This is a genomic window from bacterium (assembly GCA_037143175.1).
Lineage (GTDB): Bacteria > Verrucomicrobiota > Kiritimatiellia > CAIKKV01 > CAITUY01 > JAABPW01.
This window is the reverse complement of sequence record JBAWZF010000007.1, coordinates 1-56,315: the sequence shown is the minus strand read 5'-3', so window position 1 is coordinate 56,315 and position 56,315 is coordinate 1. Positions and strand designations below refer to the sequence as shown.

67 protein-coding genes and 2 tRNA genes (1 of these 69 running past the window's edge) are annotated in these 56,315 nt (G+C 52.2%); 6 read left to right on the top strand and 63 right to left on the bottom strand.

The features are described from left to right. From WCI03_04510 to WCI03_04235, 56 genes are all read right to left on the bottom strand, one after another. Positions 1-290, bottom strand: the 5' portion of a protein-coding gene (locus tag WCI03_04510) for a transcription termination/antitermination NusG family protein (protein MEI8139111.1). It extends 235 nt beyond the left edge of the window; only the first 290 of its 525 coding nucleotides appear in the window; the start codon lies at positions 288-290; its stop codon lies off the left edge, out of view. Positions 291-393: 103 nt separating this feature from the next. Further along, positions 394-858 carry a 50S ribosomal protein L17 gene (gene rplQ / locus WCI03_04505; protein MEI8139110.1) on the bottom strand — a complete coding sequence of 155 codons (465 nt, stop codon included), beginning with the start codon at positions 856-858 and terminating at the stop codon, positions 394-396. Between the two features lie 92 nt (positions 859-950). Continuing rightward, positions 951-1,973 (bottom strand): DNA-directed RNA polymerase subunit alpha, encoded by a 1,023-nt coding sequence (locus WCI03_04500; protein ID MEI8139109.1) that lies wholly within the window; start codon positions 1,971-1,973, stop codon positions 951-953. Positions 1,974-2,024: 51 nt separating this feature from the next. Beyond that, positions 2,025-2,648 (bottom strand): 30S ribosomal protein S4, encoded by a 624-nt coding sequence (rpsD, locus tag WCI03_04495; protein ID MEI8139108.1) that lies wholly within the window; start codon positions 2,646-2,648, stop codon positions 2,025-2,027. Between the two features lie 32 nt (positions 2,649-2,680). After that, positions 2,681-3,169 carry a 30S ribosomal protein S11 gene (rpsK, locus tag WCI03_04490; protein MEI8139107.1) on the bottom strand — a complete coding sequence of 163 codons (489 nt, stop codon included), beginning with the start codon at positions 3,167-3,169 and terminating at the stop codon, positions 2,681-2,683. A gap of 34 nt (positions 3,170-3,203) precedes the next feature. After that, the gene (gene rpsM, locus WCI03_04485; protein ID MEI8139106.1) at positions 3,204-3,599 is read right to left on the bottom strand and encodes a 30S ribosomal protein S13; all 396 of its coding nucleotides are present in this window, start codon (positions 3,597-3,599) and stop codon (positions 3,204-3,206) included. A gap of 12 nt (positions 3,600-3,611) precedes the next feature. Then, positions 3,612-3,725, bottom strand: coding sequence for a 50S ribosomal protein L36 (gene rpmJ, locus WCI03_04480; GenBank protein ID MEI8139105.1), 114 nt, complete (start codon positions 3,723-3,725; stop codon positions 3,612-3,614). Positions 3,726-3,811: 86 nt separating this feature from the next. Further along, a complete protein-coding gene (map, locus tag WCI03_04475) occupies positions 3,812-4,558 on the bottom strand; it encodes a type I methionyl aminopeptidase (protein ID MEI8139104.1) in 747 nt (248 codons plus the stop codon). Next, positions 4,555-5,214 carry an adenylate kinase gene (locus tag WCI03_04470; GenBank protein ID MEI8139103.1) on the bottom strand — a complete coding sequence of 220 codons (660 nt, stop codon included), beginning with the start codon at positions 5,212-5,214 and terminating at the stop codon, positions 4,555-4,557. The genes map and WCI03_04470 overlap by 4 nt, the downstream gene beginning before the upstream one ends. A 28-nt stretch (positions 5,215-5,242) precedes the next feature. Next, positions 5,243-6,598: a preprotein translocase subunit SecY gene (gene secY / locus WCI03_04465; GenBank protein MEI8139102.1), complete on the bottom strand. Its 1,356-nt coding sequence runs from the start codon at positions 6,596-6,598 to the stop codon at positions 5,243-5,245. 18 nt (positions 6,599-6,616) lie between these two features. Further along, on the bottom strand, positions 6,617-7,060 hold the full coding sequence (gene rplO, locus WCI03_04460; GenBank protein ID MEI8139101.1) for a 50S ribosomal protein L15: 444 nt from the start codon (positions 7,058-7,060) through the stop codon (positions 6,617-6,619). A 35-nt stretch (positions 7,061-7,095) separates the two neighbouring features. Next, positions 7,096-7,599 (bottom strand): 30S ribosomal protein S5, encoded by a 504-nt coding sequence (rpsE, locus tag WCI03_04455; protein MEI8139100.1) that lies wholly within the window; start codon positions 7,597-7,599, stop codon positions 7,096-7,098. Between the two features lie 22 nt (positions 7,600-7,621). Continuing rightward, on the bottom strand, positions 7,622-7,975 hold the full coding sequence (gene rplR, locus WCI03_04450; protein ID MEI8139099.1) for a 50S ribosomal protein L18: 354 nt from the start codon (positions 7,973-7,975) through the stop codon (positions 7,622-7,624). 3 nt (positions 7,976-7,978) lie between these two features. Further along, positions 7,979-8,512 carry a 50S ribosomal protein L6 gene (gene rplF, locus WCI03_04445; GenBank protein MEI8139098.1) on the bottom strand — a complete coding sequence of 178 codons (534 nt, stop codon included), beginning with the start codon at positions 8,510-8,512 and terminating at the stop codon, positions 7,979-7,981. A 69-nt stretch (positions 8,513-8,581) separates the two neighbouring features. Next, positions 8,582-8,980, bottom strand: a complete 399-nt coding sequence (gene rpsH, locus WCI03_04440; protein MEI8139097.1) for a 30S ribosomal protein S8 — start codon at positions 8,978-8,980, stop codon at positions 8,582-8,584. A gap of 12 nt (positions 8,981-8,992) precedes the next feature. Beyond that, entirely contained in the window at positions 8,993-9,178 is a 186-nt protein-coding gene (locus WCI03_04435; GenBank protein MEI8139096.1) for a type Z 30S ribosomal protein S14, read from the bottom strand. A gap of 23 nt (positions 9,179-9,201) precedes the next feature. Beyond that, positions 9,202-9,747 (bottom strand): 50S ribosomal protein L5, encoded by a 546-nt coding sequence (gene rplE / locus WCI03_04430; GenBank protein MEI8139095.1) that lies wholly within the window; start codon positions 9,745-9,747, stop codon positions 9,202-9,204. 8 nt (positions 9,748-9,755) lie between these two features. Beyond that, a complete protein-coding gene (gene rplX / locus WCI03_04425; GenBank protein ID MEI8139094.1) occupies positions 9,756-10,067 on the bottom strand; it encodes a 50S ribosomal protein L24 in 312 nt (103 codons plus the stop codon). An 11-nt stretch (positions 10,068-10,078) separates the two neighbouring features. After that, positions 10,079-10,441, bottom strand: a complete 363-nt coding sequence (rplN, locus tag WCI03_04420) for a 50S ribosomal protein L14 (GenBank protein MEI8139093.1) — start codon at positions 10,439-10,441, stop codon at positions 10,079-10,081. A gap of 14 nt (positions 10,442-10,455) precedes the next feature. Then, positions 10,456-10,731, bottom strand: a complete 276-nt coding sequence (rpsQ, locus tag WCI03_04415) for a 30S ribosomal protein S17 (GenBank protein MEI8139092.1) — start codon at positions 10,729-10,731, stop codon at positions 10,456-10,458. 5 nt (positions 10,732-10,736) lie between these two features. Then, entirely contained in the window at positions 10,737-10,934 is a 198-nt protein-coding gene (gene rpmC, locus WCI03_04410) for a 50S ribosomal protein L29 (GenBank protein ID MEI8139091.1), read from the bottom strand. A gap of 32 nt (positions 10,935-10,966) precedes the next feature. Further along, positions 10,967-11,380: a 50S ribosomal protein L16 gene (gene rplP, locus WCI03_04405; GenBank protein ID MEI8139090.1), complete on the bottom strand. Its 414-nt coding sequence runs from the start codon at positions 11,378-11,380 to the stop codon at positions 10,967-10,969. Then, positions 11,364-12,032: a 30S ribosomal protein S3 gene (gene rpsC / locus WCI03_04400; GenBank protein MEI8139089.1), complete on the bottom strand. Its 669-nt coding sequence runs from the start codon at positions 12,030-12,032 to the stop codon at positions 11,364-11,366. Before rpsC ends, rplP begins: the two co-directional genes overlap by 17 nt. 36 nt (positions 12,033-12,068) lie before the next feature. After that, entirely contained in the window at positions 12,069-12,404 is a 336-nt protein-coding gene (gene rplV / locus WCI03_04395; protein ID MEI8139088.1) for a 50S ribosomal protein L22, read from the bottom strand. Between the two features lie 10 nt (positions 12,405-12,414). After that, positions 12,415-12,921, bottom strand: a complete 507-nt coding sequence (locus WCI03_04390) for a hypothetical protein (GenBank protein MEI8139087.1) — start codon at positions 12,919-12,921, stop codon at positions 12,415-12,417. A gap of 4 nt (positions 12,922-12,925) precedes the next feature. Continuing rightward, positions 12,926-13,207: a 30S ribosomal protein S19 gene (gene rpsS / locus WCI03_04385; GenBank protein MEI8139086.1), complete on the bottom strand. Its 282-nt coding sequence runs from the start codon at positions 13,205-13,207 to the stop codon at positions 12,926-12,928. A gap of 3 nt (positions 13,208-13,210) precedes the next feature. Further along, complete coding sequence (gene rplB, locus WCI03_04380; GenBank protein MEI8139085.1) at positions 13,211-14,035, bottom strand: 50S ribosomal protein L2; 825 nt, start codon at positions 14,033-14,035, stop codon at positions 13,211-13,213. A gap of 12 nt (positions 14,036-14,047) precedes the next feature. Further along, a complete protein-coding gene (rplW, locus tag WCI03_04375) occupies positions 14,048-14,329 on the bottom strand; it encodes a 50S ribosomal protein L23 (protein MEI8139084.1) in 282 nt (93 codons plus the stop codon). Further along, complete coding sequence (rplD, locus tag WCI03_04370; protein ID MEI8139083.1) at positions 14,326-14,967, bottom strand: 50S ribosomal protein L4; 642 nt, start codon at positions 14,965-14,967, stop codon at positions 14,326-14,328. The genes rplW and rplD overlap by 4 nt, the downstream gene beginning before the upstream one ends. Beyond that, positions 14,964-15,611, bottom strand: coding sequence for a 50S ribosomal protein L3 (rplC, locus tag WCI03_04365; GenBank protein ID MEI8139082.1), 648 nt, complete (start codon positions 15,609-15,611; stop codon positions 14,964-14,966). Before rplC ends, rplD begins: the two co-directional genes overlap by 4 nt. 10 nt (positions 15,612-15,621) lie before the next feature. Continuing rightward, positions 15,622-15,930 carry a 30S ribosomal protein S10 gene (gene rpsJ, locus WCI03_04360; GenBank protein MEI8139081.1) on the bottom strand — a complete coding sequence of 103 codons (309 nt, stop codon included), beginning with the start codon at positions 15,928-15,930 and terminating at the stop codon, positions 15,622-15,624. Positions 15,931-15,937: 7 nt separating this feature from the next. Further along, entirely contained in the window at positions 15,938-18,073 is a 2,136-nt protein-coding gene (gene fusA, locus WCI03_04355; protein MEI8139080.1) for an elongation factor G, read from the bottom strand. Positions 18,074-18,140: 67 nt separating this feature from the next. Continuing rightward, positions 18,141-18,614 carry a 30S ribosomal protein S7 gene (gene rpsG / locus WCI03_04350; protein MEI8139079.1) on the bottom strand — a complete coding sequence of 158 codons (474 nt, stop codon included), beginning with the start codon at positions 18,612-18,614 and terminating at the stop codon, positions 18,141-18,143. 14 nt (positions 18,615-18,628) lie between these two features. Then, the gene (rpsL, locus tag WCI03_04345) at positions 18,629-19,006 is read right to left on the bottom strand and encodes a 30S ribosomal protein S12 (GenBank protein MEI8139078.1); all 378 of its coding nucleotides are present in this window, start codon (positions 19,004-19,006) and stop codon (positions 18,629-18,631) included. A gap of 68 nt (positions 19,007-19,074) precedes the next feature. Continuing rightward, positions 19,075-23,208 (bottom strand): DNA-directed RNA polymerase subunit beta', encoded by a 4,134-nt coding sequence (gene rpoC, locus WCI03_04340; GenBank protein ID MEI8139077.1) that lies wholly within the window; start codon positions 23,206-23,208, stop codon positions 19,075-19,077. A gap of 76 nt (positions 23,209-23,284) precedes the next feature. After that, complete coding sequence (gene rpoB, locus WCI03_04335) at positions 23,285-27,112, bottom strand: DNA-directed RNA polymerase subunit beta (protein MEI8139076.1); 3,828 nt, start codon at positions 27,110-27,112, stop codon at positions 23,285-23,287. Between the two features lie 87 nt (positions 27,113-27,199). After that, positions 27,200-27,598: a 50S ribosomal protein L7/L12 gene (gene rplL / locus WCI03_04330; GenBank protein MEI8139075.1), complete on the bottom strand. Its 399-nt coding sequence runs from the start codon at positions 27,596-27,598 to the stop codon at positions 27,200-27,202. 36 nt (positions 27,599-27,634) lie between these two features. Further along, a complete protein-coding gene (gene rplJ, locus WCI03_04325; protein ID MEI8139074.1) occupies positions 27,635-28,153 on the bottom strand; it encodes a 50S ribosomal protein L10 in 519 nt (172 codons plus the stop codon). A gap of 17 nt (positions 28,154-28,170) precedes the next feature. Then, a complete protein-coding gene (rplA, locus tag WCI03_04320) occupies positions 28,171-28,854 on the bottom strand; it encodes a 50S ribosomal protein L1 (GenBank protein MEI8139073.1) in 684 nt (227 codons plus the stop codon). 2 nt (positions 28,855-28,856) lie between these two features. Beyond that, positions 28,857-29,282, bottom strand: a complete 426-nt coding sequence (gene rplK, locus WCI03_04315; GenBank protein ID MEI8139072.1) for a 50S ribosomal protein L11 — start codon at positions 29,280-29,282, stop codon at positions 28,857-28,859. Between the two features lie 49 nt (positions 29,283-29,331). After that, complete coding sequence (gene nusG / locus WCI03_04310; protein ID MEI8139071.1) at positions 29,332-29,883, bottom strand: transcription termination/antitermination protein NusG; 552 nt, start codon at positions 29,881-29,883, stop codon at positions 29,332-29,334. A 24-nt stretch (positions 29,884-29,907) separates the two neighbouring features. Further along, entirely contained in the window at positions 29,908-30,114 is a 207-nt protein-coding gene (secE, locus tag WCI03_04305) for a preprotein translocase subunit SecE (GenBank protein ID MEI8139070.1), read from the bottom strand. Between the two features lie 20 nt (positions 30,115-30,134). Next, positions 30,135-30,210: transfer RNA gene (locus WCI03_04300), tRNA-Trp, on the bottom strand. 15 nt (positions 30,211-30,225) lie between these two features. Beyond that, positions 30,226-30,378 (bottom strand): 50S ribosomal protein L33, encoded by a 153-nt coding sequence (gene rpmG / locus WCI03_04295; GenBank protein ID MEI8139069.1) that lies wholly within the window; start codon positions 30,376-30,378, stop codon positions 30,226-30,228. 72 nt (positions 30,379-30,450) lie between these two features. After that, positions 30,451-31,659 (bottom strand): elongation factor Tu, encoded by a 1,209-nt coding sequence (gene tuf / locus WCI03_04290; protein ID MEI8139068.1) that lies wholly within the window; start codon positions 31,657-31,659, stop codon positions 30,451-30,453. A 68-nt stretch (positions 31,660-31,727) separates the two neighbouring features. Continuing rightward, positions 31,728-31,803, bottom strand: a tRNA-Thr gene (locus WCI03_04285). Between the two features lie 227 nt (positions 31,804-32,030). After that, the gene (locus WCI03_04280) at positions 32,031-33,632 is read right to left on the bottom strand and encodes an Rne/Rng family ribonuclease (protein MEI8139067.1); all 1,602 of its coding nucleotides are present in this window, start codon (positions 33,630-33,632) and stop codon (positions 32,031-32,033) included. Positions 33,633-33,657: 25 nt separating this feature from the next. Next, the gene (gene rodA, locus WCI03_04275) at positions 33,658-34,836 is read right to left on the bottom strand and encodes a rod shape-determining protein RodA (GenBank protein ID MEI8139066.1); all 1,179 of its coding nucleotides are present in this window, start codon (positions 34,834-34,836) and stop codon (positions 33,658-33,660) included. Continuing rightward, the gene (mrdA, locus tag WCI03_04270) at positions 34,833-36,659 is read right to left on the bottom strand and encodes a penicillin-binding protein 2 (protein MEI8139065.1); all 1,827 of its coding nucleotides are present in this window, start codon (positions 36,657-36,659) and stop codon (positions 34,833-34,835) included. Before mrdA ends, rodA begins: the two co-directional genes overlap by 4 nt. Position 36,660: 1 nt before the next feature. Next, positions 36,661-37,167 (bottom strand): rod shape-determining protein MreD, encoded by a 507-nt coding sequence (gene mreD / locus WCI03_04265; protein MEI8139064.1) that lies wholly within the window; start codon positions 37,165-37,167, stop codon positions 36,661-36,663. 10 nt (positions 37,168-37,177) lie between these two features. Continuing rightward, complete coding sequence (gene mreC, locus WCI03_04260) at positions 37,178-38,014, bottom strand: rod shape-determining protein MreC (protein MEI8139063.1); 837 nt, start codon at positions 38,012-38,014, stop codon at positions 37,178-37,180. Positions 38,015-38,103: 89 nt separating this feature from the next. After that, complete coding sequence (locus WCI03_04255; protein MEI8139062.1) at positions 38,104-39,141, bottom strand: rod shape-determining protein; 1,038 nt, start codon at positions 39,139-39,141, stop codon at positions 38,104-38,106. 111 nt (positions 39,142-39,252) lie between these two features. Continuing rightward, positions 39,253-40,974 carry an alpha/beta fold hydrolase gene (locus WCI03_04250; GenBank protein MEI8139061.1) on the bottom strand — a complete coding sequence of 574 codons (1,722 nt, stop codon included), beginning with the start codon at positions 40,972-40,974 and terminating at the stop codon, positions 39,253-39,255. Between the two features lie 82 nt (positions 40,975-41,056). Further along, the gene (locus WCI03_04245; protein MEI8139060.1) at positions 41,057-41,779 is read right to left on the bottom strand and encodes a methyltransferase type 12; all 723 of its coding nucleotides are present in this window, start codon (positions 41,777-41,779) and stop codon (positions 41,057-41,059) included. Next, a complete protein-coding gene (locus WCI03_04240; protein MEI8139059.1) occupies positions 41,772-42,065 on the bottom strand; it encodes a hypothetical protein in 294 nt (97 codons plus the stop codon). The genes WCI03_04245 and WCI03_04240 overlap by 8 nt, the downstream gene beginning before the upstream one ends. A 419-nt stretch (positions 42,066-42,484) precedes the next feature. After that, positions 42,485-43,102, bottom strand: coding sequence for a 3'-5' exonuclease (locus tag WCI03_04235; protein ID MEI8139058.1), 618 nt, complete (start codon positions 43,100-43,102; stop codon positions 42,485-42,487). A gap of 213 nt (positions 43,103-43,315) precedes the next feature. On the opposite strand from WCI03_04235, the gene WCI03_04230 reads away from it, so the two are divergent. Genes WCI03_04230 through WCI03_04220 form a run of 3 tightly spaced genes read left to right on the top strand, consistent with a single transcriptional unit; the run spans position 43,316 to position 46,712 of the window. After that, positions 43,316-44,272: an efflux RND transporter periplasmic adaptor subunit gene (locus WCI03_04230; GenBank protein ID MEI8139057.1), complete on the top strand. Its 957-nt coding sequence runs from the start codon at positions 43,316-43,318 to the stop codon at positions 44,270-44,272. 35 nt (positions 44,273-44,307) lie between these two features. Continuing rightward, a complete protein-coding gene (locus tag WCI03_04225) occupies positions 44,308-45,246 on the top strand; it encodes an ABC transporter ATP-binding protein (protein ID MEI8139056.1) in 939 nt (312 codons plus the stop codon). Continuing rightward, complete coding sequence (locus tag WCI03_04220) at positions 45,243-46,712, top strand: TolC family protein (protein ID MEI8139055.1); 1,470 nt, start codon at positions 45,243-45,245, stop codon at positions 46,710-46,712. The genes WCI03_04225 and WCI03_04220 overlap by 4 nt, the downstream gene beginning before the upstream one ends. 607 nt (positions 46,713-47,319) lie before the next feature. Here the strand turns inward: WCI03_04220 and WCI03_04215 are convergent. The 3 genes from WCI03_04215 to WCI03_04205 form a co-directional block, all read right to left on the bottom strand. Next, positions 47,320-48,363, bottom strand: a complete 1,044-nt coding sequence (locus tag WCI03_04215) for a DUF3187 family protein (GenBank protein MEI8139054.1) — start codon at positions 48,361-48,363, stop codon at positions 47,320-47,322. Between the two features lie 213 nt (positions 48,364-48,576). Then, entirely contained in the window at positions 48,577-48,768 is a 192-nt protein-coding gene (locus WCI03_04210) for a hypothetical protein (GenBank protein ID MEI8139053.1), read from the bottom strand. Next, positions 48,761-49,318: a nucleotidyl transferase AbiEii/AbiGii toxin family protein gene (locus tag WCI03_04205; GenBank protein ID MEI8139052.1), complete on the bottom strand. Its 558-nt coding sequence runs from the start codon at positions 49,316-49,318 to the stop codon at positions 48,761-48,763. Before WCI03_04205 ends, WCI03_04210 begins: the two co-directional genes overlap by 8 nt. 105 nt (positions 49,319-49,423) lie before the next feature. Between WCI03_04205 and WCI03_04200 the strand changes: the two genes are divergently transcribed. The 3 genes from WCI03_04200 (at position 49,424) to WCI03_04190 (ending at position 52,751) form a co-directional block, all read left to right on the top strand. After that, on the top strand, positions 49,424-50,164 hold the full coding sequence (locus WCI03_04200; GenBank protein MEI8139051.1) for an ABC transporter ATP-binding protein: 741 nt from the start codon (positions 49,424-49,426) through the stop codon (positions 50,162-50,164). Between the two features lie 70 nt (positions 50,165-50,234). Further along, on the top strand, positions 50,235-51,359 hold the full coding sequence (locus WCI03_04195; GenBank protein ID MEI8139050.1) for an ABC transporter permease: 1,125 nt from the start codon (positions 50,235-50,237) through the stop codon (positions 51,357-51,359). Between the two features lie 57 nt (positions 51,360-51,416). Then, positions 51,417-52,751 carry a LacI family DNA-binding transcriptional regulator gene (locus tag WCI03_04190; protein MEI8139049.1) on the top strand — a complete coding sequence of 445 codons (1,335 nt, stop codon included), beginning with the start codon at positions 51,417-51,419 and terminating at the stop codon, positions 52,749-52,751. Positions 52,752-52,817: 66 nt separating this feature from the next. On the opposite strand, the gene WCI03_04185 is transcribed toward WCI03_04190, so the two are convergent. The 4 genes from WCI03_04185 to WCI03_04170 form a co-directional block, all read right to left on the bottom strand. After that, positions 52,818-53,618 carry a metallophosphoesterase gene (locus WCI03_04185; GenBank protein ID MEI8139048.1) on the bottom strand — a complete coding sequence of 267 codons (801 nt, stop codon included), beginning with the start codon at positions 53,616-53,618 and terminating at the stop codon, positions 52,818-52,820. Positions 53,619-53,651: 33 nt separating this feature from the next. Further along, positions 53,652-54,464, bottom strand: a complete 813-nt coding sequence (locus tag WCI03_04180) for a radical SAM protein (protein ID MEI8139047.1) — start codon at positions 54,462-54,464, stop codon at positions 53,652-53,654. Between the two features lie 33 nt (positions 54,465-54,497). Then, a complete protein-coding gene (gene tcmP / locus WCI03_04175) occupies positions 54,498-55,445 on the bottom strand; it encodes a three-Cys-motif partner protein TcmP (protein ID MEI8139046.1) in 948 nt (315 codons plus the stop codon). A 187-nt stretch (positions 55,446-55,632) separates the two neighbouring features. Beyond that, positions 55,633-56,315 (bottom strand): N-6 DNA methylase (locus WCI03_04170; protein ID MEI8139045.1); only part of this gene is annotated, 683 nt, incomplete at its 5' end.

The window sequence follows — 56,315 nt, the reverse complement described above, 5'->3', positions numbered from 1 at the left end:
TGCTCCTGATTATCAACCGGGAGGATACGAACGACCATATTACTCTTCAACACAGTGAGCTTATGATCCTGGGAGAAGCGAAGGAATACATAGCCTGGAAAAACCGGCTTATGAACCGTCACTTTGCGCCTCTGATAAATTTTGGTTTCCTCACGAACAGGCAAATCACACTCCACACCGTGAACCTCGCAGTAGCCCGCCATTTTCTTTTCACAGCGCGGCTTGACATACAAAACATACCAAAGCACTTCGCCGGAAGAAACGAGGCCATCGAGCATCTGAACATCCATTACTAATACCCCCTCGAATAAAAAAAGACGCCGACATCTCTATCGGCGTCTTCTGACATGAGGAATTCTCCCGGAAGAATCATCCTCACAATGGAAAAAGGACTTATGACTCCTTTTTGACATCCCCGGCAACAGGCTCATCGTTACCCGCCGCAGCGTCTTTTGCCTTACGCCCCTTCTTCACAATGACAAGATCGACCCATTCCAGAATCGCCATCTCGGAGCTATCGCTCCCACGACGACCAACTTTGGTAATCCGGGTGTAACCACCCAAACGATCCTTGTACTGAGGAGCAATGGTGTCAAAAAGCTTGAGCATTGGCTTGCGGTGACGCAGCACTGCCAAAACTTTCCGCTTACCTTGCAACATTTTCTCAGGCTTTCCAGAAGCGATGGCGCGCTTCGCCACTGTCACCATCTTCTCTGCCAACGCACGGGCTAACCTGGCCTTGGGCAAGGTTGTCTTTATCCGCTGTTCTTCAATAAGACTGCCGACCATGGACATCATCAGCGCTTTACGCGCTTCTGCAGGCCGACCCAATTTCACCATATTTTTTCTGTGACGCATTGCTGACTCCCGACATCCTTACGCCGCGCATGGAACTTCATCCACATCCCGGTCGTTCACTTTCATCAATTCAGCGCGAATTCCAGATAGGACTATTCGCTATCTTTATTGGCTTCAAGCCCTCTCATGGCTTTCACCAGATCCTCGTCGAATTTCATCCCGAGGCTTAACCCGAGATCCGTTAATTTGGCCTTAATTTCATTCAGAGATTTTTTGCCAAAATTACGATATTTCAGCATCTCAGCCTCTGACTTTTGGGCCAAATGCCCGACGGTCGTGATATTGGCGTTGTTCAGACAATTGGCCGCACGAACGCTCAACTCAATTTCATTAACGCTCATGTTGAGGGTCTTAAGCATCTGATCACGCTCAAGATCAACCTTGGCTTCCACATCCTCAAACTCAACCACATTCTTATCGTAGTCAACGAACACATCAAGGTGGTGGCGCAACACTGCGGCCGAAACAGTCAACGCATCATCAGGAGAAATACGACCATCCGAGGTCACTTCCATAATGAGTTTGTCATAATCCGTCCGCTGACCCACGCGGGTGTTTTCGATAAAGAAATTCACGCGTTTGACAGGAGAAAAAATCGAATCAATCGGAATACGACCGATATCCTGATTGTCCTTCTTGTTCAACTCGGCAGGGCAAAAGCCACGCCCGACCCGAATTTCCAAGGTCATATCCAGAACCCCGTCCGAAGCCAGCGTCGCGATGTGTTGATTGGGGTTTAACACCTCAATGGTCCCATCGGTTTGAATATCTCCCGCCTTGACCTCACGGGCACCCTTTACTTTCAGGTGCAAAAGGCGAGACTCACGGCTCTGCGCCTTGAGTAACACCTTTTTAAGGTTCAGGATAATATCCGTCACATCTTCCACAACCCCTGGTAGCGAGCAGAACTCATGAGGAGCCCCCTCAATCCGCACCGATGAAATTGCAGCTCCCTCCAGGGAAGACAACAACACCCGGCGCAAAGAATTCCCAATGGTGCGCCCATAGCCCACTTCAAGCGGCTCGGCAACAAACCGCGCAAACGTTGGCGTGGCTGAAGCTTCGTCCTTTACTAACCGCTTGGGCATCTCGAATTTGCTCAGTCTGATTGGCATGATTCAGTCCTTCCCCGGAAACAGTTTCACCATTCCCCGGCACGAATATCTTTACTTAGAGTACAATTCAACGATCAACTGTTCATTGACCAACGGCGCAATTTCTTCACGTGTAGGAATGCGAATCACTTCACCCTTAAGCGCATCCTTATCCAGCGTCAACCAGGAAGCAGCTTCCCGCCCCTTGGCATCCACCACTCGCTTCACGGCTTCCTGACTTTGTTTGCGCCCCTTAACTTCAATCTTGTCGCCCACTTTCAACGTCATGGAAGGCACATCCGCACGACGGCCATTGACCGTGAAATGCCCGTGCAAAACAAGCTGTCTTGCCGCACGTCGCGAAGCTCCAAAGCCAAGACGATAAGCCAGATTATCAAGCCGCATTTCAAGCAACTGCAACAACATCTCGCCTGTTACGCCACGCTTGCTCGCCGCTCGCTCGAAGAAAAGCTTGAACTGCCCTTCGCGCAAACCGTAAGAACGACGCAACCGTTGCTTTTCACGCAACTGAACGCAATAATCCGTCTTCTTGGAAGGACGCGCGCCGTGCATACCCGGGGCCGGACGCCCGGTTTCAATAGGACACTTTGCCATACGGCAACGATCCCCCTTCAAAAACAGCTTCATACCTTCACGGCGACAAAGCCTGCATGCTGGTCCAGTATATCTACCCATTCGAATTCTCCTGTTCTCTACAAAATCTGCCTTTAGACGCGGCGACGTTTGCGAGGCCGGCAACCGTTATGCGGCATCGGCGTCACATCTTTGATCATGGTGAGGTTCAAGCCGGCAGACTGCAATGCGCGAATCGCTGATTCACGTCCCGCACCCGGCCCCTGAACACGAACTTCAACTTCCTGCATACCCCGGGCAACCGCTTGCCGCGCCACTTCCTGCGCCACCACACTGGCGGCAAAGGCGGTACTCTTACGGGATCCCTTGAATCCCGCACGACCTGAGGTGCTCCACGCAATCACGCCACCCTTACTGTCTGAAACTGAAATGATTGTATTGTTGAATGTCGCCCGAATATGGACGATACCAAACGGCACCACACGCCCTGCACGGACACGCTGCTGCCGAACTGGCCGAGCCGCACCATCGGGGCCTCCCGCCAAAGCGTCCGGAATCGGAGCCCCAGCGGCCTCCGGCTTGGCGCCAACTTTTTCTTCAACTTTTTCTTTAACGTCTGCCATTGCGAACCCGTACCTCTTTTATCACTACTGTTTGTTACTGCTTCGCGGCCGCCCGCGCCTCTTTACCGCGAACTGCACCCACCGTGCGCCGTGGCCCCTTGCGAGTCCGCGCGTTAGTGCTCGTGCGCTGGCCCCGAACTGGGAGTCCGCGCTTATGACGAATACCACGGTAACTTCCGATACTGATCAGACGACGAATGTTCTGTGCCACTTCGCGGCGCAAATCACCCTCAATCCGGTAAGTATTTTGAATCACATTAATAATTCGAGCCAACTCTTCATCCGTCAGATCGTCGGCCTTCTTGACCGGGTCAATCTTGGCCTCGTCAATCACTTGACGGGCGTTGGTTGGTCCAATTCCATAGAGATAGCGCAAGGAATACTCAATGCACTTCTTTCCGGGTATATCAACACCTAATATTCTGGGCATCCCAAATTCTCCTTAACCTTGACGCTGCTTATGACGTGAATTGGTGCAAATCACCCGCACCACACCCCGGCGGCGCACAATTTTGCAGCGCTCACAAATCCTCTTGACTGAACTTCTGACCTTCATCCTCTGTCTCCATTCCAAAAATAGCTAGCCAATTTATCAATGGCCTTACCTGTTGTCCATCCCAAAATTCAAATTTAACAACGGATTTACACCGCCGTCAAAATTTCGGGGCCATCCTCACAGATCGCCACCGTATGCTCAAAATGTGCTGATGGCCTGTCGTCTGCTGTACGCACTGTCCAGCCATCTCCCAACACATTAACGGCACTCCCCCCCATGTTGACCATGGGTTCGATCGCCAGTGTCATACCCACCTTCAATTTGGGCCCGGCCCCTGCCGTTCCGAAATTCGGAATCTGCGGATCTTCATGTAACTTCCGCCCGACCCCATGCCCGACAAAGTCTCGAACTACCGAAAACCCTGCCTGCGTAACAACGGCCTCCACCGCGTGGGATACATCGCCCAAGCGCTTTCCGGCGCGCGCCTTTTCTATTCCCGCCGCCAACGCCTGCTCGGTAGCACGCACTAACCTGACCACATCAGGATCCGTCACGCCAACCATCACCGTCGTTGCCGTGTCACCCACAAACCCACCAAACATCACACCGACATCAAGGCTTACAATCTGACCGATTTCAATTCTCCGATCACCCGGTATGCCATGGACCACTTCAGCGTCGATCGAAATACAAATATTCCCGGGATATCCCCGATACCCCAAAAAGGCACTCTTGGCTCCCATGGCGGCAATTAATTGAGCCGCCTTATCATCTAACTCACGAGTGCTTATCCCCGGAGACACAAGCCTAGCAATTTCTTCTCTTACACATGCCGCGATGCGACCGCTTTCACGCATCTTGCGAATCTCATCCCGATTCTTGAGAATGATCATGAAGCAATCAACGGTTTAGCCACTGCCAAAATTTCAGAAACCGTTGCCTGCCTCTGCCTAGCGGAATCTACTCGCACCAGAACGCCTTTTTTCTCGTAATAAGAAATGAGGCTTTCTGTCTGCTTCGTATATACCTCTAAACGATTGAGAATGGTGGCCTCACTGTCATCGGCCCGCTGATATAATTCGCCACCGCACAGGTCGCAAATGCCCTCTGATTTCGGCGGAATGTTAATCACATGGTAACTTTGCCCGCACTTCCGGCATACCCGGCGTCCCGTTAAGCGAGCCATCAAAAGCTCTCGAGGCGCATCCAGGAGAAACACTTTATCAACTTTCGAAACATACCGGGATAACGCTTCATCCAACAAGCGGGCCTGATCAAGAGTTCGCGGAAAGCCATCAAACATATAAGCTAAATCGCGCGCCCCACGTTCAAGCCGCTCCCCGACAATTCCAACAATGACGTCATCAGGGACCAACTCCCCCCGCTTCATGTAACCCTCAGCCTGACGGCCAATCACGGTGCCATTTTTCACGGCCTCTCGCAACATATCCCCGGTGGACACATGAATAAAAGCGCTCTCATTGCGAATCCCTTCAGCAATGGTCCCCTTACCCGCTCCAGGCGCCCCTAATAAAATAATTGTTTTCATAGCAACGATAACTCCAACACTGCGCTGATTATCTCCGACCGTGCAGTTTCCCTTTATGCAAGAAACCGTCGTAATGGCGCATGAGAAGATGTGATTCCACCTGGCGCATCGTGTCCAACATGACACCGACTGTGATCAACAAACTTGTTCCTCCGAAAAAGGATGAAACCAACCAAGGAACCCCAAACTGGCGGTTCATCACCGAGGGAATCACAGCAATAACCGTCAAGAAAATGGCCCCGGCCAAGGTAATCTTTGTCATGGTCATATCAAGAAATTCAGCTGTTGGCCCCCCTGGACGTACTCCGGGGACATATCCACCATATTTCTTCAAGTCGTCAGCGATTTGAACGGGGTTAAACTGCGTTGCCACCCAGAAATAGGAGAAAAACAAAATCATCACCCCGTAGAGCACCATATACAATACAGTGTCCATCGTGATCATGTTTGCCAGATTCTGGGCAAAATCACCGGGTATGCGCCGCAATAAAATTGCGGGAAACATGAGAATCGATTGAGCGAAAATAATCGGCATGACGCCTGAATAGTTAATCCGCAGCGGCATAAACGTACTCTGCCCGCCATATACCTTGCGACCAACGACACGCTTCGCATACTGAATTGGGATCTTGCGCTGCCCCTGGGTCAGAAGAATTGTGCCGGCAACGACTCCAAACAGGGCAATCAGGAGAACAATCAGGAATACCGGATTGAATTGCCGGATCCCATCCTCACCCACGTGAAACATCTGGATCACATAGGCCACTGCCGCCGGCAACCGGCTAACAATTCCTTCAGTAATGATAAGGGAAATACCATTTCCAATTCCGCGCTGTGTGATCTGTTCCCCCAACCACATGATGAACACAGTTCCTGTGGTCATCGTAACGATGGTCATCAGCTTAAAGCCCAATCCGGGGTTCAGAACGAGATTAACCCCCTCAGGCAACCCCAACATGGCGGGATTTTCAAGAGTAGCGGCCATAAACCAACCCTGAATCACGCACAGAAACACCGTCAGCATGCGAGTATATTGCGTGATTTTCTGGCGGCCCGTATCCCCTTCCAGTTTCAACCGCCCCAGCGCGGGCACCACCGCGCTAAGGAGTTGAAGAATGATGGAGGCGCTGATATAGGGCATAATTCCGAGAGCACCCACAGCGCAATTGCTTAAAGCACCGCCACTGAACATGTCCAGCAGGCCCAGTACACCGCCACCTGAACTTTTTTCAATGTCAGAAACAACACGCTGCAACGCTACTGCGTCCACTCCAGGAGTTGGAACATGAGCCACCAAGCGGCAAATGAAAATAAGGCCCATCGTAAATAATATACGATCCCTCAACTCAGGAATTTTAAAACTATTTTTAAACGCAGAAAGCATGTCGCAATCTCATTTCCCTTACGTAACAATCTCACAAACGCCGCCAGCGGCCTCAATTTTAGCTTTTGCTTCAACACTAAACTTATGGGCCTTAACGGTCAGTTTTTTCGTGATCGTACCTGTACCCAGAATTTTAATGCCATCTGCGCCCCCATTCGCGAGCCCTTTTGATTTCATCAAATCAGGCGTCACCTCGGAACCAACAGCAAAGATATTTAGCTCCGCAACGTTCACCGGGAGAAATTCTTTGCGAGAAATATTCGTGAAACCCCGTTTCGGGATTCGTCGAATCAGGCGCATTTGTCCACCCTCGAACCCAAGCTTATGCTTGTGCCCTGAACGCGCATACTGCCCTTTGTGCCCACGACCTGATGTTTTACCAAGTCCTGAAGCCACTCCGCGACCAAGACGCTTTCTTGATGATTTAGCGCCTGTCGTATTTTTCAATGAATGTAAGTTCATCGTGTATTCCACCTATCGGATCAAATGATTAGTGATTAGTTCTGACGAGCCGCCATGATCTCATCACGAGATCGCAGGGACTCTAACGCGTTGATGGTCGCCTTAACCACGTTAACCTTGTTTCCGCTACCGAGCGACTTGCCGAGAATATCATGTATTCCGGACAACTCCAAAACAGCGCGCATCCCGCCACCAGCAATAACACCGGTACCTTGTGAAGCCGGCTTCAACAAAATATACCCGCCGTCACACTGCCCCGTTACCTCATGAGGGATAGTCCGGTCTTTGAGCGTCACATGAATCATGCTCCGACGGGCAATTTCCCCGCCTTTTCGGATTGCATCGGCAACTTCGTTCGCCTTACCAAACCCGTATCCGACCATTCCATTCCGATTGCCGACCACGACAATCGCGCTGAAGCTAAACCGGCGTCCGCCTTTAACCACTTTTGCACAGCGGTTGACAAACACCACACGCTCCTCAACTTCGCCACCCGAGGAGTCTGAATTATTATCCGCCCTTGTTCGTTCTTTTATCACAGTGTGCTCTTGCTTTCTAGGGCTAGAATTTAAACCCTGCCTCACGTACGGCATCGGCAATTGCCTTAACCCGGCCATGATACTTATATCCACCGCGGTCAAACACAACGTTTTTGACGCCTATTTCCATGGCAATTTCCGCCAACCGCTTTCCAAGCAACTTGGCGCCCTCGGCATTTTTCTTGCCGACACCATCTTTACCAGATGATGACACCGCCGCCAGCGTCACTCCTTTATCATCATCCACAAGCTGAACATAAATATGCTTGTTGGAGATCATTACACACAAACGTGCGCGCTCTGAAGTTCCCGCGATGTTCTTGCGAATTCTCGAGTGCCTGCGGGCACGATTTTCTTTTCGATCCACTGTTTTCATACGTTAGGCCACCGTCTTACCGGCCTTACGCCGGACATGTTCGCCCTTATAACGGATTCCCTTGCCCTTGTAAGGCTCAGGCGGATAATAGGAACGAATACGCGCCGCAACATCACCGACGAGCTGCTTATCCGCGCCCCCAACCGTTATTACACTATCCTTAACTGCTACTGTAATGCCCGCTGGCGCTTCATGCACCACCGGACTTGAATACCCGATATTCATCGTGAGCTTGCTTCCCTGCACAGCCGCACGAAATCCGACACCCTGAAGTTCAAGTTCAATCGAATAACCCTTGTCCACGCCAAGAACCATATTCGCGACCAAACTGCGGCCCAGCCCATGGAAACTTCGTCCACGCACTGTATCTTCATCCGTACTCACGATGATGTTCGAATCTTTCACTTCCGCCTTGATGGACGGAGGAAGTTTCGTCACCAAGTCACCTTTAGGACCTTTGGCCGATACCGTCCCGCCACTTACGAGGACTGATACGCCCTTAGGTATGGCTATCGGTTGTTTGCCGATTCTAGACATTCTCTTCCCCTATTTAAATTATGTTACCTGTAATCCACTGAATTACAGCAATTCCGGAAACACCTGATTTTACCAGATTTGGCAAAGCAATTCTCCGCCAACGCGTTTCCGCCGTGCTTCATTATCCGTAACAATTCCCGAGGGAGTACTCAAAATTGACACCCCCATACCGCCCAACACCAGGGGGATCTCATCAAACCCCACATAGCGCCTAAGCCCTGGCTTGCTCACCCGACGCAATCCTCTGATGGTAGGGCTCCGGTTGGAATCATACTTCAATACCACTCGCAACACTTTTTCACGGCCTTGCCCCTCAACTGTAACGTCGCGGACATAACCTTCCTTCTTCAAAATAACCGCAATCTCGCCCTTCATTTTAGAATGGCTGATGTCAGTCGTTTTCAACCCCGCACCCGATGCGTTCCGAATGCGATTCAACATGTCACTGATAGGATCCGACAAACTCATAGGCTCTCCAATTTACCAGCTCGCCTTAATTACTCCGGGGATCATCCCCGTTGATGCCAGTTCCCGGAAGCAAATACGGCAAACCTGGAACTTACGCATAAAAGCATGTCGTCGCCCGCAGCGTTTACAGCGGTTGTAGCGGCGTGTGCTAAATTTCGGCGTGCGGCTCGCCTTGACTTCCTGTGATTTCTTAGCCAAAAGAACGTCCTCCTTGCCGTGTTCTACTTAGTCGGCTTCATGAATGGAATACCGACCATCGTGAGCAGTTCACGAGCCCGTGCATCCGTTGACGCCGATGTGACAATCGTCACGTTCATTCCCTGCACCCTTTTTACATCATCCGGGTCAATTTCAGGAAAAATAGACTGCTCCTGAAGACCAAAGGTGTAGCTTCCCCGTCCATCAAACCCTTTTACCGGCAATCCCCGAAAATCTCGAATTCGGGGTAATGAGGCATGGATCAGTCGATCCATGAATTCATACATCCGATCACCACGAAGGGTTACCTTCGCTCCTACCGGCATGCCTTGGCGCAACTTGAAATTTGAAATACTCTTGCGCGCCTTGGTGATGACTGGTTTCTGACCGGAAATTTTTCCCAAATCATCAGAAATAGCCCGGATCTGATCTTTGTCGACCGTTGAATTGAAGCCCATATTAATGGCCACTTTCAACAGTCGAGGCACATCCATTACATTCTTGCACCCAAGCGATTTCATCAGCGCCGGCACAACTTCTTGTTTATATTTCGTCTTAAGTCCCGTCATAGACCACCTTACGAGTCAAATGCTTGACTGCATTTCTTGCACTTGCGGATCCGCTTGTCACCCTCGGCCACACGCTTTACGCGGACCGCCTTCTTGCACTGCGGGCAGTAGACCATCAAGTTGGCAATAGCAATGGAAGATTCCTTCTGCACAATGCCCCCCTTCGGATTATCCTGAGATTTCCGAAGATGCTTGGTCACCATGCAGAGCCCCTCAACAATTGCCCGATGCTTCCCAACAACAACTTGAAGCACCTTTCCCTGCTTACCTTTGTCCCGGCCTCGTGTGGCCACAACGATATCGTTTCGTCGGATATTCATAGATTCCTCTTTTACAACACCTCAGGTGCGAGTGAGACAATTTTCATGTACTTCTCACGAAGCTCACGCGCCACCGGGCCAAAAATACGAGTCCCGATCGGGTTAAGCTTTTCATCCACAAGCACCACCGCGTTGTTGTCAAACCGAAGAGCCGATCCATCAGGACGGCGAATCGGCTGGCATGTCCGGACAATAATTGCCCGACAAACCTGCCCTTTTTTTACCAATCCCGTCGGCTGGGCTTCTTGCACCGCAACCCGGATCAAATCACCGATGTGAGCATACATCTTGCGCTGCCCGATAATACGAAAGCAACGCACCCGCCGCGCTCCGGTATTGTCTGCAACATCAAGGTTTGTTTCTTCTTGAATCATGGTCGTTCACCCAGTTACTGGCGTTTAGCTGTTTCAACAATTTCGACGAGACGCCACCGCTTAAGCTTACTCAACGGCCGCGTCTCAACGATCCGCACCTTATCGCCAACTTTAGCTGCGTTCTCTTCGTCATGCGCATGATACTTCTTAGCCTGCGTCATCTCTTTCCCATACAGGGGATGACGAGTCGTCCGCTCCACACGCACCACAATGGTCTTTTGCATCGCCGAACTGACAACAATTCCAGTGCGTTGTTTGCGAAGCGCTCGATTGGTTTCCATGTCTACCATAATCATCAACCTTGCTGGCGACGCCGTTCACTCATTACCGTCTGCGCCCGGGCAATATCCCGACGTAAGCTTGTAATACGTGACGGCTGCTCGATCTGGCTCGCCGATTTACGAATCTTCAACGTGCGCAATTCTTTCTCCATATCAGAGCATTGCTGCACGAGTTCTTCTTTGTTATTTTCTCTCAGTTTAGCGGCCTTCATATCGTCCGCACCCCTGTCCTATTTGGCCCGTATTAGTGGTGCCGTTTAACAAACATTGTCCGAATCGGCAACTTCGCCGCCGCCAGACGCAACGATTCCTTAGCCAATTGCTCTGAAACACCGTCCACTTCAAACATCATTGTTCCAGGCAAAATGACAGCAACCCAGAATTCCGGATCGCCTTTCCCCTTGCCCTGCCGGGTTTCAAGAGGCTTTTTACTCACAGGCTTGTCTGGGAAAATGCGCAACCACACTTTACCACGTCGCTTCATATTGCGATTCATGGCGACGCGGCACGCCTCAATCTGGTTGGCTTTAACCCAAGCCCGATCAAGTGCTTTCAACCCATACTCACCAAATGCGAGAGAATTTCCTGACTGAGCGTTTCCCTTACGAGATCCACGTTGCACCATACGGTGCTTAACGCGTTTAGGCATAAGCGGCATTAGAACGTCCCCTCACTGCCTTCTCCGGCTCGTCTTTTTCTTTGCAAATCCATGTTTTCACGCCAATCTTACCAGCGGTAGTCTGCGCCTCGGCAAACCCGTAATCAATATTTGCACGCAAGGTATGCAGGGGAATCGTTCCCTCTTTATACCATTCAACGCGCGAAAGTTCAGCGCCACCCAGACGGCCAGACACTTTGATACGGATGCCTTTAACACCCAACTCCATCGCCATTTTGATGGCGCGCTTCATAGCTCGCCGGAATGAAACGCGACGCTCCATTTGAAGCGCCACACTCTCGGCGACTAACTGGGCATTGGTGTCAGGACTCCGGATCTCGCGGATCTCAAGATAGATTTCCTTGCCGGTCAACTTCGCGATTTCTTCGCGAATACGATCAAGATCCTGCCCCTTACGGCCAATAACAATGCCAGGTCTGGCGGTACAAATAGTTACCCGAACGCGATTTGCATAGCGCTCGATAATGATCTCGGCAACCGCCGCTGCATCAAGACGTTTCTTTACGAGATCACGGATCGTCAGATCCTCATTCAGCAGGGTGCCAAATGTGCGCTTGTCCGCAAACCAGCGCGACTTCCAGGCCTTGCTGACCGCAATCCTTAATCCAATCGGATTGATTTTCTGTCCCAAAACGATGCTCCTTTCACGTCATCCGGTATTTACCGGTCACTTTCCATCCGACAACACGATCGTAATATGGCTAGTCCGTTTCCGAATTCGGCTCACCATGCCGCGCGATCTCGCCCAAAAGCGTTTCATCGCAGGCCCTTCACCAATCGTGGCCTCTTTAACCCGCAGATCGTCAGCCAATAGCTTGGCATTGTTTTCAGCATTTGCTACAGCCGAACGAATGGTCTTTTCCAACTGCTTCGCCGCCTTACGCTCACTGAATTCAACCTTTTTAATCGCTTCAGCCACAGGCATACCTTGGATCGCCCGAGCCATATCACGCGCTTTCCGCGGTGACAACCGAACATATTTGGTTATTGCTTTAACTTCCATTAACTCGCTCCTAGTTCTTCGATCCGGCTGCCAAAACTGCCCGATCCTGAACTTTGGGTAACTTCCGGCTCATGTTTTGAATCACCGCACCAGCGATGGCCCAACGCGAATCCACAACTCGAACCGTCGTCACGGAATGATCCCCATTTATCACATCAAACATCAACCCAGGCTTTACCCCGTCTCGATGCCCTCCGTTGAGGATTACCATGCCCAACTCTTTGTTAACATCCAAAATCAGATAGTTCTTTTCCCTCAACGTCGCAGATCCGCCCGGCAACACACCGGTCGCATCCTCCGCCTCACAAGCTCGGGTTTCAAGCCTCGCTTTTAAATAATCAATCTCAATCTTTGCAGCAACCAATGCTTCACTCAGATTCCGTACCTGGCTTTTGATACCCTCATTCAGTTCAGCTTTTCCGGCATCTTCTGACGAAGCCGGTGAATTAACCACAATCCATATAAAAAAGCCAACACTAAAGGAGCCAAGCCGCCATTTAAGGCTGAGCGTTCTCATTCAGTTACTTCGCCACAGTTTTATCCGTATGCGTTCCGTGTTTCCGGAAAATTCGTGTGGGCGCAAATTCACCCAACCGATGACCGACCATATACTCCGTAATATAGACCGGCATATGCAATTTCCCGTTATGAACAGCCAGCGTGTGCCCGACGAATTCGGGCGCAATCATGGAGCGGCGCGACCACGTCTTGACAACGCGCTTCTCGCCTGCACGGTTCATCTTCTCCACACGCTCCAGCAGCTTTTCATCAACAAACGGCCCTTTTTTAAGTGAACGGCCCATGGTTTACTTTCTCCGACTAAGAATAAATTTTTTCGACGCCTTACGTTTCGCCCGAGTCTTCTTGCCCTTCGTGAGCTGACCCCACGGCGTCACTGGGTGACCACCGCCAGACGTACGACCTTCACCACCACCCATCGGGTGATCCACCGGGTTCATCGCCACACCACGAACGGTCGGACGAATCCCCTTCCAGCGCTTGCGCCCAGCCTTGCCAAGCTTAACGCCATTATGATCAATATTACCCACCTGCCCAATTGTCGCCATGCAATTGACATTAATCAGCCGGATTTCACCGGACGGCAGCTTCACGCTGGCATATCCACCCTCACGGGCCATCAACTGAGCCGTCTGGCCTGCACTCCGCACTAATTGCGCCCCGCCTCCGACAGTAAGTTCGATATTATGTATCGACAGGCCAAGCGGAATCTTCGAGAGCGGCATCATGTTGCCCGTCACAGGTTCCACATCTGGACCCGCCATGACAATCGCGCCAACTTCCAGTCCCAAGGGAGCCAGGATATAACGCTTTTCGCCATCGCGGTAGGCCAACAAAGCTATATTGGCAGAACGATTCGGATCATATTCAATCGCCTGAACCTTAGCCGTGATCCCAATCTTGTTCCGTTTGAAATCAATAATTCTGAATTTCCGCTTATGTCCACCACCGCGGTGCCGGATAGTTACCCGGCCGGCAGAATTACGTCCCGCCTGAGATTTTTGAGCCCGAGTCAACGAACGTTCGGGCTTACTCTTTGTAATTTCGTCAAACGTGGAGAGCTTGGTATTACGCAAGCTCGGCGTCGTAGGTTTATAACTTTTAAGCGCCATGTCGTGTGCTTCCTATTCCAAATCGATCTTATCGCCATCCTTCAAGGTTACTACGGCACGCTTCCAATCGGCTTTTTTGCCATAATGAAGCGTCCGCTCCCGGCGTTTCTTGCCATCATAGTTCATGGTGTTGACCTTGACCACTTTGACCTTAAAAAAGTCCTCTACAGCCATTTTAATTTCCAGCTTATTGGCTGCCGGATCCACTTTAAAAAGATACTTATTCTGAGCGGCTAGCAATGTCCCCTTTTCGGTGATATGCAGGCCTCGCACCGCTGAAAGCGCATTTTTCATGATTTCCTCCCTGCTTCACCCTCAAGCCGCGAACGCACCCCATCCATACCGGCACGCGTTAACACCGTTACAGGATAACGAATCAACTGAAACGTACTAACATCTTTTGCGGTGGTAACTTCAACATTGGTTATATTGCGAAGGGCGCACAACAAATTTTTGTCAAGCGTGTCAACCACCACCAGTGCACCCTTATTCAATCCAAGCGCCTTAAGCAGTGCAGCCGCAGTTTTCGTTTTGGGCTCTGCAAATGAAAGCTGATCCAATACCCGAATACGATCCTCGCGCACCAGGTCACTGAAGGCTCGACGGAAGGCCAACTGCGCCACTTTGTGTGGAACTTTTTTGGCATAACTTCGCGGATGCGGACCGTGGGCCACACCACCACCGCGCCACACGGGCGACTGACGGTAACCCGCACGGGCACGCCCTGTCCCCTTCTGCTTCCACGGCTTCTTGTTACTCCCGGCTACAGCCCCTTTTCCTAAAGTGTCAGCCGTACCGGCGCGTATGCCAGCCTGATAGGCGATGACTACATCATGAACGGCCTGCTGCCCTTTGGTCGTCAACAGTTCATCTGGAAATTCAACTTTTGTCGACGAGGATCCCTTCATATCATAGACTGAAAGCTTGCTCATTTCACCTGCCCTGCCTTCGTCTTCTTCAAGGCTATTCGTACTTCAACCATCGCCCCAACCGGCCCGGGAATCGCCCCTTTCACAAGGATCAAATTCTCTCCGGCACGGAGCTGAACAACTTTTAAGTTTTGCGTTGTTACCCGCACATTGCCCATATGGCCAGGCATGCGCTTACCCTTATGAACACGGCCGGGATATGAACGACAACCAATGGACCCAACGCGACGCTTAGAATGACCACCATGGGTCATCGGACCGCCAGCCATCCCATGCCGACGCACAACGCCCTGAAAGCCACGGCCTTTTGTCGTTCCAATGACATCGACAAACAAGGCGCCTTCCAAAATTGAAGCCGTGATGGTATCACCCACCTTGGTTTCATCACTGGAAGTCACGGGAAACTCGCGTAAGAAACGCTTAGGCGTAACCTTTGCAGCCGTAAACTGTCCGTTATGGGGTTTATTCGCACGCGATGCTTTCACATCATCATACCCAAGCTTGAGCGCATCATAGCCGTCGCAGCCCTTTGTCTTTCGCTGAACGACCACACATGGGCCCACCTCAATTACTGTAACGGGAGTTTGCTGACCTTCGTCACCAAAAACTCTCGTCATTCCAATTTTTTTTCCGAGTATCCCTTGCATGGCTACCTGCTTAAATCTTGATCGTTATATCTACGCCGGCCGGCATGTTGAGCTTCTTCAGCTCATCCACCGTTCTTGCCGTCGGCTCCACAATGTCCAACAACCGTTTATGCGTGCGAACTTCAAATTGTTCCATCGATTTTTTATCGACATGAACACTTCGGTTGACACTATAACTTTCAATGCGCGTGGGCATGGGAATCGGTCCAACGACCCGGGCTCCCGTCCTTTTTGCCGTCTCTACAATATCAGACACTGACTGATCCAGTACCCGATAGTCGTAGGCTTTCAAACGTATGCGTATTCGTTGCTTTTCCATCATTCACTCACCGTTCCAGAAGTTGCTTTTGTATCGCCTCCGGCACCACATCAAAACAGGCCGGCTCCATAGTGTAACTCGCACGCCCCCGGGTTAATGACCGGATAGCAGTAGAGTAACCAAAAAGTTCCGCCAACGGAACCCGCGCATGGATTACCTGCACAGTTTCTTTCCCAACCATATTCTGAACATGGCCGCGCCTGGCGCTCACATCGTTCAGCACATCACCCAGATGCTCTGCTGGAAGTATAATCTCCAGAGACATGATGGGCTCAAGAATTGCTGGTTTTGCGCCCTTAACCGCATCCCGCAATGCCATAACTCCCGCAGTCCTGAATGCCATCTCCGTGGATTCCTGATCGCGAAAATCTCCGCCCACCACTCGCACCTTTACATCCACCAACGAATAGTTGGCAAGGACGCCTGTTGTCAACCCATCACGAATTCCTTCTTCAACACTGGCCCGGAAGGCTGAAGGAATGCGATTCTGAGGAACCTCAAATTTCACCTCGACGCCCGAACCCCGTTCCGCAGGTTCGACATCAAGAACTACTTCTCCAAATTGCCGCTGGCCCCCGATCTCACGATCAAACTGACATGTCCCATGTCCCCTGGCGGTTATGGTTTCCCGATATGAAACCATTGGACGACCGGCATTCGCCTGGACTTTAAATTCACGAAACATACGGTCTTTCAAAATTTCAAGATGCAACTCACCCATTCCACTCAACAGGGTTTGACCGGAATCCGCATCTTTCGAAACTACACAAGTAGGATCTTCGGCTGAAAGCGCGCTTAAAGCTTCAATTAATTTATCCCGGTCGGCCTGGGACTTTGGCTCAATAGCCATTGATATAACCGGCTCCGGGAAACGAATACGCTCAAGCTCAACAGGCATGTTCTCAGCACAAAGTGTATCCCCTGTCGTCACCGTCTTCAGTCCGATAATCGCACCAATTTCACCAGCATGAATGACATCCACATCCTTACGGTCATCGGCATGCAAGAAAACCAGCTTCATCACCCGCTCACGTTTCTTCGTCCGAGGGTTAAAAACATTCTGGCCCTGCTTGATCTGCCCCGAATAGACGCGAACAAAAGCCATCCGCCCCATATAGGGATCACTCATTAATTTAAAAACTAATGCACTTTGAGGTGCCGAATCATCGGCCTCACGCGTCACCAATTCCTTGGTTTTGGGATGCTCCCCCTGAATCGGCGGGACATCCAGCGGCGAAGGGAGAAACTCGACAACCGCATCAAGTAAATTCTGAACCCCTTTATTGCGCAGCGATGAACCACATAAAACCGGCGTAATTTTCTGAGCCAGGGTGGCACGACGCAACCCCGCCTTGAGAATCTCAGAAGACACATCCGGACACTCAAGATAGGCCTCAAGCACCTGCTCGTCATGCTCGGCCAACACTTCAATCATGTTAGCCCGCGCACGCTCGGCATCAACGGCTATTTCGCTGGGAATGGGTAGATATTTCAGAGTGGATCCGAAGGTGGTCTCATCAAAAGAGATCGCCTGCATCGTGACCAGATCAACAATGCCCGCAAAATTCTCCTCACTGCCCCAGGGAATTTGAATCGGTACCGGCAATGCCCCAAGCCGCGTTCGAATCTGTTCAACTACGGCGCCAAAATTAGCCCCGACCCGATCCATTTTATTGACAAAAGCAATCCGGGGTACATGATACCGATCCGCCTGGTGCCAAACCGTTTCAGACTGCGGCTGAACGCCACCTACACCACAGAATACAACAACAGCACCATCAAGCACCCTCAACGATCGCTCAACTTCAACGGTAAAGTCCACATGCCCCGGGGTGTCTATGAGATTAATCTGATGATCTCGCCAAAAACACATGGTCGCCGCGCTGGTTATGGTGATGCCACGTTCTTTTTCCTGCGGCATCCAGTCCATAACCGCAGTTCCGTCATGCACCTCTCCCATACGATGCACACGTCCTGCATAAAACAGAATACGTTCGCTGGTCGTAGTCTTGCCTGCGTCAATGTGGGCAATGACTCCGATATTGCGAACAGCAGATAACGGCTTGAGGCGATCCGCAGCTTCACGCTGACGGGACTCCCCTGCCGCTCCACTTTGTTTATTCTGTTCCAATACAGTTTCCATTTTCGTCTACTAAACAAAACAAGTCCCGCCGCTCGAGAGGCCGACGGGATTTATCAATTTTTAACCACTACCATCGATAATGAGCAAAAGCTTTATTCGCTTGCGCCATCTTATGCGTTTCATCGCGTTTCTTGATCGCATTTCCCTGTTCGGCATATGCATCCAAAATCTCTTGCGCTAAAGCCCGACGCATCGGAACACCTTTTCGCGTCTTGGCATACTGCATAATCCAACGCATGGCCAAAGCCCCTTGGCGATCAGGCGAAACCTCAACCGGCACCTGATACGTCGCCCCACCCACCCGGCGCGACTTGACTTCGACTTTCGGACTCACATTGCTAATTGCCCTTAAAATGATCTCAAGTGGATCGCCATCAGGATGTTTCTCCTGAATGACTTTCAAGGCATCGTATACAATATTAACCGAAACCGATTTTTTCCCCACCTTCATCAGGTGGTTGACGAGCCGGCCAACCAGCTCGCTGTTAAATTTCGGATCCGGGTCAACCGTCCGCCGTACTGCTCTTCGTCTTCGTCCCATGATCTTGCGCCATCCTACGCTTGTTTCGGTGTTTTGACGCCATATTTGGAACGGCCCCTGTGCCGTCCATCAACGCCTAATGTGTCCAAAGTCCCACGAACAATGTGGTAGCGAACACCAGGCAAGTCCTTTACACGCCCGCCACGCACAAGCACAACACTATGCTCCTGCAAATTGTGCCCTTCGCCAGGGATGTAAGCCGTCACTTCCTCGCCGTTTGTCAGACGAACACGCGCTACTTTACGTAACGCCGAATTCGGCTTCTTAGGCGTCTGCGTCTTAACTGAGAGACATACCCCTCTACGCTGAGGACAATTCTTCAGCGCAGGTGATTTGCTTTTATATCGGACCTGTTTACGTCCGTATTTTACAAGTTGATTAATCGTTGGCATAAATTTTTGTTATCCCTTCAAACGCAAAGCGTATAAAGATGCCCTAAGCATCGCCTTCTTGTCAAGCGTTATCCAAGAAGCTCCTTGGCTTTCTTTAACTCTTCACTCTCCTGGCGCAGATCCTCTTCAGGAATTGGCTCCGCCAAGGGCACTAATTTTATATTCCTGAACATAGGGAAGCCTGTCCCGCCAGGTATCAAATGCCCCATGATCACGTTCTCTTTAAATCCGTACAAGGTATCAACACGTCCCAAGGTAGCCGCTTCCGTAAGGACACGCGTAGTGTCTTGGAACGAGGCCGCCGAAATGAAACTTTCAGTTTCCAAGGCTGCCTTCGTAATCCCCAGAAGAGCGGGAGAAGCCTCTGCCGCACGCTTTCCTTCTGCCGACGCTTTCGCATTGACTTCCTGAAAAGCCTGTTTTTCAACTTGCTCACCCCAGAGGAAATCGGTGTCACCGGCATCCGTAATCCGGACCTTGCGCAACATCTGCCTGACGATGATTTCAATATGCTTGTCATTGATCTCAACACCCTGCAGCCGATACACCTCCTGCACCTGATTAACAAGATATTCCTGAAGCTCTTGCGGTCCGCAAATTTCCAGAATTTCCTGAGGCACAATCGGCCCTTCTGTTAATTGCTGGCCCTTTTGCACATAGTCACCTTTATAGACAACAATATGTTTTCCCATCGGGATCAGATGCTGTTCTTCATCATTGGTGACGGAATCGCGAATAAGCAGACATCGCCGTCCGCGTTGATTCGCTCCAAAATCAACAATTCCGTCAATCTTCGCAATTTCAGCAGCATCCTTGGGACGTCGAGCCTCAAAAAGTTCCGCCACACGAGGAAGACCACCGGTGATGTCCTTGGTCTTAGACTCCTTACGAGGCGTCTTGGCAAGCACTTCACCCGCGGTGACTTTTTTGCCGTCCTTGATCATGACGTGGGCGCCGGCAGGAATATTATAGATAGAGGCAGGCTCATTATGGCCATGAGTTACAACGATCTGCGGATGCAAATCCTCTTTATGCTCAAGGACAACGGTTCCCATCAGCCCGGTCGACTGATCTACATCTTTCTTAACGGTCACATTTTCAATGAATCCCTGGAAATGCACCGAGCCCGCCTTCTCGGCCAGAATCGGCACACTATACGGATCCCACTCAATGAAACTTTGCGTTTTCTTGACGCGTCCGCCATCTGCCACCGAGATGAGCGCACCGATCGCAATCGAATGTCGTTCCACTTCTCGACCGGTATCATCAAATACGCATACTGAACCGTTTTTGTTCAATACTACAAAGCTTCCCTGTTCATTCACAACGGTACGCATATTGATGTACTGAATGGTACCATCATGCTTCGAGATGACATGGGGCTGCTTGAACACGGCGCTGGCGGTACCACCAATATGGAAGGTACGCATGGTCAACTGTGTACCGGGCTCACCGATCGACTGAGCGGCAATAATACCAACAGCCGTACCGATTTCGACAGGATTGCCATTTGACAAATCCCGCCCATAGCACTTCGCACAGATACCACGTTTTGATTCACAGGTCAGTACACTCCGGATCCTGACCTTCTCGATATCAGCGTTCATGATAACGTCGGCGACCACTTCATCAATCAGTCCACCTGCCGGAACAATCACTTCGCGCGTCACCGGATTGACAATATCATTGAGCGCAGTACGCCCTTTCAAACGGTCCGCCAGTGACACCATGTTTTCATCGCCTTCACCGATCGCCTTGACTTCGATACCATTAAGGGTATTGCAATCCTGCTCAATAATTCTCACATCTTGAGCCACATCAACCAACTTACGGGTCAGATATCCTGCATCAGCAGTTTTAAGCGCGGTATCAGCCAATCCCTTACGCGCTCCGTGAGTACTGATGAAATACTCCAGAACGCTCAAGCCTTCCCGGAAATTCGAAACAATCGGGCGCTCAATAATTTCACCAGACGGCTTGGCCATCAAACCCCGCATACCGGCCAACTGCCGAATCTGCTGGCGGCTACCACGAGCCTTGGAATCAACCATCATAAAGATCGGATTAGCCTCATCGCTATCGCCATTCTCTTCAATGGCGCGATACATGGCCGTAGACGTTTCGTCAGTGGCCTGCGTCCAGATATCCACGATCTTATTGTAACGCTCACCATCGGTAATGATACCGCGCCGGTATTGACTTTCCACTTCAGCCACCGACTTGTGCGCTCTGGCAATAATCTCTTCCTTTTCAATTGGGATGATCATATCGGACAGACCAATTGAAATTCCAGCCAGGGTTGCGTGCTCAAACCCGATATTTTTGAGACTATCGAGAACCCGCACGGTTTCAGTGTTCCCGCTTGCACGGTAACAATGCCAAATCAATTTACCCAGGAACGACTTATCGCAACACCGATTTACAAACCCAAGGGTACTCGGTAGAATTTCATTAAAGAAGACGCGACCCACCGTCGTCACAAGCATCTTAGAATTAACATCTCCGAACACCGTCTTACGTTGAAAATCTGGATTTTTAAATCGTATCCGATGGTGAATCTTCAACGCACCATCATCATACGCAAGACGAACCTCACTGGCTTCGGAAAAAATCGGAAGGCGTTCCTGCTCAATGGCCTTACCTTCTTTTTTACGACGGGCTTCCTTAATGCGATCTTTTTGCGCTGAAGACGTAAGATAATAAATCCCCAAGGCAATGTCCTGTGTGGGCGTCATCACCGGTCTTCCGCTTGAAGGCGAGAACACATTGTGCGGTGAAAGCATCAACAGACGGGACTCGATCTGAGCCTCAATGGAAAGAGGCACATGCACCGCCATCTGATCGCCATCGAAGTCAGCGTTATAAGCCGTACACACGAGAGGATGAACCTGAATAGCCTCCCCTTCAACCAAAGTGGGCTCAAACGATTGAATGCTGAGACGATGCAGGGTAGGAGCACGGTTTAACATAACCGTCTTGTCCCGCGTAATCTCTTCCAATATCGCCCAAACCTCATCGGACTGCTTGTCGATCAACTTCTTGGCTGAGCGAACGGTATGAGCAACTCCCATCTCTTTCAAGCGACGGATAATAAACGGCTCGAACAAAACGAGGGCCATCTTTTTCGGCAATCCGCACTGATGAAGCTTGAGCTCAGGGCCAACCACAATCACAGAACGCCCGGAATAATCCACGCGTTTCCCAAGAAGGTTCTGACGGAAACGGCCACCTTTACCCTTGAGCATATCACTCAAAGACTTCAGCGGGCGATTGCCTGCTCCGGTGACGGCGCGACCATGACGGCCATTATCAATAACCGCGTCCACAGCTTCCTGTAACATGCGTTTTTCATTACGAATAATGACGTCAGGTGTTTTCAGCTGAAGCAAATTCTTAAGCCGGTTGTTGCGATTGATGACTCGCCGATACAGATCATTTAAATCCGATGTGGCAAACCGCCCGCCCTCAAGCGGAACCAAGGGCCTCAAATCCGGCGGGATCACAGGCATCACTTCAAAAATCATCCATTCAGGACGGGCATTACTTGTCAAGAACCCCTCGAGAACCTTCATTCTCTTGGAAATCTTCTTCCTGATTTGCTTGCTGCGCGTCGTTTCCATTTGCGCATCAAGTTCAACCATAGCCTTTTCAAGATCCAATTTCTTCATCAGATCACGGACAGCTTCAGCGCCGATTTTGGCAACGAAAGCATCACTGTACTTATCCTGAGCTTCCCGATATTCCATCTCACTCAGAAGCTGCTTTTCTTGAAGCGGCGTATCCCCTGGTTCAATGACAACATAATCTTCATAATAGAGAATGCGCTCGAGCGACCGGGCCGTCATATCAAGAACCAAACCGAGCCGGCTGGGAGTACATTTGAAAAACCAAATATGAGATACAGGCACTGCAAGATCAATATGCCCCATGCGTTCCCGGCGGACCCGTGACTGGGTTATTTCCACCCCGCAACGATCGCAGATTACCCCTTTGTGCTTAATGCGCTTGTACTTACCGCAACTGCATTCCCAGTCACGAGTAGGTCCGAATATTCGCTCACAGAACAAACCACCCTTTTCCGGCTTATAAGTACGGTAATTAATGGTCTCCGGGTTCTTAACTTCCCCATGGCTCCACGCCCGGATTGTTTCCGGAGATGCCAATGAGATATTTACGGAATCAAACCCCTCCATAAGGGGCATCCCAAGCCGCTCGCGGGCGGCAGAATTTGTAAAGGTACGTTCCGACATAGGTGACTCAGCGTTACCGCCGCCTCCGTTAAACTCGTTTTTCCTTCGCTTCAGCACGAACATCCAAACCAATAGCTCTTAACTCATTGATCAAGACGTTGAACGACTCAGGGCGATCCGCCTCAAGCACATTCTCACCTTTAACGATGGATTCATAAATCCTCGTCCGTCCAGTGGTATCATCACTCTTGACAGTTAATAATTCCTGCAGAGCATAGGCGGCACCATAGGCCTCAAGCGCCCAAACTTCCATTTCACCGAGTCGCTGTCCACCGTATTGCGCCTTACCACCCAGAGGTTGCTGAGTCACAAGAGAATAGGGGCCCACGGCACGGGCATGAATCTTATCACTTACCAAATGATGCAATTTTAACATGTAGATGTAACCCACAACAACCCGTTGATCAAACGGCTCACCCGTTCGTCCATCAAATAGCTGGGTTTTTCCATCCGAGGGAAGCTTTGCTTCGCTCATTAAGTCATGGATACGCTTTTCAGAAATACCATCGAAAACCGGAGTACTGGCATAGAGCCCAAGTATCTTGCAGGCCCATCCCAGATGAGTCTCCAGAACCTGTCCGACGTTCATACGAGAAGGCACACCCAGAGGATTCAGGACGATATCGACCGGGGTTCCATCGGGAAGAAATGGCATATCCGCTTCCGGAAGGATCCGAGCGACAACACCTTTGTTTCCGTGACGTCCGGCCATTTTATCACCAACAGAAAGCTTTTTCTTACTAGCGATATAAACCCGAACCTGCTTGATGATACCCTGATCAACTTCGTCGCCACTTTCCAGACGATCAATCGCATTCTCAAACTCATGTTCTAGTTCAACAAATTTCTGCTGATGTTCAGCAATAATCTCCTGAATTTTGATCTGAATCGGACTGCTTTCAATCGCAATATGCGCGCTTTCGTTGGCCAATTTACGAAGCAATGTTTTAGTGATTTTGCGATTGGCCGGGATAATGATTTCGCCTGAATCAATATTCACCACATCCAACGGAATCTTTTCACCCAACAGAATATTGCTAAGCGCCTCAGTCAACTGATCAATCAGTTCCTGTTTCTTGCCAGCCTGTTCCTGGGTTACATTTTTAGCCTGCCGCTTACGTTCAGTGGGCGTCATCTTCTCGCGAGCAATATCCACATGAGCCGAGACCTTCACATCCATCACGATCCCATAGGTTCCACTAGGAACCGTTAGCGAGGTATCCCGAACATCTGCTGCTTTTTCGCCGAAGATAGCCCGCAACAATCGCTCCTCAGGGGCCAATTCAGTTTCACTCTTGGGCGTAATTTTGCCGACAAGAATGTCATCCGGCTTAACCTCAGCACCGATCCGAATCACTCCATCAGGACCGAGATTCCGAAGCGCTTCCTCGCCAACATTAGGAATATCCCGCGTAATTTCTTCAGGGCCCAACTTGGTATCACGAGCACCCACTTCAAATTCCTGAATATGGACAGAAGTAAAGACATCCTCGCGCACCACGCGCTCGCTGATCAAAATCGCATCTTCGAAGTTGTAACCGCACCAGGGCATAAACCCAACCAGAACGTTACGACCAATCGCTAATTCACCGTCCCGAGTCGCAGGCCCATCAGCCAGGACATCGCCCATGCGAATTTTCTGCCCCACACTGACAACCGGTCTCTGATTAACACACGTTCCCGCATTGGAACGCATGAACTTATTCAGGACGTAGACCCGATCCGCATCTTTTTTCTTGCCGCTCTTATCGTTGGTCACCACAATTTTATTGGCCGACACATACGTTACCACGCCGGGCTCTTCAGCCAACGACAGCACCCCGGAATCGCGAGCGATTCGATCTTCGAGTCCTGTTGCAACGAATGGGCGTTCGGTCTCCATGAGGGGCACAGCCTGACGCATCATGTTTGAACCCATCAAAGCACGGTTTGCATCATCATGCTCCAAAAAGGGAATCAATCCGGCCGCAACCGAAACCACCTGTTTCGGAGAAACGTCCATGTAATCGACTTTTTCCTTGGGAACCTCAAGGAATTCACCCCTATGCCGAACAGCAATGGCCTCACGCGCCATTCGGCTACGTGCATCCAGCGGAGTATTGGCCTGGGCAATAATAAATTTCTCTTCGCGATCAGCGCTGAGATATTCAACCTCATCGGAGACACAGCCATTGCTTACCTTGCGGTAAGGCGTCTCAATAAAGCCATATTCATTAACACGGGCATAGATTCCTAATGACGAAATTAATCCGATATTAGGACCTTCAGGTGTTTCAATGGGGCAAATCCGGCCATAATGACTGCTATGAACGTCACGGACTTCAAACCCAGCACGTTCACGACTCAAGCCTCCCGGGCCCAACGCGCTTAACCGTCGCTTGTGAGCAAGTTCAGACAATGGATTAGTCTGATCCATAAACTGACTCAGCTGGCTTCGGCCAAAGAAGTCTTTCACCACCGCAGAAAGGGTTTTTGGATTCACCAAACGTTGCGGCGTCAATGTCCCGGTGTTGGGATCAAATAGCGTCATTCGCTCACGAACCAAGCGCTCTGCACGGGCCAAACCAACGCGGCACTGATTTTCAATTAATTCACCGATGGTGCGCAACCGACGGCTTCCGAGATGATCAATATCATCAACCATTCCCTGACCGTTACGGATACTGATCAAGTAGCGTATCGCCGCAATTAAATCACTACCATCAGGAGTCAAGGTGCGAAGTCGCTCCTCATCGGTGACCGTAATGAAGGCATCCTTCTCTTTGGCATCCTTACGAGTCATGATCGTCTCGATAAGGCCGATAGCATCCTTGATTTCACCGTCTAATTTTTGATTGATCTTATACCGGCCCACCCGGCCCAAGTCATAACGACGGACATCAAAGAATAGACGCTTCAATAACTGACGCGCATTTGAGACCGTAGCGGGATCACCTGGCCGTAAACGTAGATAGATGTCCTTTAACGCGTCATCCATGGAATGCGTCGGGTCTTCCTTAATGCTCTTCAGCATGATTCCGGAATCCCAAGACACATCAACGACATCAACATCCTTGAACCCAGCCGCCTTCATCTGAGCCAACACATTTTCAGAGAGAGGCTCATACCGTCGAGCCAGAACGGTCTGGGAATCGACATCAATCACATCTTCACGGAATACCAGATTAACCAGCTTCTCAGCACTGCTGGTTTCACTCATTTTGAGTTTGCGGAACGTATAGAACAAGGACAACAAATCGTCATCCGATCCATACCCCAGAGCTCTCAAAAAGGTAACCGCCAAAAACTTCCTTCGGCGATGACGACGATCCATATAGATCCAGAGCAAGTCGGATGCATCAAACTGTACTTCAACCCACGATCCGCGATCCGGGATAATGCGGAAGGAGTACAACATGTTGCCGCTGGAGTGAACCGACTGCTCAAAACAAATACCTGGAGAGCGATGCAACTGACTGACGATTACTCGCTCTGCACCGTTGATAACGAACGAACCCTGCTTAGTCATAAGCGGAATTTCGCCCATATATACGGTTTCTTCGCGAATTTCCTCGCCATCCTTCAACCGGAACGTGACATGAAGCGTACCTGCAAATGTCTGTCCGTCACGCAAAATTTCGTAAGGATCCGCCTTGGGTAAGGTGAAATCATATTTTACGAAATCAAGTGCGTAGCGCCCATCATAACTATCAATGGGGAAAACTTCCTTGAATACCACCTGAAGCCCCATGGGCTTGCGGGCGCCAGGGGCAATGTCAAGCTGAAGGAAATCCTTATACGACGCCGTCTGTATTTCTATCAGATTAGGCGGCTCGATTACTTCAACTAGTTTTCCAAAGTTTGTTCTCTCTACCATATCCAAGCACCTGTTGCACCGGGTTTCCAGGACACCAACACCGCGGCCAATCGACCGCCCGTCGTAACACACCACCCTGAAACAGGGTTACTTGATTTCGACGGTCGCGCCAGCCTTCTCAAGGAGTTCCTTGATCTTGGCGGCTTCGTCCTTGGTAATACCTTCTTTAACGGACTTCGGAGCGCCTTCGACAAGGTCCTTGGATTCCTTCAAGCCGAGCCCAGTAATGCCACGGATTTCCTTGATAACACCAATTTTATTGCTGCCAGCGGCCGCAAGAATGACATTGAATTCGGTTTTCTCTGCCGCAGCTGCCGCAGGAGCGCCAGCAGGAGCTGCCGCCATCATACCCATCGGGGCAGATGCCGTAACACCCAAACGTTGTTCAAGACCCTTCACGAGCTGCGAGAGCTCCAAAACGGTCATGTTTTCAACAGCCTTAACAATCTCTTCCATTTTCGCATCCAACTTGATTTCTTCAGACATGGTATATCTCCCTTCCTAATCAACTACACTCAAACGTCACTTCGTTGCGTTCTTTTTGTCCTCAATTGCCTTCAACACGTACACAATGGATGACACCTTTTGCTTCAGCACGCCAACCAAGCGCGTAAGCGGAGCCGCCACAGTACCCACCAACTGACTCAACAACACTTCGCGAGGAGGCAGTTCTGCAAGGTCATCGATCTGAGAGGATGTCAAGATCACATTCCCCATTACCCCTGCTTTCACAACAGGCAACTTATTCGCAGAACAAAACTGCTTAATCGTCTTCGCTGCCTGAACCACATCTGACCCCGTCACAATGGCTGACTGCCCCTTCAGTGACGTATCCAGATGCTGCCATCCCTTTTCTTTGGTGATCAGACGCAAAAAACGGTTTTTCACCACTTGCATCCGCGCACCCACTTTGCCGAGTTTCCGGCGAAGTTCAGAGAACTGCTCTACCTTCATGCCGCGATAATCCGCGACAAAAACAAAGGTTGAATCGTTCACCTGGGAAGTAATTTCCCCTAGAATTGATTGTTTTTCTGGTCTCATTGAACCCAACCTTTTCGTTACTCACGCACATCAACGCGGAGGCCAACCCCCATCGTGGAACTCAGCGTACAACGTTTAATAAAGACACCCTTCGCCGCAGCCGGACGAGCGGACGCGACCGCCGCAATCACAGCATTGACATTATCCAGAAGCTTGGCGGCATCGAAAGACAGCTTCCCAAAGGGAACCTGCACGTTACCGTTACGATCCATCCGATACTCCACACGCCCGGCCTTGCTCTCACGAACCGCAGAAGCGGTATCATCCGAGACTGTTCCGGTTTTCGGATTAGGCATGAGACCACGAGGGCCCAAGACCTTTCCTAGCTTGCGGACTTCCTTCATGGCATCGGGTGTCGCGATCGCAATATCAAAATCAACCCAGCCCCCTTTGACCTTTTCAATTAGATCGTCGTTACCCACGAAATCTGCACCAGCCGCCCGAGCCGCATCCGCCGCCGCACCTGCTGCAAAAACAGCGACACGTACAACTTTACCGGTTCCATGCGGCAGCGCAACGGTGCCACGAACAGTCTGATCTGTCTTCTTGGTATCCACACCAAGCCGAATTGCGAGTTCGGCGGTTTCATCAAATTTGGCAATTTTATTTGCCTTCAGGAAGCTGATGGCCTCTAACGCGGTGTAAACCTTGTTTTCAGTCTTTTCTGCCACCTTACGATATTTTTTTCCGTGCGTCGCCATGGCTAACGAATTACCTCGATTCCCATGCTGCGAGCCGTCCCCTCAATCATGCGGGCGGCGTGGTTTTCGTCTGTCGCATTCAGATCGTTCATCTTCTGGCGCGCAATTTCCAGCACCTGCTGGGGCGTCACCTTGCCAACCTTGTCGCGGTTCGGCTGGGCTGAACCCTTGGCCAATCCTGCAGACCGCTTCAACAAAGATGAGGCGGGCGGGCTCTTCGTGATAAACGTGAATGAGCGGTCCTGGTAAACGGTTATAACCACCGGTATCACCAAGCCAGCACTATTCTGCGTGGCCGCGTTAAATTCCTTACAAAACTGCATGATATTCACCCCGTGCTGGCCAAGTGCCGGCCCGACTGGGGGTGCCGGATTCGCCTGCCCGGCGGGAATCTGCAGCTTGATTTTTCCTGTTACTTTCTTTGCCATATCTTTCCCTCGACATCTGATTTAGCGAGAAACCCGCAAATCCGTAGGCTTATTGCCTCTCAACCTGCCAGTACTCCAGTTCCACGGGTGCCGTGCGACCAAAAATCGCAACCGAGACCTTAAGCTTCCCGCGATCCGCATCCACTTCATCCACAGTTCCTGTAAAATTCATGAAAGGGCCATCCGTAATCTTGACCGTCTCACCCAGGTCATAAATCACTTTCGGCTTAACTTTCTCTTTCTTCTCTTCCACTTGGAACAGGAGCCGTTCTACTTCATCGGGCCGGAGAGGCGCCGGCCGATCTCCACCAACAAATCCAATCACACCCGGCGTTTCGCGAATAAAATACCAAACGGTCTCAATCACTTTACGATCGTCACCATAAAGGGACATACTTACGAGGACATAGCCCGGGAAAAACTTCCGCGTAATGACACTCTTAACCCCTTTTTTGGTCTCAGACACTTTTTCCGTAGGGATCAATACCTGATCCACATAGGCGCGCATCTCTTCCTTGTCCAGGCGACGCTCAATGCTTTCCTTGACCTTCGCCTCCTGGCCAGTCAACGTATGAAGCACAAACCATTGTTTTTCACTCATGAAAACCCCGGACTTGCTATAAAGTTAGTGACGCGCCAGCAAGCCAATCGCCTGCCTCAAAACCACGTCGCAAAGACCAATAAAAACCGCAAATAATACAACTGACAGAATCACCACCACGGTCGACTCAACCAATTCCCCACGGGTGGGCCAGGTCGATTTACGCAGCTCATTCTTCACATCCGCAAGAAAGAACTGAACCTTCTGAAAGCTATCGCCTATTTTGCTCACTAGATTACTCCGTGCTGATTTGGCAGGCCAGGAGGGCATCGAACCCCCAACCTCCGGTTTTGGAGACCGGCGCTCTGCCAATTGAGCTACTGGCCTATATCTGGCAAACCCTTAACGGGTCTCCTTATGCACCGTATGCTTCTTCTCAAATCGGCAGTACTTCTTTATCTCCATACGATCCGGAGTAAGCCGTTTGTTCTTCGTAGTCGTATAATTACGCCGCTTGCACTCGGTACAAGCGAGAGTGACCAGTTCCCTCGGCATTTCAAACCATCCTTAAGTGTACGGGCGGCGAACCGCCCGGACAAAATTGTCCGACCTCAGCCGGACGATTAATTATTGCAGAATTTCAGACACAGTACCGGCACCCACCGTACGGCCACCCTCACGGATAGCGAAACGCATGGACTTCTCCATGGCGATCGGTGCAATCAGCGTAACCGTCATGCTGATATTATCACCTGGCATCACCATCTCAACACCGTCAGGCAACGTAATGTCGCCTGTCACGTCCGTGGTACGGAAGTAGAACTGAGGACGATAACCCTTGAAGAACGGGGTGTGACGACCACCCTCTTCCTTGCTCAACACATAAACTTCGCACTTGAACGTTGTGTGAGGAGTGATAGAACCAGGCTTAGCCAACACCTGGCCGCGCTCAACATCTTCCTTCTTGGTGCTACGAAGCAGACAGCCGACATTATCACCAGCCTGTCCCTGATCCAATAACTTGCGGAACATCTCGACGCCGGTAACAATCGTCTTAACCGTAGGCTTCAACCCGACGATTTCAACTTCTTCGCCGACCTTGATGATACCACGCTCGATACGACCGGTTACCACGGTACCACGACCTTCAATCGAGAATACATCTTCGATCGAAAGCAGGAACGCCTGGTCAATAACCCGGACAGGTTCCGGAATAAACGTATCCAACGCGTTCATCAAGTCCTTGATGCACTGACACGCAGGATCATCCGCCGTGGTCGCCTTGATCGCACCCAAGGCGCTACCACGAATGATCGGGGTATCGTCGCCGGGGTAATCATACTTACTCAGCAATTCACGAATCTCGAGCTCAACAAGATCCAGCAATTCAGGATCATCAACGGTATCAACCTTGTTCAGGAACACGACAACCTTGGGCACACCGACCTGACGGGCAAGCAGGATGTGCTCACGGGTCTGAGGCATCGGTCCATCAGACGCGCTCACCACCAGAATGGCGCCATCCATCTGAGCCGCACCGGTAATCATATTCTTAACATAGTCAGCATGACCCGGACAGTCAACGTGCGCATAATGGCGATTAACCGAACTGTATTCAACATGCGATGTCGCAATGGTCAAAATCTTGGTCGGATCACGACGCCCCTGAGACTCTGAGGCCTTGGCAACCTGATCATATTTGATATATGTGCTCAACCCGCATAACGACTGAACATAGGTAAGGGCCGCCGTCAAGGTGGTCTTGCCATGGTCAACGTGCCCGATCGTACCCACATTCACATGCGGCTTGGTTCTGCTAAACGTTTCTTTCGCCATAGTCGTACTCCTAGTTTATTCTCTTTTTCAGTTCCACTTTGACCAGCCAATCCGGTCATTCAAAATTATGGAGCCCACGAGCGGGATCGAACCGCTGACCTCGTCCTTACCAAGGACGTGCTCTACCAACTGAGCTACGGGGGCCTCGCGATTTTTCCACCTTAGCTTCCAACAAACACAAAAAGACGACTTCCTGTTGCCTTCATCAAATCCGACAACGGGAAATTCGCTCCCTGCCAAGTAATTCACACTCAACTTATGGACTCATCCCAAAAACAGACCGCAAAATCTACCATACGCTGATTTACTGTCAACAGGATTATAATTCTTTTTAGTTTTTTTTATTCTCCACTCAATTTCACTCCACCAAATCAGCCCGGACGGGACTCTGCTGGTTTTGAAATGGTGGTAAAATACATCTCGCTGGTTTCCGCATTCCGGACATCAAAATCTTCTACATGGCGCCCCGGATCAGCCCTGAAGCTCAAAAAGCCCGCAAATTTGCTTTCTAAATTAACAAGAACGGCTTCATCCTCTTTACGCAACCGCTCCAACACCGTGGGGTGAACGACAATCTGTAATTTCCGGTTCTGGCCTGAATCTTTAAACCGGCGCATCACAGCCACGATCTGGCGTTGAATCTCAACACTCATGGAAAGCGGCGACTTCACGCTCCCCTTGCCCTTGCAATACGGACAATCCACAAACATGGAGGAGAGCACGCCCTCATCCACACGCTGCCGGGTCATTTCCAGCAATCCAAGATGGGAAATTTGCAGAACATTGGTCTTGGCCTTATCGCGATGCAGGGCGTCTTTGATCGTTTTATATACGGCGTTTCTGTTTTTCTTCTGCTTCATGTCGATAAAATCAACCACGATCAACCCGCCGACATTTCGCAACCTGAGCTGACGCGCCACTTCCTCAGCCGCTTCCGTGTTAACTTCGAATATCACATCTTCCTGGGATTGTGCCCCCTTGTGCCGGCCAGTATTAACATCCACGGAAATCAGCGCCTCGGTCTCCTCGAAAATAATATATCCGCCTGACTTCAGCATCACCTTGCGGGCAAATGCATTTTCAAGCTGGCGTTCGATATTAAAGTGGTCAAAGATCGGAGCCGCCCCCTCGTACTGCTGAATGCGGGACCGGACACGCCGCGAAATTTTCGAGGCCAGATCTTTAATACGCTCCACCTTAAGCGGATCATCCACCACAATGCGGTCAATATCTTCTGTCAGCCAGTCCCGCACCACGCGCTCCACAAGGTCGAGTTCTTCATATAAACAGCACGGGGCCGGTGTCTCCCGGATCCCGCGACTAATCTCTCCCCACACATCCACCATCGCCCGCATGTCGCGAACGAAGCTGCGTTGCTGGGCGCCCATGCCGGCCGTACGGATAATCAAGCCAACACCCTCGGGCGTGGGAAGCCGGGCCAGCACTTTCTTCAGGCGCTGCCGCTCTTTTTCGTCTTCAATCTTACGCGAAACACCTTTTAAATTACTACCGGGCAACATCACCAGATACCGCCCCGGAATACTCAGGTTTGCTGTTACCCGCGGCCCTTTGGTGCTGATCGGCCCCTTGGTGACCTGAACCACAATTTCAGAACCGATGGGAAACATTCGGGCAATTTCCGCGCTTGTATGACGTTTTTTCTTCGTCATATTTCTGATCGTGATATCCTCCGCCGCCTCCAGGCGGGCTGCATCTTCCGGAATCATATCCCAATAATGCAGGAATGCATTTTTCTTAAGGCCAATATCCACAAAAGCGGCCTGCAACCCATCTTCCAGGTTTTTAATCACCCCTTTATAAATCCCCCCCACAATCCGTTCCTCGGTGGGGTGCTCAACCTGGAACTCCTCCAGTTTACCGTTCTCCAGAACCGCCACACGGGTCTCCAGACTCTCGGCATTAATCACAATCTCCCGCTTAAAACTCTTTCTTCCAAAACGAAATCCAAACATTCAGCACATCCTTTCCTGACAACGGTCACAATCCCGGCCGTCGCACATACACACTTTGAATCAAACCTAAAGCAAACAGAGTAATTACCATAAATGTCCCACCGTAGCTGACCAGCGGCAGAGGGATCCCCACCACTGGCAACACCCCAATGGTCATTGCCATATTTACAAAAGCATGCGTGAATACCATCATTACAATACCCACACACAACACCCGTCCCATTTTATCGCGCGCCATCATGGCAGCATATAAACCGCACACCACCAGCCCACCATACATCGTCAACACGCCTAAAGCTCCCAAAAAACCCAATTCCTCCGTAATAACCGAAAAAATGAAATCCGTCGGAGCCACCGTACGCGGCAGGAAACCCAGAATATTCTGCGTTCCGCCCAAGTACCCTTTACCCGTAAGCCCCCCTGAACCCACAGCTATTTCGGATTGCCGCTTATTCCAACCCGTGCCCATCGGATCTTTTCCAGGCTGCAAAAACACCTCAATCCGGTCTCGCTGATATTCGCTCAACCGGATGGCATGAAAAAATTTTTCCTGATGCTCAGGCGTCATTCCCATCTGCTCCGGCAGCGCTACCGCCGCAAGCACGAGCATCACAGCCGCCACTCCACCCCCCCCCAGTAGTACCAGAGGCTTGATGCGGGCCCCCGCCACAAACAACATTGCCACCACCACAGGCAGATACACAAGTGCGCTTCCCAGATCCGGTTCTTTCATCACCAGCACCATGGGAATTGCTGCCAGCAGGAACAACCGCCACATGGACGGCAAGCGGTCAAACTTCTCTGCCGCAGGGCTCAACAGGCAGGCACTCAGGGTAATCACGGCGAGTTTGCCAATTTCCGATGGCTGCACACCCACCCCCATAAACATCAACCAGCGCTTGGCGCCGTAGATACGCGTTCCAAAAAACAACACCGCCACCAGCAAGATCACGGCCACGATATAAAACATCCAAGACACGTCACGCAACCGCCGGTAGTCGAAAAGCGTTACCCCGAGATAACAAACCATGCCCGCAAGCGCCCATTTAATCTGTTTGACGTACAAATCCACGGTTGAATCCTCCCGCATTGACGTCGCGCTGTAGATGAAGCAAACGCCCACGGCCATCAAACCGATAATCATCAGGAGCATGATCCAGTTCATGCGACGCAGCAGATGAAACTGTTGAAGGAATTCCCTCACCCATCCACCTCCCGCCGACCTTCAGACACCTTGAAAATCCCCATCATGAGGTCATGGAGTCGTGGTCCTACGGTGAATCCCCCGGAGACGGCATCATCCACCACCATGGCAACGGCATAACGCGGCTTGTCATAAGGGGCAAACAGGATCATCCACCCATGCTTCTTCCGGTCTTCTTTCTCTCCATACTCCGCTGTGCCCGTCTTCCCCGCCATTTCAATTCCGGGGATGGCGGCCCGCTTCCCGGTTCCGGTGGGAGCCATGATAACATCGTGCATTCCGTTTCGTACCGCCCTCATCGCCGCCGGATCGAGCGGCAAATGCCGTACCAACGTCGCAGGATAATTTGTAATAGAGAGACCGGCCGTGTCCTGTAAGCCCAGTACCAAACGCGGACGGAAAACATCCCCGCTATTGGCAAGCGTGGCCGCCACCACCGCCATTTGCAAGGGGGTCACGGCTAATGCTCCCTGTCCGATTGAAAAATTACAGGTATCGCCATTCCGCCAGTCCTCGTGCCAGTATTTCTGTTTCCACTCCGGCGTAGGCACAACCCCGGCAGCCTCACGATCAAGTTCGATACCCGTCTTCTCCCCCAGGCCAAACAATTTCGCCAGATCAGAGATGGCATCATTCCCGCATTTCAGCCCGATGGTAATAAAATACGTATTACACGATTGCTCAATCCCTCGCCGTAAATCCACCACCCCATGTCCATTGGGGTTCCAGCATTTCATGGCTTTATTCCCAATCATAAAGTAACCGGGGCAATCCACTGTCAGGGCGGCAGAAACGGCCTCCATATTCAAGGCCGCCAAGGCGGTCACCGGCTTGAAGATACTCCCGGGCGCGTACACTTCAGCCACCGCTTTATTCAACATGGGCTTGGAGGGGTCAGAATTAAGCTGATCCCATAGCGCTTTCGGAAAAACAGGCATCAACTGATTTGGATTAAACGTCGGAGAACTCGCCAGGGCAAGCACATCCCCATTAGTAGGATCCAACACCACCACAGCACCAGGAACATCTCGGATGGCTAATTCCGCTAAGGCTTGAATCCGGCTATCGATTGCCAGAATCACATTCGCACCAGGTATCGGCTCCTTGTCGATTCGCTCTGCACGTTTGAGCCCCGATGCGTCAATACGCACCAGGCGCTCCCCAGGCTCGCCAATGACATGTTTATTAAACTGGCGCTCCAACCCCATTTTTCCGTCCATCTCCGGAAGATAATACTGAAACCCAGCCATCTCCGCCCCGGAGAAGTCCGTCTTTCCCACATACCCCAGAAGATGAGCCGCCAATTCCCCATTGGGATAAACGCGATTGGGCTCCACATAAATCTCGACCCCCGCCATATTCACCGAAGACTCTGAAAGTCGCGCCAGCGCCGCAGGATCCAGACTCCGCCAAACCACCAGCGGTAACGGGAGACGGCGCTGGATATGGCTCCAAATATCTGCTTCGTCAATGATGGCTTTTCGCCCCATCAGTCCCTTGAGCTCCCCGACCCGGCGCTGCACCTCCGCCACTGTATTCTTCCACCGTCCGGGCTGACGAAGATCTTCCAAATTGAAAGCCAGGCAGTAACAAGGCTGGTTATCGGCCAGACACACCTGATTCCGGTCAAATATCCGCCCCCTCGGTGCAGGCAAACGGATCCGCCGCAAACTTTGTTTATGTAAACTGGCTTCAAACTCCGGCCTCCGTGAAACCTGGATATCAAACAGCAATGTAGCCAGCAGAAACAACAGGCCCAGCATGACCAGCAGCACTAGCCGGATGCGCTTCAATTCCATAAGAATGGTTTCACCTGCTGCCATATTATCTCTCACCGACATACGTTAACCCCACGTGGCGTTCAAGCGTAGCCGCCACCCACCACACCAACGGAGCAATACCAAGACCCAGTAATGCCGTGCCCCCCATCTTGAGTGCCACCCACCAGAATGGGATGGAGTCCGCCAGAGAGTTAAGGCTCAACATCAGAAACAATCCCAAGGTGGTCAAAGCACCCAAACTGGCGCCCAATATGGCCACCGTAAACAAACTATCTCCGAACAACTTCTCGCGTGTCTCCGCCAATATCACCCCGAATATCACAAAACAAAGCGCCGAATACCCCAGGGGCAAAAGGCTCATCGAGTCCTGAATAACCCCGGCCAGAATGGCCGCCAGCACTGCAGTCCCCCGCGGATGAGCCAAAGCATAATAAAGCGACACGGCCATCAAAAACGGCGGTTTGGCAAGCCCCAGTACCGCTGACGCGGGCATAAGGCTTTGCAGAAGCCCCCCCCCCAGCAATAAAAAAATCATGATTGCGGCTGTCATTTGAATGATCTCACGGTTCCGTCACCACTAATACATGTTGAAGCCGGGCCATATCGGCAGCTGGCGCCACTTCAGCAACCTGATAAAGCCCCGTTTCATCCATACTCATACTGACCACACGCCCTACCACAAGCCCTGCTGGAAATACCCCGCCAAAGCCCGACGTCACAACCCATTCGCCTGGTTTGATTTTCAAATCTTTCCTCACATAATCCACCTCGGATGGAAGGGGATTACAAAGCACCCCGAAACTGTGGTCACCACGCAACGAAATCCCGCCCCCCTGAAGTATCCCGAACGAACCTTCCTGCTCAAAACGAACCGACACCTTGAATGCCCGGTCTGAAATCAACAGGACATCGCAGGTGTGTGCCCCCACCTCAATCACACGTCCCACCAGGCCCTCCAGCGTCATCACGGGCATATCCGCCGCCACCCCCTCGTCCCGTCCCTTATCAAGGCGCATGGTCTGCCACCACCCATATCCATCATCACGGGCAATCACCGCACACGCCACCGTCTTAACGCTCAGTCGTTTTTTAAAGCCCATCAATTCACGTAATTCATTGTTTTCGCGCAAAACCCCCTCCACCCCCCGGAGTTGAGTCCTGAGCACGGTAACCTCCTTGTCCAGTCGGTCACGCTCCTGAATGATGTCACCGATATTACCAACAGCGGCGGAAGTCTTGTGAACACGTGATAGCAGGCGGGTAACCCCACCCTGATAGGTGGCCATGCCTCCCCGAAAGAAGTCTCGCAACGAAGATGACACCGACGACGGCAGGTTCAGGAGAACCAGAAAAAAGGTCGCCAGCACCACTCCTAAGACAAATGTACGATCCCTCACGTCAAAAAGCCCCTCATCCCATCACTCCCTTCGGAGTGTGTTCAAATTAAAACCCATTGCACGAGAAGAGGCGACTATTCGAGAGAAGATCAGTATGTTCGCTGTTCGCCAGTGGCAATACGGCGCAAAACACTGAGCTCAGAGAGCACAACGCCTGTCCCTTCAGCCACGGCACTAAGCGGGTCATCGGCGCGATGAACCGGCAGTCCAGTATGTTCGGCAATCAGCAGATCAATCCCTCTCAGGAGCGATCCACCACCGGACATCACCATCCCGCGATCCACCAAATCAGCAGCAAGTTCAGGGGGACAACGCTCAAGAGTCACCCGGATGGCATCCAAAATAGATGACAACGGCTCCTGCAACGCCTCCCTGATTTCCTCTGAGGTTACCGTAAGGGTCTTTGGCAGACCACAGACAAGATCTCGTCCCTTGACCTCCATGGTCAATTCCTCCGCCAGCGGATAGGCGGAGCCGATCTTCATCTTGATTGCCTCAGCCGTTCGTTCACCGATCATTAAATTATAAACCCGTTTCATATACTGGGCAATGAATTCATCCATTTCATCGCCACCGACGCGAACACTGCGACAGAATACAATTCCAGCCAGCGAGATCAGCGCCACCTCGGTGGTGCCACCCCCAATGTCCACAATCATGTTCCCAGCCGGTTCCTGTACAGGTAAACCGACCCCAATCGCTGCCGCCATCGGCTCCTCAATCAAATACACTTCACGCGCCCCGGCGTGCATGGCCGAATCCTTGACCGCACGCTTCTCCACTTCCGTAATTCCACTGGGCACCGCAATAATCACCCGGGGTCGCACCATAGTGCGACGATTATGAACCCTGCGGATGAAATACTTCAGCATCGCCTCAGTAATCTCAAAATCCGCGATGACACCCGCCTTCATGGGGCGGATGGCCACTATACCACCCGGTGTACGTCCCAACATCTGCTTGGCTTCTTCGCCCACTGCCAAAACCCTGCGAGTGCCTGCCTGAATGGCAACGACCGACGGCTCCCGGAGGACAATGCCCCGGTCTTTCACAAATACAAGCGTATTGGCTGTGCCCAAATCGATCCCAATATCTTCAGAAAACAGTCCAAGCAAGAAGTTTAACATAACGGTTCCTTAATCCTACACGTCATCCTGAAACCCTCTTAAGACAACTTTTGTTTAGTAATCTGCGGAAATCAACCCGCCCCGTCAAGCAGTAAACCACTAAATCTGAATCTACCAACATAGCTTCACGTCGTACTGCCGGATCGCCGGGGTGACGGGGGGATCGTACCACTGTACCTGGTCCTGCACGTCGAGGAAGCCAGCGGCGACCGCGAGGTTGTACCCCCAGCGGTCGGCTTCTTCGCCGTAGACCATCACATCCGGGATGCGGTCATAGCGGTGGTTGTCGCTCAGCGTTTCACCCCAGGGGCGGCCGCACTGCACAATCCCCAGAAGTTGCGGGTTGAGAGGGTTGCGCCCGGTGAACCAGAGCCCATGGCCGGTGCGGGGAAGAGTACGACCGGCGATGCGGAAGGTGGTGGGAGTGACCTGTACCCCGGCACGCTCCAGGATGGTTCGCACCAAGGGGCTGGTCTCCGGCTCGCCAAAGACAAAAAGATGGCAGGCGGCGGCCAGATTGGTCACCATGACGGCTTCCGTCTGGTGGCGCGGCTGGCTGCGGGTGAAGCGGCACCACTCGTCGGCGCGGTTTTGCAGCAGGCGCACGGTCTCTTCCTGATTGGTGGTGGTGCCGCCGACGAAGAGGAAGGGTTGCAGTAGAGCATCCTGCAGACGGCTACCAGTCTCACCTACGCGCCGTCCGACAGGACGGTTTTTGGCGTGCCCCGGCCGGAGGGTCTCCTGCAGCCAGGTGCGCGTCTTGGGGTGCAACAAGACGTCTTCGACAATGTCGTGGCCACGCTGCGGCAGGGCGTAGAACGTGATGTTCCGGTTGTAAGGGCGGGTCAGGGCCACGATAGCGCGCCCTTCCCGGAAGGGAATCAGGTCATCCGCACCTCCGTGCCAGGCTAGGACGGGAAGGGTTGTCAGGTTGGTGGCGTAGGCCGCCGCGAACTGCATATCCACCAGCCGTCGTTGCCACGGAGGGAGATCAGCGGGGGTGAGCTGGTGCCAGGTATAGAAATCGCCGCGGCCGGACAGCACCAGCAAGCCGCTGAAACGCTCCGGGTGACGCGCCCCGATACACCAGGCCCCCAGACCGCCCATGGAGTGACCCGCCAGCACCACACGCTGCGGATCGGTATTAAAACGGGTACACATCTCATCCATCACGCGCAGGACATCCAGTTCACCGACCCCCTGAAAATCGGAGTTACAGCGGCCGAACGGCGCGACCACGCAGGCGCCGAGTTCGTCGGCGAGGCGCCCCAACGCATCCGGAATAGAGGGGTTGTGGATGAGCTCGATGCCTGGGTTATAGCCGTGCAGGTAGACAATCAACGGCGGCACACGGGTCGGCGTGTAGCCGGGTGGCAGGTAGCGGAGGAAGGGTTGGACGGAATCGTCGTTCAGACTGTGATAGGCTTCCACGCGCACGCCAGGTGTGACCAAGGGCGGTTGCTGATTGGTCAGCGCTTGTTGGGCGGCGACTAGGGCGGCCTGTTCGCCTACCTTGCGATACGCATAGTCGAGGTCGTGGACATGGTCGCTCTCCAGCAGGGTGAGACGTGTCTGATGGAGGCGCACCCTGGCCACTTCCCATGACCGCCATTCCTCGCTGGCCGCAGCGGCGCCAACGGTTGCCAGCCATGCGGCGAGTAGCAGCCAATGGCCGAAGGGGCCACGCCTTGGCAGCTCGTATTCTAAGGAAGCGGGTGTGGCCGCCGAAGCGGGATAGATCAAGTGGTAAAGAGGACTCAAACTGGCGTAAAACTCCCTGGAATCATCATTCATTTCTCTTTTTGCACGCCTTTTCAATATCAGGAACTCCATATTTCCTATGTCGGGATGGTATTCCCGAGAAAATCGCCCTGCAAGCGCTATCTGTCAACTCCACGGCCACTTCGTAGTTTCTTCATGCGCGCGCTTCAGACTTGAACCGGATGATGGCGGTAATCCGAAACCAGCGCGCCAGCTCCACGGAGACCGTGACGCGGTCGAGTTGCTGTAACAAGGCGTCCAGTTCATTGACTTTAAAACCGCGCCGGATGGAGAGCAAAGCATCGTGCCACACCCCTGCCGGCGCCGCGGCTGCAGTCAGCAACAGTCTCGCCCCCAGTGACGCCAGTGGCGCGCGCCGGAGGTCGTTGATCAATACACTATGGCGAACAAACCCGCGGAGCCGCCTGAGCAGGGCAAGAATCTGGACATCACTGAAATGATGAAAGCACATGGACCCAACTGCATAATCATAGGGCACACTTGGCGTATGGGTGAAAACATCCTCCTGCAGCAGTTGCACCGCCGGATCTCCCGCCATGGCAAGTTTCCCACGCGCCAGGTCAACCACATGACCGGCGGTTTCCAGACAGGTGAACTGCACCGGAATACCGCGCGCACCCGCCCAGCGGCTCACGGCCAGCGGAATGTCGCAACTGCCCGAGCCGATATCCAAAATACGCAGGGTGCTGCCGACGTGCCGTCCGACTGTTTCTGCGGCCAGAAAACGCTGAACGACCAGTGTGCCGCCAAAACAACCATTGATCGTCTCCATGAAACGGTAACTGGCGGAGGCAAATGCCGGGTCACAATCCGGCTGGTCCAGGAATTCCAATTCCCCAGCGCGTATATCAGCCATTCCAAAGCCCCCCTCGCACCAGAGCATCATCCACCGCCGCGTACTTTTTCAATATCTCGCCGCGGTACCCGGGGGATATCGAAACGACCTGCGCGGCAATCTGCTCACAATATCCACAAGTCCTGCAGTCCGTTGCAGCACAGTCACGGTTACGGAAACCGTCCAGAAAATCAACCGGGATCCGCCGCGAATCCACTCGGCGCTCACTGTAGGCTTTAACATAATTCGCCGCCAAAGAAAAAGATACCATCCGAGGTTTGACACAAACGGCACTTGTCATATCCATTGGCATGCCGTTCCTTTTACAACCGTTTGCCAGTCATGACAAGTGCAACAGCAGTGTGTTCACGCCAGTTGATCTCATGCTAAAGCTTATGAACATTGGCTATTGCGAAATGTAACGACCAGAATATTCCGCATCCCACCGTTTCTCCGTCAGCCCATATTACCCCTCCAGTGGAGGCTCCGTCATCGACTGGATGCCGGTCAATTTTGCAGATGAAGAATGAGCATATTTTCATAATGCAAATAAAAGTAGATATTATTATGATTTCTTGAAGACGCAGTTCGTCCATGCCTAAACTTCTCGATTGAGTACTTTGTGTTACACAAAAACATTGAGTCGGAGAGGATTACTCGGAGGCTGTCATGACTCTAATTGCCGGAAAAGCCACAAATATCACCAGCGCCAAAGATCTTGGAAATTTACGTTGTCGCCTTCAGAAGTCGGTTAATGGTTGCCTCCAACTTGGCGACTGAAGCTGACTGAATCGCACGCAGATGTTTGTGTGGAACGTGATGTAAACCAAACCGCTGACTCAGTTCCGCCTGGATTCGCGTCACCAGATGGGCGGTCATTTCAGCATCCGCCATGGCCCGATGATGCACACCAGTATCGGGAAGCCCGAGAAAGTGCACCAATGTGCCCAGTTTATGATTGTAAGACTCGGGAAAAAGACGACGCGCCACCCGCATCGAACAGGCAAATTCCTGGCGCCGCTGCCGCTGGATCCGGCCTAATTCCGCATCCCAGAACTTGCTGTCGAAGGAGGCATTATGTGCGACCATGGGATGATCGCCGATAAAATCTGCAGCCGCAGCCATCACTTCAGCCACAGGCGGCGCACTTCGCACCATGGCATTGCTGATACCAGTTAACTCCTCGATAAAGGAGGGGATATGAACCCCGGCGTTCATCAGGCTTTGATAGCGCGCCACAATCACCCCATCCCGCATCAATACCACAGCAATTTCCGTTGCCCTGGCACCCATCGCCGGAGAAAGCCCCGTGGTCTCAAAGTCGATGATGGCCATGGTTTCAATATCTGTCATGTCCTCCACTTTAACGCTAACCACGTTACTCTCCAAACAAAAAACAGTTGTTAAGTTGTCAGGTTGCTGAGTTGTTGTGTAAATGCCAATGCCTGACAAGACTCTCGGTCTTCCACTTAACAACTTGGCAACATGACAACTCAACAACTCCCCCAATCGCCAGATTGGATTGATCTTTACCGTTTGATGATCATAATGAACACCATGAATACTCAAACATGGTTCAAATGCTTGCTGACTGTTCCCCTCCTCCTTACCAGTTCCTGCACTTTCAAAACGGATAAACCCGATGGCTCAGGCACCATTGAATGTACCCAGATCCGTTTGGCACCCGAAGTCGCGGGTCGTATCACCTCACTCCTCATCAATGAAGGAACCACCGTCACGAATGGCCAGATCATCGCCACCATCGATCCCCTGACTTATAAGTTCCGCTACGACGAAGCCCGTGCCGCACTCGCCCAGGGACAAGCTCAACGCGATCTGATGCTCGCCGGCAGCCGGGACGAAGATATCCAACGGGCCCGGGCTCAAGTACGGGAAGCCAAGGCCACCGCCGATGCCGCCGCCACCGATGCTCAGCGTATGGTGACCCTCCTGACGCAAAACAGCGTTACCCAGAAACAACGGGACGATGCGGCCACGGCACTGGAGCGCGCTTCCGCAAGTCTTGCCGCCGCCGACCAGCAATTGACCCGCTTGATCAAAGGCAACCGCCAGGAAGAAATCCGCGCCTCCCAAGCCGCTGTTGAAGTAGCCCAAGCCCGACTTTCCCAAGCCGAAAAAGCCCTCGCCGACTGCACGGTTAAATCAACCGCAACCGGCACCATCACCACTAAAAACATCGAACAGGGCGAAATGGTCATGATTGGCACACCACTGGCCACATTGTCACAATTAGACGAAGTCTGGCTCTCGCTCTACCTGCCGGAGACCAAACTGCCCACGGTTAAACTCGGTCAAAAAGCCCACATCAAGGTGGATGGTGACCCCATGCGATACGAGGGCCTCATCACGTTCATCTCATCTGAAGCCGAGTTCACACCGCGCAATGTGCAAACACCCGATGAACGCACCAAACTGGTCTATCGCATCAAAATCACCCTGCCAAATCCAAGGAATGTCTTTAAACCCGGCATGCCGGCTGATGGGTATCTGTGAGGAAAGGGAAAGAATTCAAGAGTCAGAATTATTTAATGCAAGATTCCGTCATAGTAACACAAAACCTGGGGCGATCCTTCGACGCCGTCGTGGCAGTCAAAGGGGTTAACCTCTCCATCCAGCGCGGAACCTTTTTTGGGCTGATTGGTCCGGATGGGGCTGGAAAGAGCACCACCATCCGTTTGTTATGCGGAATTCTGAAGCCCACACAGGGCGAGGGGAAAATCCTCGGACTCAATCTCCGCCAGAACGTGGGCGCCATCAAAGCGCGTATCGGCTATCTCTCCCAGGCCTTCACTCTGTATGGCGACCTGACAGTAGATGAAAATATTGAATTTTTCGCCGATCTCCACGGAGTGGATCATTTTGAGAAGCGTCGCGATGAACTGTTGGCCTTCACTCGACTGGATCCCTTCCATAAAAGACTTGCCGGAGTCCTGTCTGGCGGCATGAAAAAGAAACTCGCCCTTGCCTGTGCCCTGATCCACACCCCGGAAATCTTGTTTCTGGATGAACCTTCCACCGGCGTCGATCCGATCTCACGCAAGGAGTTCTGGATGATCCTCAAAGCGCTCCTCGCCCAAAACATCACCATCCTCATGACCACTCCTTATCTCGACGAGGCCGAACGTTGCCACCAGATCGCCCTCATGCACGCCGGACAAATTATCCGGCTAGACACTCCCGCGGCAGTTAAGAACGATCTTCGCGGTCGCATGTACTCAATCATCGGCGGAAGTTCCCTCCATGTCGTTCACGAGATATTAAAACAACGCTGGCCCCCGACCGCCTTGGTTAGATACGGCGACAGGCTCCACTTTTTCGCCGCCCGCGGTTCCGACGAAACCCATGAGGCCCAAGCCTGGCTCACACAAAATGGCCAAACCGGAATTGAGTTTCAAACCATTGAACCCTCGCTTGAAGATGTCTTTGTCTCCCTGATGAGCACCACACCAGAAGGATCCCGCATATGAAAATACATCATTTCCTTCATTCCTCCCTCTGCCCACACGGCTCACACGAGGTTCGCCCTCCATCAGATTTTAGGCAATCGTATCTGCCTCATCTTCTGGAGGGCGAGGTTTATCCGAGCCGCGTGGGCAGACCGTCCAACCCGTGCTCTAAAATGGCCATCTTCTTACTCGCTCTATGCGTTTGCTTCTTTTGTTCTTTTTCCAATACCCGTGCAGATTCATCACTCCTGACACCAGACGCCGTTGTGCAACTGGCCCTGGCCCATAGCCCTGCGCTCAAAGGGCGGAATGAAGACCTACACATGGCCTCGGCACGGAGACTTCAGGCCGACGCCGGCCTGAAACCACAACTGGATGCCCGCGCCCAAGCCCAGCACTTCGAGGGCCTCGAAAATGGAACCCTGGGACCAGGGGTAACCCTACCCGTCATGACTGATCAGTATTCCGCCTCCATCGGCCTGACTCAGCCACTCTATACCGGAGGCCGGGTTACCCACCAACGCCGCAGCACCAGATTAGATGAGGCCGCCGCCCGACAATCCTTGGACGCCGCTGCTGCTGATATTGAACTTCAAACGCTTACCGCCTACTGGCAATGGAGTAAGGCGCTTGCTCAGATCGCAGCCTTTCAGTCCTCTGTCACCCGCACCGAGACCCAGCTTACCGATATAAAGAATCTCAAAAATGCCGGAATGGCCACCGATAACGACTTACTGGCCACTGAAGTCCTCCTTGATCAAATCCAACTCCAACTGCAGGCGGCCCAGCAGCAAGCGGACCTAAACCGCATTCAACTGACTCAACTGACAGGCCAGGAAATTTCCCTGCAGCAATCCCCCCGGAAACCAGACGCTCCCACAGTAACGCCATTCCCCAACTTGGAAGAAGCCCTAGTCATCGCTTTATCCAACCGACCGGAGTTGGCCAGCCTCCGCTTAAGCGCCCAAGCCAAAGGCGCCCTCATTGGAGCGGCCCGCGCAGAAGCCAGACCCCAACTCGCCTTGATTGCCCGCTATGAACAGGGGAACCCAAACCCGCGCGATTTCCCACCTGAAGATAAATGGAGGGATGATGCTTTTATCGGTGCCGCCGTCACCTGGAATCTTTTTGATGGCGGACTGATCCATGCCCGAACGGCTGAAGCCAAGGCCCGGGCCACCCGTGACGAATATCAAACTCAAGCCCTGGGTGAGGCCATCCTCGCCGAAACCAAAGCTGCTTTTCTCTCAAGGAACTACGCCCTCGCGCAACTCAAAACATCCCGTCATGCCGAAGCCAGCTCCACTCGCAACCTTCAGGTAGCCACCGACCAATGGAAGAGCGGCACTTCCCGCCACTCGGATGTTCTCGACGCTCAAACCAAGTTAACCCTCTCCACGGCCCAACGTATTTCAGCTGAAGCCGATTTTCTCATCGCCGAAGCCACCCTGAAACACGCCATTTACTGGAAGCCATCATCACAATAACCAATGCTGCAAAGGTTTAGCATTGGGTCACCGGGTTTCATCAAGAATCACACAGACGATAACTTGTACTTCGTCCACGACTCGGATTCTGTGACAAGGTGCCACGATCGAGTAGCTCCCGAATGTCACGCAAGAGCGTCGTGTGAGCTCGTTCCAAGGCGCGACCAAGACATTCAAGAAACCATTTCACCCAAAGCGTGATCTCCAGGGTTCCCTTCTGACTGGACTCCAGAATCTGATAATATTTTTTCGCTCTGCTTCAATCTGGGCCGACATGCTGTAAAACCGGATTGCCGTTCCATCAGCCCTTTCACTATCTTCATGTATGTAAGGCATAAGCTTTTCACCTGATCTAGATAGTGAACTCTTCATGTGAACAGCGCAAATATTGCGGTGATTAAGAAGCTTATTCGCCGCATCTACTTCTTCGGCAACGCATCCTGACATTTTGATCATTCTGTTAATTCTGTCAAAACGCCCCATTCTGAACCCTGAATTCTGGATACTGTCTTTTGCTGCGTTTGCCTTTCACAATAACCAATGCTACAAAGGTTTAGCATAGTTTGGCGGGCAGCCGTTATACTACGCCATGGGCCATTCCATTACATTACAAACGCCAGCCAAAGGCGAGATGAACAGTGATATCGGCACTGTTTTGAAAGTTATCCACATTTTCAGACATAGCCAGTTCCAGCGCAGAACCACTCCTACTCCGCCACTTGAATCCAAAACTGACGTCCTCACTTGGATCAGAGTAAGCAAAATAATCCTCGGCGACTGGTGAACTGATCAGGTACTGAAGATTAAAACTTATAGACTTGGAATATTCATAAGCCAACCCCACCAATCCAGAAAACAGTTCATCATTAAATTTGATCCCCTCAATATCGTCCGAGTCATGGTACTCCACGCCTAAGCCAAGAAAAGCGATGAAAGGGCCCTCGCCCAATCGCCTGGACGCAACAGAACTCAATGCCGCACCAGGCGACCCAACCCCACGCAACTCATTCTCATCACCGGTGGGAAAAAACACCTCTCCGAGAACAGTGATGGCTGGCAGGACGCAGGTGCCTTCCGTGAGTCGTGCCGCCAAAAAGGTCGACATATCTCCTATACCCCAGGAGTCCCCCTCCACCACGGTAACAGAATCCCCCTCGTTATTGACCGTGACCAATGACTGGTTACGGCGACCTGAAACCCGGCTATTTTTGCTTAGGCCAAATGCACTGTGAAAACTTTCTATCGCGCTATCCGCAAACCCGCCTGTCCTGCCAATAATCGGCAATCCCACACCAACCGCCACTCCTTCCCCCACCCCTCTGGACAATCGAAGATTGGTTCGAATCCATTCTCCATCAAATAAGTAATCATTCGTGGAAATATTCATCACATTGGCCCAATGAAAATCCACGTCAAACCGCGCCCCCCCTTGATTCTCCAATACGGGCATCGCGAACATGGAGGAAGGCCGGAGAAAATGCCAAGGCGACAACGAAGGTGCCGTCAAATAGCCCGGGCCCGTATTGTCCGACGCAGGAATTGCATCCCCGCCCTGACAAATAACCACCCACAGCAGAACGACACTAACTCCCAGCCATGATCGTCTCCGGGCAATTGACTGCAAAGAAGGATTAGCGATGTTAGGTTTCATTTCTGATCCCCTTTCAATTCCATCATTCTTTAGATAAAACTATAAACAGTAAACCACACCACCCCGCTTAAGACACGGTTCCACGTTCTCCCCCAATCCTTGCCTAAGAACAGTCGTCTTTAAAGTGCTAGGCCGTCCCTCAAATTGAATAATGTTCAATACTTCAAAGGTTTAGCAAGAGGTCGTAGTCCGACGTGAATCGATTTCCGCGAATCAGAAACCTGGCGGTCTGAAGCTGAACGGTCTCTTAATAGTCTTTTCAGTGGCACGCTTCGCAAGGCAGTTTTCCGGCGTGATGGTGGAATTACTCTTCAGGCAGCGTTCACTGAACAGGGCATATTCGCGCAGTTTCAGTTTTGGAACCGGCCAGTCCGAACCAGCAGAAACCTTCGGGAAATTAATCATTTTGCTGTCCCCTGATTTGCGCACTCAGCCTCGTGAAGATTGCTTCCGTCCCGAACTGTCGGCACAATTCATGAAGTTCTTCCTCAATATTGACATGGTTCTCGATGACCAAATGCACAATATCCCAGAAGTCTTTATCTTCCCGCTTGGCACCACCATTCGATAACGCAAAAATTTTCATTCCCAAGAGATCCCGCAACTGAGGCACCCGAATGCCATGTCCGCCAAAATAATCAATTTGCTTCGCATTCGCCAAAAGTATGTCCAGGGTCTCCCGATCCACTTTGAGAAAATCGACACGCAAGGGCGATCCTGGTCGATTGAAAAACATCACCGTCTCATGCAGGGAAATGTTAGTGAACCCCGCCTCCTGCATCACTCGCCGGACAGCGTCTTCGTCAGTTGCCGCAACCATGAAGTCTATATCCTGTGTGGCCCGGGATACCCCGTAATGATTGACGGCATGGCCCCCTATCATCACAACCGATACACCCGCCGCAGGCAAACGGCGGGAAACAACATCAAAAACTACATCCACATCAAATTCCATATCTTTAGTATATAGAATGCTCGTTACGAAACAAGTGTCAGAATTGGAGACCAAAAGAGAGCTTTTGACAGATTGATTAGAATGATCAGAATGGGGAGTGTGGAAGTGAAAACAACTGACTATGCCATTGAAATTGAAAGTCTGACCAAGGTCTTCGGTCAGTTCACCGCCGTTGACAGGATCTCGTTTACCGTCCAGCGCGGGGAGATCTTCGGCTTTCTGGGGCCCAATGGCGCAGGGAAGTCCACTACCATCCGGATGCTCTGCGGCCTGCTTTCCTCCTCCTCCGGCACCGCCCGGGTCAACGGCTTCGATATCAACAGTCAACCTGATCAGATCCGTGAAAACATCGGCTATATGTCTCAAAAGTTCAGTCTGTATAAAGACCTGACCGTTGAAGAAAATATCCGCTTCTTCGGCGGGGTTTATGGCCTTGAAGGAACTGAACTTCAGCGCCAGATGGATAACGTGGTCGCCATGGCGGGGCTGAAAGGGCTCGAACACCGCCTGACCGGCGTTTTGTCCGGCGCCTTGCAACAGCGGCTCGCTCTCGGGTGCGCCATCCTACATAACCCGCCCATTCTGTTTCTGGATGAACCCACCAGTGGCGTCGACCCGGTTTCCCGCCGCCTCTTCTGGGACCTGATCCATAAACTCTCCGCCCAGGGTACAACCGTTCTGATCACCACCCACTTTATGGATGAAGCCGAATTCTGCGGCCGCCTCGGATTCATCAGCAGCGGCAAACTCATCGCTCTAGACACGCCCTCTGAGATCAAACGCCAAACCGGAGCGACCACCCTGGAAGAATCCTTCATCAAGCTGGCAAAACAGGATTCAGAATGAAACAATCCAAACTCGATTCTCCTCACTGCCCACTGCCCACTGCTTACTGCTCACTGCTCACTCACTAACTATGCGTCGATTCTGGGCCATTTTAAAAAAGGAATTCCGGCAGATCCGCCGGGATCCCCTGTCTTTGGCACTCCTGGTCTTTGTGCCCGCCATGCTGCTCGCACTCTATGGCTATGCGCTTTCCTTCGACGTCAAACACATCCGCATCGCCCTGCTGGATGAAGACCGCACGCCGGAAAGCCGGGCTTTTCAGGACAGCCTTTTCCAAAACCCTTATTTCGACAAAGTCGCCACCCTGAGCCGTCCGGCGGAAGCAAATGAATGGCTGGACCGCGGCCGCGTTCGCGCCGTGCTGATCATTCCTCGCGGCTATGCCAAAGCCATCGCCCGCGGTGAAGCAGCCCCTGTACAAGCACTGGTAGATGCCAGCGATGCCAATACCGCCTCCACCACCATCGGTTATCTTGAGGCTCTTGCCGACCGGATGAGCAGAAAAGTGCGATTGAAAGCACTGCAACACTCGGCCACGCCCTTGGCTCTTCCGCTCATCACACTGGAACCGCGCATCTGGTTCAACCCGGAACTCCAAAGCGCCAAATTTCTCATTCCGGGATTGATCGGGCTGCTGCTCATGCTATCAGGGGTCGTCGCCACTTCAGTGTCAATCGTCCGTGAAAAAGAGCGCCAGACCATGGAACAGATTATGGTGTCGCCTATCCGTCCCCAGGAGCTGATCCTCGGCAAACTCCTGCCTTATGTCGTGGTTGGCGTGGGGACAATGATCACCGTGCTTTTTCTGGGCTACGTTCTCTTTGACATTGTGATCAAGGGCTCATTCCTACTCCTTGGCCTCACCACACTGCTGTTTCTGTTCGCCGCACTGGGTATGGGAGTCCTGATCTCCACCATTACCCGGACACAGCAGATGGCGTTTCAGGTTGCCGTCCTCACCTCAATGCTCCCCGCCATCATCCTGTCAGGATTTATCTTCCCCATCCAAAACATGCCCCTACCCATTCAGGGCATCACCCTTCTCATCATCCCGCGCTACTTCGTCGCGGCCTTGCGCCAAATCATCCTTAAGGACGCCTCGTTCATGGATGTACTTCCGCACCTGGCAGGCCTGCTAATCCTCGGCCTCCTCTTCAACCTGCTGGCCGCCTGGCGCCTCCGCAAGACCATCTGACCGCTGCACGCGGCCGCTTCTTGCTTTTCATAATAACCAATGTTAATAAGCTTTAGCATGAGCTCGACGTCTACAATTTTTGATGTAGCCAAGGCCGCTGGTGCCTCGACATCCGCCGTCTCGTTTGTGCTTAACGGGAAGGCCGACAAGTACCGGATAAGCCCCGCCACCCAGGCCCGCATCCGTACCGCCATCACTCAACTCGGATTCCAACCCAATCTGGTCGCCGTCGGCAAGGCCCATGGAGAACATCAAAAACCTCTCCCTCAAGGGGAGAGGACGGACGGGATTCAGGAGGGAAAACCGGACGTGTCACCCTCTATTCAACTGGTGACTGAAGTGGCTTCACCGGTTGAGATCATCATCGAGCCAGACTCGATCCCTGTCCCGGACCCAGCACCCCAGGTCATCGAAGAGCCAACACCGGTACCACAACCCGTCATCGTAGAACCGACACCCAGCCCGGAGCCCACATCCATTCCCACACCAGATCTGGTTCCGGAGCCAACGCCAGTAGAAGAGGCACCATCCGTACCGGTAATCCCGGCGGTGGAGGAACCCGTGCCTGTCATCACTGAACCGACACCGGTCCCGGTACCGGACTCCCTTCCCACACCAGAACTGATTCCGGCGACAGCACCTGATACCCATGCGACACCGGAGCCAACGCCGATTGAAGTGGCCCCTTTTGCCCCGGCGATCCCGTCGGCCATGGAACCCATACCGGAACCAGAGCCGAAACTGGCGGAGGTACCGACACAAATCCCCCTGCCGACCATCGAAGACATGCCAACGGAAACCAAGGTGGATGCCGACGTCCCGGCGGCATCTGCGCCTGAAGTGTCGGCCCCAGCACCAGAGTCCATTCCTGTACCTGATCCAAGTCCGACCTATCCATCGCCAGGTGTTGGGGAGACACCGGAGTCCGAGCCAGCGATCCCGGCAGCGGTTGAACCCGAGCAGGAGCCTACCGCCATACCGGTGTGCACGCCAGAACCAACACCGGAGACCGGCTCGGAAGCAGAGATTATTTCACCGGTGTCAGAGACAACTCGCGAAGTCTCTCCGATAGCAGAGCCCGCCGTGATGGACACACCAACACCGGACCCCCAGCCCGCCATCACAGACGCGCGACCAGCCATAACATCCGAGACCGAGGTGGATGCCGACGTCCCGGCGGCATCAGTGCCTGAAGTGACAGTCTCGGCCTCGGTACCGGAGCCAATCCCCGCACCTACCCCAATCCCTGCACCGCCGCCAGAACCCATCCCAGCGACGGAGCCTGAATTGCAGGCGCCTCAGGAAGAGAACTCCGTTGCGCAAACTGAGTTGGTGAACACGACAGAATTACCGTCACCGGCCCTGTCAGAAGATGATAATCCCCTGCGTTAACCGTCGCCAAACCAAGCGCGTGAATTACAACATCAGGCAATATTCATAAGCTTTAGCAAGATGTCCTCATAACTCCAGAACGGTAATTTCAGGACGGCAGAAGAAGCGGGCATTCAGATAGAAGGTACCGATACCGGGATTGACATAGAGGGGGCCGGCGGGAGTCGGGAAAAGGCCCACATCATAAGGCTTCACATTGAACGGCATGATCAGTCGTCCGATCAGGGGAATTCGAACCTGACCGCCATGGCTATGTCCCGCCAAGATCAGATCGAAGGCTTGCCCGTATAGGCCTCCCACGAGACCGGGATAATGGGTCAGCAAAACCCGTTTGGCGGATTCACTTAACCGGGATTTTGGTAAGCGGCTGGGGTCGCCGGAGCAGGCCACAATTTCCACCTTCCCGTTCAGCAGGAGGACATTGGTATCTGTCAGCCACATCCCGCCCGTCTTGGCAAAGCCAGCACGGAGTTCATCAACCGGCACCTGAGCCCACAAGTCATGGTTGCCCGCAATCCCCACCATCGGCTTATTCACCCGCGCCAGGATTTCAAGACTTTCCCGCAGATAGGCCCGATCCTCAACCAGATCACCCGTAAAGCACACCAAATCCGCCGGGGTCCGGTTGATCCTGTCGACGACCCGATTGAGATAAACCCGATCCCCCTTGTAATGGATATCCGTGATATGAATCAGCCGCACGGCTGCTGGCGCCTTGATCGAGACCTGCTTGACGACCAGCCACTGGGGTTCAATCCACAGACTGTATGCCACGCAGACCGCAACAACTGCGATCACGCCCACCATCACCTTGCTGGCCCGAACACAAGCCCGCTGAAACAAAGAAAGGCTGAATTTGTCCATCATCTTCCGTTTCAGTGGCCAGCCAAGAATCTGCCCTCACACATCAAGACCGGCCTTATTGGGCCGATGAAGCCCGATGACCTGCTTGATACTATCTTTCCACTTGATCAGGGGATCGTTTCGATAGCGATGGTACAGAGCTCGGATGTTGACGTCCGATTGAATGGCAATGAGTGCTTCGGCATGCCTCAAGGCTGTTGCGTCACCCGGGCAGTTGAACGGAATGATCTGGCGAAGCCGGTTCGCCTTTCCCAACCAAATCGAGTCCGTCACATAAGGCCGGACATCTGTGATAACGTCGTCAATAGCGCCATCTAACATCGGTTCACAAGACACACTGGTCGCGAAACCCAGCTTATAAGCGCATTTCAGGCTCTCCAAGCGATCACGGTAGGCGGGCGCGCCCGGCTCCCAAAAGCCAAGGACATCATCGTTAACCGATCCGATGGAATAACGGAGTACAATCTGATCCTTGTAGCGAGCCAATTCCGAACACAACCGCGCCACGCATACCGGTCGGGGTTTGGAAACAATCAAGAGATCGTTTCCGACCGCCAGCATCTTTTTCAGAACTAATAAACAGGCATCGATATTGGTTTCCGTGATATCATGCGCCGTAGGGAACATGATCCGTCCAGTCCGTCGCGAAAATCCTTTAGCAAGGTTATGGGGCCGAATTTTTGTCTTCCTCCACGACTCTGCCGTCATTCGCTTGAAACGGAGCGCCATGGTCTTCGCATAGCAATACCGGCAATCGTGCTCACATCCATCCTGGATGTTCACATTACTGGCCGCCCATTCCTGTGTGCCGGACGGCGGACGGCATGGATATCCGGTTGTAGCATTCATGTCAAAGTCTCGATTGATTGATAACGATTGGAACTACAAAAACTTACTCTGTCCATCATGCCTATACTTCTGGGCTCGATGCCAGAAGATTATTCCCTGCTCATGCCGACTGGCAAAAAGGAGGTCGTAATAGTGCTTCACGGGTTGAAAGTCAAAATGCTGATACCCAATGCTTCTCATGCTTTCACAGTAATGATGACGGAACTTTGCCCGGAGGTCAGAATGAGAACCCAGCCGTGCCAGTTCCTGAACTTGCGGGTCCTGAAAAAACAGATCACTGCCAAGAAAGCTAATGTACTTGGCCCGCGATTCGCTATCTTCACAATTGATCGCTCGCGTGACGTTCCTCGTTGCGTCCGTTCGGACCGCCATATTGATAATCAAATCGGCGGGGCGAAGAGCCTTTGCAAGAAGGGCTACGGCAGCAAAGAGAACACTACAGTCCGTGGGATCCACGAACACAAGAGAGATCCCCTTATCAAAGCGCTTCCGCAGAATTCTTACTAAGGACCCGGGATCGCAATAGTCAGCCTGATAGGCTTGCGCCTTGCCTTGCAAATTCAGTCGCGCAATGCGTTCATTGAGCGCGACAACAACCTTTGCATCGAAATCGAGAAATGTAGCCGTCTCAAATGAGGGAAAAGCCGGGTGTTGGAGGACGGCAAGAGGGGTGCCATCGACCTCAATTCCACTGTCACGCATAAGACACCGGCCCGGCCCGCTACAGATCTCAACGTAGTGTACGTGGCCACCCCACATGTTCTTCATTCCCGGACCAAAAATCCCGACATACTGGGTCAAGAAATGCAACTTTTGAGTAGCCCAATCGCCAACACAGCGAACGGGTCCTCCGTCAACCACCGACACGGCCTCATCACAAAAACCAGTATTGTCATCTTGGCAACGTTCATCGCGATTCCGGCATCTACGACAAGCAGGGTTCAACACCTCATGAAGATCGATCTTTACCGAACGCACCATAATCATCTCCGACCAAGACACTCAATCAACCACTAAACCCATGCACATAAACCTAATTTTCGCTATGCCAATGCACTAATCTTTATCCATCATCACGCTAATGTCGACATTAATAATACTAGTTATTTAATAGGCGGTCCATAGAAACAGAGGTGCTTGATGAGAGGACAGTTCTAAAAGTTACTTGTTACGATGTGACCCGCCGCCACCCCCTGAATACGCCGTTGGGCAGGCGGATGATGGTGTGGAGGTTGCACTCCAGCAGCAGATGCTCCTTGATCCGGGTTTTGACGCCTTCCCCGAAAAGCGAACCGTCGGGCAAGACGATCCCGGCGCGCCCGCCGGGGCGGAGTATTTTGACAATGAGGGAAAGAAACAGGTCGGCGGTCTCACGGGTTCGAAAAGGCTGCGGGAAGTTATCCTCAAGACCGTCCTCTTCCATGCCGCCAAAGGGTGGATTAGTGATGATGCAATGCACGGCATCCTTGGGGCCATAGTCACGGAGCGGCTTGGCCAACAGATTGCCACGGGAGATAAACGAGGGATCGTCCATGCCATGCAGAAGCATGTTGGTGGTGGCGAGCAGATGGGGCAGCGGCTTCTTTTCCACCCCGCGCAAGGAAACCTGAAGCGCACGTTCCTGCTCAGGCGTTTTGACCTGCCCGCGCTTGTGCTCAATAGTACAGGCAAGGAACCCGCCGGTACCGCAGGCGGGATCCAGCACGATTTCGTCAAGTTGCGGGTTGACCATTTCAACCATGAACTGGGTGACGGCACGCGGCGTATAGTATTCACCCGCATTGCCGGCAGACTGGAGATCGTTTCGGAAGACAGCGTGCGTCGCGCCTTTAAGCGCGGGACGCCAGAGCA

Excerpts from the sequence above, each read along its gene's own strand:
- rpsD (MEI8139108.1), bottom strand. The coding sequence starts at position 2,648 with ATGGGTAGATATACTGGACCAGCATGCAGGCTTTGTCGCCGTGAAGGT.
- WCI03_04195 (MEI8139050.1), top strand. The coding sequence starts at position 50,235 with ATGCGTCGATTCTGGGCCATTTTAAAAAAGGAATTCCGGCAGATCCGC.
- rpsQ (MEI8139092.1), bottom strand. The coding sequence starts at position 10,731 with ATGGTAGACATGGAAACCAATCGAGCGCTTCGCAAACAACGCACTGGA.
- rplD (MEI8139083.1), bottom strand. The coding sequence starts at position 14,967 with ATGAGCAAGCTTTCAGTCTATGATATGAAGGGATCCTCGTCGACAAAA.
- rplN (MEI8139093.1), bottom strand. The coding sequence starts at position 10,441 with ATGATTCAAGAAGAAACAAACCTTGATGTTGCAGACAATACCGGAGCG.
- rpoB (MEI8139076.1), bottom strand. The coding sequence starts at position 27,112 with ATGGTAGAGAGAACAAACTTTGGAAAACTAGTTGAAGTAATCGAGCCG.
- WCI03_04500 (MEI8139109.1), bottom strand. The coding sequence starts at position 1,973 with ATGCCAATCAGACTGAGCAAATTCGAGATGCCCAAGCGGTTAGTAAAG.
- rpsJ (MEI8139081.1), bottom strand. The coding sequence starts at position 15,930 with ATGGAAAAGCAACGAATACGCATACGTTTGAAAGCCTACGACTATCGG.
- rpmJ (MEI8139105.1), bottom strand. The coding sequence starts at position 3,725 with ATGAAGGTCAGAAGTTCAGTCAAGAGGATTTGTGAGCGCTGCAAAATT.
- rplK (MEI8139072.1), bottom strand. The coding sequence starts at position 29,282 with ATGGCAAAGAAAGTAACAGGAAAAATCAAGCTGCAGATTCCCGCCGGG.
- WCI03_04240 (MEI8139059.1), bottom strand. The coding sequence starts at position 42,065 with ATGGATATGACAAGTGCCGTTTGTGTCAAACCTCGGATGGTATCTTTT.
- WCI03_04245 (MEI8139060.1), bottom strand. The coding sequence starts at position 41,779 with ATGGCTGATATACGCGCTGGGGAATTGGAATTCCTGGACCAGCCGGAT.
- rplB (MEI8139085.1), bottom strand. The coding sequence starts at position 14,035 with ATGGCGCTTAAAAGTTATAAACCTACGACGCCGAGCTTGCGTAATACC.
- rplA (MEI8139073.1), bottom strand. The coding sequence starts at position 28,854 with ATGGCGACGCACGGAAAAAAATATCGTAAGGTGGCAGAAAAGACTGAA.
- rplP (MEI8139090.1), bottom strand. The coding sequence starts at position 11,380 with ATGCCGCTTATGCCTAAACGCGTTAAGCACCGTATGGTGCAACGTGGA.
- WCI03_04255 (MEI8139062.1), bottom strand. The coding sequence starts at position 39,141 with ATGTTAAACTTCTTGCTTGGACTGTTTTCTGAAGATATTGGGATCGAT.
- rplL (MEI8139075.1), bottom strand. The coding sequence starts at position 27,598 with ATGTCTGAAGAAATCAAGTTGGATGCGAAAATGGAAGAGATTGTTAAG.
- WCI03_04215 (MEI8139054.1), bottom strand. The coding sequence starts at position 48,363 with ATGAAACCTAACATCGCTAATCCTTCTTTGCAGTCAATTGCCCGGAGA.
- rplR (MEI8139099.1), bottom strand. The coding sequence starts at position 7,975 with ATGAAAACAGTGGATCGAAAAGAAAATCGTGCCCGCAGGCACTCGAGA.
- map (MEI8139104.1), bottom strand. The coding sequence starts at position 4,558 with ATGATCATTCTCAAGAATCGGGATGAGATTCGCAAGATGCGTGAAAGC.
- rplJ (MEI8139074.1), bottom strand. The coding sequence starts at position 28,153 with ATGAGACCAGAAAAACAATCAATTCTAGGGGAAATTACTTCCCAGGTG.
- rplC (MEI8139082.1), bottom strand. The coding sequence starts at position 15,611 with ATGCAAGGGATACTCGGAAAAAAAATTGGAATGACGAGAGTTTTTGGT.
- rplV (MEI8139088.1), bottom strand. The coding sequence starts at position 12,404 with ATGGAAGTTAAAGCAATAACCAAATATGTTCGGTTGTCACCGCGGAAA.
- WCI03_04210 (MEI8139053.1), bottom strand. The coding sequence starts at position 48,768 with ATGATTAATTTCCCGAAGGTTTCTGCTGGTTCGGACTGGCCGGTTCCA.
- WCI03_04190 (MEI8139049.1), top strand. The coding sequence starts at position 51,417 with ATGAGCTCGACGTCTACAATTTTTGATGTAGCCAAGGCCGCTGGTGCC.
- WCI03_04225 (MEI8139056.1), top strand. The coding sequence starts at position 44,308 with ATGCAAGATTCCGTCATAGTAACACAAAACCTGGGGCGATCCTTCGAC.
- secY (MEI8139102.1), bottom strand. The coding sequence starts at position 6,598 with ATGCTTTCTGCGTTTAAAAATAGTTTTAAAATTCCTGAGTTGAGGGAT.
- rpsK (MEI8139107.1), bottom strand. The coding sequence starts at position 3,169 with ATGGCAGACGTTAAAGAAAAAGTTGAAGAAAAAGTTGGCGCCAAGCCG.
- WCI03_04280 (MEI8139067.1), bottom strand. The coding sequence starts at position 33,632 with ATGTTTGGATTTCGTTTTGGAAGAAAGAGTTTTAAGCGGGAGATTGTG.
- WCI03_04390 (MEI8139087.1), bottom strand. The coding sequence starts at position 12,921 with ATGAGAACGCTCAGCCTTAAATGGCGGCTTGGCTCCTTTAGTGTTGGC.
- mreD (MEI8139064.1), bottom strand. The coding sequence starts at position 37,167 with ATGACAGCCGCAATCATGATTTTTTTATTGCTGGGGGGGGGGCTTCTG.
- WCI03_04205 (MEI8139052.1), bottom strand. The coding sequence starts at position 49,318 with ATGGAATTTGATGTGGATGTAGTTTTTGATGTTGTTTCCCGCCGTTTG.
- tuf (MEI8139068.1), bottom strand. The coding sequence starts at position 31,659 with ATGGCGAAAGAAACGTTTAGCAGAACCAAGCCGCATGTGAATGTGGGT.
- fusA (MEI8139080.1), bottom strand. The coding sequence starts at position 18,073 with ATGGAAACTGTATTGGAACAGAATAAACAAAGTGGAGCGGCAGGGGAG.
- nusG (MEI8139071.1), bottom strand. The coding sequence starts at position 29,883 with ATGAGTGAAAAACAATGGTTTGTGCTTCATACGTTGACTGGCCAGGAG.
- rpoC (MEI8139077.1), bottom strand. The coding sequence starts at position 23,208 with ATGCCCCTTATGGAGGGGTTTGATTCCGTAAATATCTCATTGGCATCT.
- rpsM (MEI8139106.1), bottom strand. The coding sequence starts at position 3,599 with ATGCCCAGAATATTAGGTGTTGATATACCCGGAAAGAAGTGCATTGAG.
- rpmG (MEI8139069.1), bottom strand. The coding sequence starts at position 30,378 with ATGCCGAGGGAACTGGTCACTCTCGCTTGTACCGAGTGCAAGCGGCGT.
- WCI03_04220 (MEI8139055.1), top strand. The coding sequence starts at position 45,243 with ATGAAAATACATCATTTCCTTCATTCCTCCCTCTGCCCACACGGCTCA.
- rplO (MEI8139101.1), bottom strand. The coding sequence starts at position 7,060 with ATGAACTTACATTCATTGAAAAATACGACAGGCGCTAAATCATCAAGA.
- mrdA (MEI8139065.1), bottom strand. The coding sequence starts at position 36,659 with ATGGCAGCAGGTGAAACCATTCTTATGGAATTGAAGCGCATCCGGCTA.
- WCI03_04470 (MEI8139103.1), bottom strand. The coding sequence starts at position 5,214 with ATGAAAACAATTATTTTATTAGGGGCGCCTGGAGCGGGTAAGGGGACC.
- WCI03_04230 (MEI8139057.1), top strand. The coding sequence starts at position 43,316 with ATGAATACTCAAACATGGTTCAAATGCTTGCTGACTGTTCCCCTCCTC.
- rpsS (MEI8139086.1), bottom strand. The coding sequence starts at position 13,207 with ATGGGCCGTTCACTTAAAAAAGGGCCGTTTGTTGATGAAAAGCTGCTG.
- rpmC (MEI8139091.1), bottom strand. The coding sequence starts at position 10,934 with ATGAAGGCCGCTAAACTGAGAGAAAATAACAAAGAAGAACTCGTGCAG.
- rplE (MEI8139095.1), bottom strand. The coding sequence starts at position 9,747 with ATGACGGGACTTAAGACGAAATATAAACAAGAAGTTGTGCCGGCGCTG.
- rpsH (MEI8139097.1), bottom strand. The coding sequence starts at position 8,980 with ATGAGTTTGTCGGATCCTATCAGTGACATGTTGAATCGCATTCGGAAC.
- rpsG (MEI8139079.1), bottom strand. The coding sequence starts at position 18,614 with ATGGGACGAAGACGAAGAGCAGTACGGCGGACGGTTGACCCGGATCCG.
- WCI03_04250 (MEI8139061.1), bottom strand. The coding sequence starts at position 40,974 with ATGGAGTTCCTGATATTGAAAAGGCGTGCAAAAAGAGAAATGAATGAT.
- rplX (MEI8139094.1), bottom strand. The coding sequence starts at position 10,067 with ATGAATATCCGACGAAACGATATCGTTGTGGCCACACGAGGCCGGGAC.
- rpsL (MEI8139078.1), bottom strand. The coding sequence starts at position 19,006 with ATGCCAACGATTAATCAACTTGTAAAATACGGACGTAAACAGGTCCGA.
- rplF (MEI8139098.1), bottom strand. The coding sequence starts at position 8,512 with ATGTCTAGAATCGGCAAACAACCGATAGCCATACCTAAGGGCGTATCA.
- WCI03_04180 (MEI8139047.1), bottom strand. The coding sequence starts at position 54,464 with ATGAATGCTACAACCGGATATCCATGCCGTCCGCCGTCCGGCACACAG.
- tcmP (MEI8139046.1), bottom strand. The coding sequence starts at position 55,445 with ATGGTGCGTTCGGTAAAGATCGATCTTCATGAGGTGTTGAACCCTGCT.
- rplQ (MEI8139110.1), bottom strand. The coding sequence starts at position 858 with ATGCGTCACAGAAAAAATATGGTGAAATTGGGTCGGCCTGCAGAAGCG.
- WCI03_04185 (MEI8139048.1), bottom strand. The coding sequence starts at position 53,618 with ATGATGGACAAATTCAGCCTTTCTTTGTTTCAGCGGGCTTGTGTTCGG.
- rplW (MEI8139084.1), bottom strand. The coding sequence starts at position 14,329 with ATGAAAAATGCGCTTTCAGCGGTGCGAGGCCTGCATATCACCGAAAAG.